This window comes from Streptomyces sp. NPDC001480, assembly GCF_042894725.1.
In the GTDB taxonomy this organism is placed as follows: domain Bacteria; phylum Actinomycetota; class Actinomycetes; order Streptomycetales; family Streptomycetaceae; genus Streptomyces.
On sequence record NZ_JBIAVX010000011.1, the window covers coordinates 1 to 40,420 of the forward strand.

34 protein-coding genes and 1 pseudogene are annotated in these 40,420 nt (G+C 70.6%); 24 read left to right on the top strand and 11 right to left on the bottom strand.

Annotated features, from left to right (window positions below):
* The first annotated feature begins 358 nt into the window (after positions 1 to 358).
* The 7 genes from typA to ACFY01_RS26675 all read left to right on the top strand — a co-directional run bounded on the left by typA (position 359) and on the right by ACFY01_RS26675 (position 9,293).
* The gene (gene typA, locus ACFY01_RS26645; protein ID WP_390738259.1) at positions 359 to 2,266 is read left to right on the top strand and encodes a translational GTPase TypA; all 1,908 of its coding nucleotides are present in this window, start codon (positions 359 to 361) and stop codon (positions 2,264 to 2,266) included.
* 576 nt (positions 2,267 to 2,842) lie between these two features.
* The gene (locus ACFY01_RS26650) at positions 2,843 to 4,498 is read left to right on the top strand and encodes an ABC transporter substrate-binding protein (protein ID WP_390738260.1); all 1,656 of its coding nucleotides are present in this window, start codon (positions 2,843 to 2,845) and stop codon (positions 4,496 to 4,498) included.
* Positions 4,499 to 4,684: 186 nt separating this feature from the next.
* The gene (locus ACFY01_RS26655) at positions 4,685 to 5,611 is read left to right on the top strand and encodes an ABC transporter permease (protein ID WP_390738261.1); all 927 of its coding nucleotides are present in this window, start codon (positions 4,685 to 4,687) and stop codon (positions 5,609 to 5,611) included.
* Positions 5,612 to 5,644: 33 nt separating this feature from the next.
* Positions 5,645 to 6,568: an ABC transporter permease gene (locus ACFY01_RS26660; protein ID WP_390738262.1), complete on the top strand. Its 924-nt coding sequence runs from the start codon at positions 5,645 to 5,647 to the stop codon at positions 6,566 to 6,568.
* Positions 6,569 to 6,616: 48 nt separating this feature from the next.
* Positions 6,617 to 7,663: an ABC transporter ATP-binding protein gene (locus tag ACFY01_RS26665; protein ID WP_390738263.1), complete on the top strand. Its 1,047-nt coding sequence runs from the start codon at positions 6,617 to 6,619 to the stop codon at positions 7,661 to 7,663.
* Positions 7,656 to 8,801 (top strand): ABC transporter ATP-binding protein, encoded by a 1,146-nt coding sequence (locus ACFY01_RS26670; protein WP_390738264.1) that lies wholly within the window; start codon positions 7,656 to 7,658, stop codon positions 8,799 to 8,801. Before ACFY01_RS26665 ends, ACFY01_RS26670 begins: the two co-directional genes overlap by 8 nt.
* An 87-nt stretch (positions 8,802 to 8,888) precedes the next feature.
* Positions 8,889 to 9,293 carry a VOC family protein gene (locus ACFY01_RS26675; protein WP_390738265.1) on the top strand — a complete coding sequence of 135 codons (405 nt, stop codon included), beginning with the start codon at positions 8,889 to 8,891 and terminating at the stop codon, positions 9,291 to 9,293.
* A 113-nt stretch (positions 9,294 to 9,406) separates the two neighbouring features.
* On the opposite strand, the gene ACFY01_RS26680 is transcribed toward ACFY01_RS26675, so the two are convergent.
* The 5 genes from ACFY01_RS26680 to ACFY01_RS26700 are packed head-to-tail and all read right to left on the bottom strand — an operon-like array spanning position 9,407 to position 15,206.
* Positions 9,407 to 10,396: an ABC transporter ATP-binding protein gene (locus tag ACFY01_RS26680; RefSeq protein ID WP_390738266.1), complete on the bottom strand. Its 990-nt coding sequence runs from the start codon at positions 10,394 to 10,396 to the stop codon at positions 9,407 to 9,409.
* A complete protein-coding gene (locus ACFY01_RS26685; protein ID WP_390738267.1) occupies positions 10,393 to 11,391 on the bottom strand; it encodes an ABC transporter ATP-binding protein in 999 nt (332 codons plus the stop codon). The genes ACFY01_RS26680 and ACFY01_RS26685 overlap by 4 nt, the downstream gene beginning before the upstream one ends.
* Positions 11,388 to 12,299: an ABC transporter permease gene (locus ACFY01_RS26690; RefSeq protein WP_390738268.1), complete on the bottom strand. Its 912-nt coding sequence runs from the start codon at positions 12,297 to 12,299 to the stop codon at positions 11,388 to 11,390. Before ACFY01_RS26690 ends, ACFY01_RS26685 begins: the two co-directional genes overlap by 4 nt.
* Complete coding sequence (locus ACFY01_RS26695) at positions 12,296 to 13,327, bottom strand: ABC transporter permease (RefSeq protein ID WP_390738269.1); 1,032 nt, start codon at positions 13,325 to 13,327, stop codon at positions 12,296 to 12,298. Before ACFY01_RS26695 ends, ACFY01_RS26690 begins: the two co-directional genes overlap by 4 nt.
* A gap of 7 nt (positions 13,328 to 13,334) precedes the next feature.
* On the bottom strand, positions 13,335 to 15,206 hold the full coding sequence (locus ACFY01_RS26700; protein WP_390738270.1) for an ABC transporter substrate-binding protein: 1,872 nt from the start codon (positions 15,204 to 15,206) through the stop codon (positions 13,335 to 13,337).
* Between the two features lie 464 nt (positions 15,207 to 15,670).
* Here ACFY01_RS26700 and ACFY01_RS26705 point away from each other — a divergent pair, with 464 nt between their 5' ends.
* From ACFY01_RS26705 to ACFY01_RS26725, 5 genes are read left to right on the top strand one after another with little or no spacing between them, the layout of a single operon-like run.
* Positions 15,671 to 17,308, top strand: coding sequence for an ABC transporter substrate-binding protein (locus ACFY01_RS26705; protein WP_390738271.1), 1,638 nt, complete (start codon positions 15,671 to 15,673; stop codon positions 17,306 to 17,308).
* A 6-nt stretch (positions 17,309 to 17,314) separates the two neighbouring features.
* Positions 17,315 to 18,238 (top strand): ABC transporter permease, encoded by a 924-nt coding sequence (locus ACFY01_RS26710; RefSeq protein ID WP_390738272.1) that lies wholly within the window; start codon positions 17,315 to 17,317, stop codon positions 18,236 to 18,238.
* Complete coding sequence (locus tag ACFY01_RS26715) at positions 18,231 to 19,217, top strand: ABC transporter permease (RefSeq protein ID WP_390738273.1); 987 nt, start codon at positions 18,231 to 18,233, stop codon at positions 19,215 to 19,217. The genes ACFY01_RS26710 and ACFY01_RS26715 overlap by 8 nt, the downstream gene beginning before the upstream one ends.
* Before the next feature lie 40 nt (positions 19,218 to 19,257).
* Positions 19,258 to 20,244 carry an ABC transporter ATP-binding protein gene (locus tag ACFY01_RS26720; protein ID WP_390738274.1) on the top strand — a complete coding sequence of 329 codons (987 nt, stop codon included), beginning with the start codon at positions 19,258 to 19,260 and terminating at the stop codon, positions 20,242 to 20,244.
* Complete coding sequence (locus ACFY01_RS26725; RefSeq protein ID WP_390738275.1) at positions 20,225 to 21,304, top strand: ABC transporter ATP-binding protein; 1,080 nt, start codon at positions 20,225 to 20,227, stop codon at positions 21,302 to 21,304. The genes ACFY01_RS26720 and ACFY01_RS26725 overlap by 20 nt, the downstream gene beginning before the upstream one ends.
* 148 nt (positions 21,305 to 21,452) lie before the next feature.
* Here the strand turns inward: ACFY01_RS26725 and ACFY01_RS26730 are convergent, their stop codons facing one another.
* On the bottom strand, positions 21,453 to 23,600 hold the full coding sequence (locus ACFY01_RS26730) for a prolyl oligopeptidase family serine peptidase (protein WP_390738276.1): 2,148 nt from the start codon (positions 23,598 to 23,600) through the stop codon (positions 21,453 to 21,455).
* Positions 23,601 to 23,792: 192 nt separating this feature from the next.
* On the opposite strand from ACFY01_RS26730, the gene ACFY01_RS26735 reads away from it, so the two are divergent.
* The gene (locus ACFY01_RS26735; RefSeq protein ID WP_132853188.1) at positions 23,793 to 23,987 is read left to right on the top strand and encodes a hypothetical protein; all 195 of its coding nucleotides are present in this window, start codon (positions 23,793 to 23,795) and stop codon (positions 23,985 to 23,987) included.
* A 1,020-nt stretch (positions 23,988 to 25,007) separates the two neighbouring features.
* Here the strand turns inward: ACFY01_RS26735 and ACFY01_RS26740 are convergent.
* Positions 25,008 to 25,223 (bottom strand): annotated as a pseudogene (locus ACFY01_RS26740) (helix-turn-helix domain-containing protein); the annotation flags it as partial.
* A 166-nt stretch (positions 25,224 to 25,389) separates the two neighbouring features.
* On the opposite strand from ACFY01_RS26740, the gene mshB reads away from it, so the two are divergent.
* The 7 genes from mshB to ACFY01_RS26775 all read left to right on the top strand — a co-directional run bounded on the left by mshB (position 25,390) and on the right by ACFY01_RS26775 (position 32,800).
* The gene (mshB, locus tag ACFY01_RS26745; RefSeq protein WP_390738277.1) at positions 25,390 to 26,262 is read left to right on the top strand and encodes an N-acetyl-1-D-myo-inositol-2-amino-2-deoxy-alpha-D-glucopyranoside deacetylase; all 873 of its coding nucleotides are present in this window, start codon (positions 25,390 to 25,392) and stop codon (positions 26,260 to 26,262) included.
* Positions 26,259 to 26,675 carry a DUF6113 family protein gene (locus ACFY01_RS26750; RefSeq protein WP_390738278.1) on the top strand — a complete coding sequence of 139 codons (417 nt, stop codon included), beginning with the start codon at positions 26,259 to 26,261 and terminating at the stop codon, positions 26,673 to 26,675. Before mshB ends, ACFY01_RS26750 begins: the two co-directional genes overlap by 4 nt.
* A 158-nt stretch (positions 26,676 to 26,833) precedes the next feature.
* Positions 26,834 to 29,170: a hypothetical protein gene (locus tag ACFY01_RS26755; RefSeq protein WP_390738279.1), complete on the top strand. Its 2,337-nt coding sequence runs from the start codon at positions 26,834 to 26,836 to the stop codon at positions 29,168 to 29,170.
* Positions 29,171 to 29,314: 144 nt separating this feature from the next.
* Positions 29,315 to 30,250 (top strand): ABC transporter ATP-binding protein, encoded by a 936-nt coding sequence (locus tag ACFY01_RS26760; RefSeq protein WP_390738280.1) that lies wholly within the window; start codon positions 29,315 to 29,317, stop codon positions 30,248 to 30,250.
* Positions 30,247 to 30,987, top strand: coding sequence for an ABC transporter permease (locus tag ACFY01_RS26765; RefSeq protein WP_390738281.1), 741 nt, complete (start codon positions 30,247 to 30,249; stop codon positions 30,985 to 30,987). The genes ACFY01_RS26760 and ACFY01_RS26765 overlap by 4 nt, the downstream gene beginning before the upstream one ends.
* A 5-nt stretch (positions 30,988 to 30,992) precedes the next feature.
* Positions 30,993 to 32,189 (top strand): sensor histidine kinase, encoded by a 1,197-nt coding sequence (locus ACFY01_RS26770; protein ID WP_390738565.1) that lies wholly within the window; start codon positions 30,993 to 30,995, stop codon positions 32,187 to 32,189.
* On the top strand, positions 32,186 to 32,800 hold the full coding sequence (locus tag ACFY01_RS26775; protein ID WP_390738282.1) for a response regulator transcription factor: 615 nt from the start codon (positions 32,186 to 32,188) through the stop codon (positions 32,798 to 32,800). Before ACFY01_RS26770 ends, ACFY01_RS26775 begins: the two co-directional genes overlap by 4 nt.
* 18 nt (positions 32,801 to 32,818) lie before the next feature.
* Here the strand turns inward: ACFY01_RS26775 and ACFY01_RS26780 are convergent, their stop codons facing one another.
* The gene (locus ACFY01_RS26780; RefSeq protein ID WP_390738283.1) at positions 32,819 to 33,670 is read right to left on the bottom strand and encodes a transglutaminase-like domain-containing protein; all 852 of its coding nucleotides are present in this window, start codon (positions 33,668 to 33,670) and stop codon (positions 32,819 to 32,821) included.
* Positions 33,671 to 33,688: 18 nt separating this feature from the next.
* The gene (locus tag ACFY01_RS26785; RefSeq protein WP_390738284.1) at positions 33,689 to 34,714 is read right to left on the bottom strand and encodes a GNAT family N-acetyltransferase; all 1,026 of its coding nucleotides are present in this window, start codon (positions 34,712 to 34,714) and stop codon (positions 33,689 to 33,691) included.
* 140 nt (positions 34,715 to 34,854) lie between these two features.
* Here ACFY01_RS26785 and fdxA point away from each other — a divergent pair, with 140 nt between their 5' ends.
* Together fdxA and ACFY01_RS26795 are read left to right on the top strand one after the other, a co-directional pair.
* Positions 34,855 to 35,175: a ferredoxin gene (gene fdxA, locus ACFY01_RS26790; protein WP_018561461.1), complete on the top strand. Its 321-nt coding sequence runs from the start codon at positions 34,855 to 34,857 to the stop codon at positions 35,173 to 35,175.
* 119 nt (positions 35,176 to 35,294) lie between these two features.
* Positions 35,295 to 36,392, top strand: a complete 1,098-nt coding sequence (locus ACFY01_RS26795; protein WP_390738285.1) for a bifunctional succinyldiaminopimelate transaminase/glutamate-prephenate aminotransferase — start codon at positions 35,295 to 35,297, stop codon at positions 36,390 to 36,392.
* 106 nt (positions 36,393 to 36,498) lie between these two features.
* Here ACFY01_RS26795 and ACFY01_RS26800 read toward each other — a convergent pair whose 3' ends face one another.
* Positions 36,499 to 37,041, bottom strand: coding sequence for an ATP-binding protein (locus ACFY01_RS26800; protein ID WP_390738286.1), 543 nt, complete (start codon positions 37,039 to 37,041; stop codon positions 36,499 to 36,501).
* 288 nt (positions 37,042 to 37,329) lie between these two features.
* Entirely contained in the window at positions 37,330 to 38,331 is a 1,002-nt protein-coding gene (locus ACFY01_RS26805) for a heavy metal transporter (protein WP_390738287.1), read from the bottom strand.
* 70 nt (positions 38,332 to 38,401) lie between these two features.
* Between ACFY01_RS26805 and dapE the strand changes: the two genes are divergently transcribed.
* Together dapE and ACFY01_RS26815 are read left to right on the top strand one after the other, a co-directional pair.
* Entirely contained in the window at positions 38,402 to 39,481 is a 1,080-nt protein-coding gene (dapE, locus tag ACFY01_RS26810) for a succinyl-diaminopimelate desuccinylase (protein WP_390738288.1), read from the top strand.
* 104 nt (positions 39,482 to 39,585) lie between these two features.
* Entirely contained in the window at positions 39,586 to 40,344 is a 759-nt protein-coding gene (locus tag ACFY01_RS26815; protein ID WP_390738289.1) for a TIGR00730 family Rossman fold protein, read from the top strand.
* The last annotated feature ends 76 nt before the right edge of the window (positions 40,345 to 40,420 follow it).

Sequence of the window (40,420 nt, forward strand, 5' to 3'; positions counted from 1 at the left end):
CATGACCGGGTCAGGACTCCCAGCCCCAGCCGTTCCAGACGGGATATCAGCACACCCGCTCAACCGACCGACAACCCCAAAAGCAACGGCATTGCCTTAAGGGCCTGGGGGGACCCCCAGGCGGCACGGGTGGGCGCAGCGGCACCTCGCACCGCCGAGCTGCGCACCCGTCGGCTCCAGCACCAGTGCCGAGTACGGCAAAAGCAGGCCTGACCTGCACCGACGTACCCCGAGCCGCCAAACCCCCGGAGGGCCCCGTACCATGGGGTGAGGCCGTGGCGTGTCCAGCCCGGCAGGGCCCGCGCGATACAGACGAAAAGCGCAGGGCAATCCTCACACTCCGGGAGTACGCCGCAATATGGCCACGCGCCACGACATCCGCAATGTCGCCATCGTCGCCCACGTAGACCACGGCAAGACGACCATCGTCGACGGCATGCTGAAGCAGGCCGGTGCCTTCGCCGCGCACCAGCTCGACTCCGTCGACGACCGCATGATGGACTCGAACGACCTGGAGCGTGAGAAGGGCATCACGATCCTCGCCAAGAACACGGCGGTGAAGTACCACCCCAAGGACGGCGGGGACCCGATCACGATCAACATCATCGACACCCCCGGCCACGCCGACTTCGGCGGCGAGGTCGAGCGCGGTCTGTCGATGGTCGACGGTGTCGTCCTGCTCGTCGACGCCTCCGAGGGCCCGCTCCCGCAGACCCGCTTCGTGCTGCGCAAGGCCCTCCAGCAGCGGCTGCCCGTCATCCTGTGCATCAACAAGACGGACCGCCCGGACTCCCGGATCGACGAGGTCGTCAACGAGACCTACGACCTCTTCCTCGACCTGGACGCGGACGAGGAGCAGATCGAGTTCCCGATCGTCTACGCCTGCGGCCGTGACGGCATCGCGTCGCTGACCAAGCCGGAGAACGGCACGGTCCCGGCCGACTCCACCAGCCTGGAGCCGTTCTTCTCCACGATCCTGGAGCACATCCCGGCCCCGACCTACGACGAGGACGCCCCGCTCCAGGCCCACGTCACCAACCTGGACGCCGACAACTTCCTCGGCCGTATCGCGCTGCTGCGCGTCGAGCAGGGCGAGCTGCGCAAGGGCCAGACGGTCGCGTGGATCAAGCGGGACGGCAGCATCAGCAACGTCCGCATCTCCGAGCTGATGATGACCGAGGCGCTGACCCGCAAGCCCGCCGAGAAGGCCGGCCCGGGTGACATCTGCGCCGTCGCCGGTATCCCGGACATCATGATCGGCGAGACCCTCGCGGACACCGAGAACCCCGTCCCGCTGCCGCTGATCACGGTCGACGAGCCCGCGATCTCCATGACCATCGGCACCAACACCTCCCCGCTGGTCGGCCGCGGCGGCACCGGCAAGGGCGCGGACGCGAAGGCGGCCGTCAAGGACCGCAAGGTCACCGCCCGCCAGGTCAAGGACCGCCTCGACCGCGAGCTGATCGGTAACGTCAGCCTGCGCGTGCTGGAGACCGAGCGTCCGGACGCCTGGGAGGTCCAGGGCCGTGGTGAGCTGGCGCTCGCCATCCTGGTCGAGACCATGCGCCGGGAGGGCTACGAGCTGACCGTCGGCAAGCCGCAGGTCGTCACCAAGGACGTCGACGGCAAGACGTACGAGCCGGTCGAGCGCATGACGATCGACGTGCCCGAGGAGCACATGGGCGCGGTCACGCAGCTCATGGGCGTCCGCAAGGGCCGGATGGACAACATGTCCAACCACGGCTCCGGCTGGGTCCGCATGGAGTTCGTCGTGCCCTCGCGCGGTCTGATCGGCTTCCGGACCGAGTTCCTGACCCAGACCCGCGGCACGGGCATCGGGCACTCCATCCACGAGGGCTTCGAGCCCTGGTTCGGCACCCTCCAGACCCGTAACAACGGCTCCCTGGTCGCCGACCGCTCCGGTGCCGTCACCGCGTTCGCGATGACGAACCTCCAGGAGCGCGGCGTGCTGTTCGTGGAGCCGGGCACCGAGGTGTACGAGGGCATGATCGTCGGCGAGAACTCCCGCTCCGACGACATGGACGTCAACATCACCAAGGAGAAGAAGCTCACCAACATGCGGTCCTCGACGGCCGACGTGGCCGAGTCGATCGTGCCGCCGCGCAAGCTGTCGCTGGAGCAGTCCCTGGAGTTCTGCCGCGACGACGAGTGCGTCGAGGTGACCCCGGAGGCGGTCCGTATCCGCAAGGTCAGCCTCGACCAGCGTGAGCGCGCCCGCGCCGCCAGCCGCGCCAAGCACGGCTGACACACGGCAACGGGTAAACACGGGTAAGCAGCACGGCCGGGCGTCCCAGGACGCCCGGCCGTGCTGTTTGTGGACGTGCTGCGTGTAGAGGGTTTTCCCTATGACTTGGCGTCAGTTCACGCTCATGAGCCTGCCTGGCTGTTTACCGTTGGTAAAGTGACCGGATTCTGCGGCATTCGGGCTCTCGCGCCGGTCTGTCCCGCGTCATGGCGTCGACACAGCTTGGTCCGCCGTCGCGTGCAACAGGTTTTCCAGACTCCCTGTCCGGTATGCGGACAGCTATGCCCGATAGTTGTGTAACAAGTCCGTTTCGCAGGGATCTTTCGGCAAACCCTTTGTCCGGATTTTGGAAGAAGTTCGCGTCAGGTGTGATCGAACCGAGACCTTGAAGGTGTGGTTCGTCCCCTGGCGCATGGCAGATAGTTAGGCGCGTAGAGCTCGGATCGACGCGTCACGCGCTGAATGCGGCGCCGACTCACGAGCGCGGGGGCACTTGACCATTTCAGGCACCGGTAACGGTGATGTGTCTTGTGCTCCCTGATGCGGTGAACCATTGGACTCATGAGGAGGAGCCCCATGCGTGGTGCCAAGAGCGCCAAGTGGGTTGCGGGTGCGATCGTCATAGCTCTGGCTGCGACGGCCTGCGGGAGCAGTGACGACAACGGGGGCAGCGGCGGCGGCAAGGGCTCCGGCAAGAACGGTGGCACCTGGCGGATGGGCATCACCGAGCCGGTGGCCATCGACCCGTACAACGCGCAGGAGTCCGAGGGCACCCTGGTCGCGGACAACCTCTTCACGGGTCTGTACGACCCCACCGCGGACGGTCACGTCGTCCCGGCGCTGGCCACCTCGAAGAAGGTCAGCAGCGACGGCAAGACCTGGACCTTCACCATCAAGAAGGGCACCAAGTTCACCAACGGTGAGGACGTGAACGCCGAGGCGTTCATCCGCGGCTGGAGCCGTGTCGCGGTGAAGTCGGCCGCCTCCGACGTGGCCTACCACATGGCCGGCATCGAGGGCTTCGACCAGGCGCAGGCGGGCAAGGCCAAGACCCTGTCCGGCCTCTCCGCCCCGGACCCCTACACCCTCCAGGTGAAGCTGTCGAAGCCGGACTTCGAGTTCGACATCAAGACCACGCACACGGTCTTCAGCCCGGTCCCCAAGGTCGCCGGCGACGCCCACAACAAGGCGTTCAACGAGGCTCCCATCGGCAACGGCCCGTTCAAGATGCAGGGCAAGTGGGAGCACAACAAGTCGATCACGCTCGTCCGCAACGACGACTACGGCCTGACCAAGGCCCACCTGGACAAGGTGCAGATCGACATCCTCAACGCCAACAACGGCGTGACCCTCGAGTACCAGGGCTTCGAGTCGGGTCAGTACGACTGGGCGCGCATGCCCACCCCGCAGCTGCCCGCCGCCAAGGCCAAGTACAGCGCCCAGAACGAGTGGCTGCAGTACGAGGCCAGCGGCATGAACTACCTGATGCCCGTCACGGACAACAAGCCGCTGAACAGCGTCAAGGCCCGTCAGGCGATCTCCTACGCCATCGACCGGGACGCCATCATCAAGGGCGTCTTCCAGGGCATGATGACGAGGTCCGCGACGATCCTGCCGCCCTCCTTCAAGGACGTGTACCAGAAGGACCTGTGCACCACCTGCATCAAGCAGGACAAGGCCAAGGCCAAGCAGCTCGCCAAGGAAGCCGGCCTGAAGCCGGGCACCACCATCGAGCTGGGCTACAACACCGGGTCCGGCCATGAGGAGTGGATCCAGGCCGTCCAGCAGCAGCTGGAGGACGTGCTCGGCGTGAAGGTCAAGACCAACGGCAAGCCGTTCGCCGAGCTGCTGTCCGACGAGACCAAGCCGAACGCCACGGGTCTGTACCGCTACGCCTGGGGCGCCGACTACCCGACGCCGGACAACTTCCTGTTCCCGCTGCTGGACACCGCGTCCATCAACAAGGACGCCTCCGGCAAGGTCACCGGTGACAACCGGGCCCGCTACAGCAGCAAGAAGTTCGACGACCTGGTCGCCAAGGCCCGCGCCACCAAGGACCAGGCCGCCCGCAACGACCTGTACAAGCAGGCCGAGAAGGTCGCGCTGGACGACCAGGCGCTGATCCCGCTGTGGAACCGCACCCAGTTCCGCCTCGCCAACACCAAGAAGTTCGGGAACGTCCAGATGGACTTCCACGAGGACCCGAACCTCCCGGAGATCAGCCTGAAGTAATCGAATGCCGCTGACGGCGGCGTCCGGTGATGGGGGTCGTGGTGCCGAGCCGGGTGCTCGGACACCACGGCCCCCGACGACCGTCGGGAGGGTGTGATCCGCCCTCCCGGCCCCACCCCAACAACCCCCATATACGGGGCTGGGAAGCTGCTGGGAAGCGGCAGCAAAGGCGCAGAGAGGCATGTCATGGGAAGGTATGTGGTCCGCAGGCTGGGCCAGTTGGTCGTCGTCACGCTCGGCGCGACGATGATCCTGTTCGCCTGCCTGTTCGTTCTGCCGGGCGACCCGGTGGGGCAGATCGCGGGCAGTGACAAGGCGCGCGACCCCGCCGTGATCGCGCAGTTGCACAAGCAGTACGGGCTGGACAAGCCCCTGGTTGTGCAGTACGGCAACTACGTGGGCAAGCTCGTCACCGGCGACCTCGGCACGGACTACACGCAGAGCCGCCCGGTCACCGAGATCCTCGCACCGAAGCTCGGGAACACGGCGAAGCTGGCGGTGTTCGCCATCGTGGTCGACGTTGTCATCGGCATGGCCGTCGGCATACTCGCGGCGATGAAGAGGTATTCGGTCTGGGACGTGTCGGCCACCTTCCTCACCACCATGGCCATCGGTGTCCCGTCCATCGTGCTCGGCATGATCATCCAGAGCATCTTCGTCGTGAAGCTGAACTGGTTCCCGCTGATCGCCGACGGAAGCTTCAAGTCGATGGTCCTGCCGGGCGTGACGCTGGCGATCATCGACGCGGCGCTGGTCGCCCAGCTGGCCCGCAGCAGCATGCTGGAAGTGCTGCGTGCCGACTACGTCAAGACCGCGGTGGCCAAGGGCCTTCCCAGCCGGACGGTGCTCTTCCGGCACATCCTGCGCAACTCCGTCATTCCCGTGATCACCTACATCGGTATCTCCTTCGGCAGCCTGCTCGGTGGTGCGATCATCACGGAGACGATCTTCAACTGGAACGGCATCGGTCTGGCCCTGGTCCAGGCGATCCAGCAGAACAACAACCCCATCATCACGGGAGTGGTCACGATCAGCGTGGCGATCTTCGTCGTGCTGAACCTGGTCGTCGACCTGCTGTACGCCGCCCTCGACCCGCGAATCCGCCTCGCCTGACCGGCAGGGTCGTCCCCCTCTAGGAGTCACACCATGACCGAACTCGTCACGGGCACGGGAGAGCCGCTCCAGGCCGGCCCCGCCGCGGCACAGCAGGGCGCCGAACCCAGTGTCGCCCGGGTCAGCCAGTGGTCCGACATCCGGCACCGCTTCTTCGCGAACAAACTCGCCGTCGTCGGCCTGGCGATCATCGTCGTCCTGATTCTCATCGCCGTGCTGGCCCCCGTGCTGGCGCCCTTCGACCCGCTGAAGCAGGACCTCAACGCGACCCTGCAGTCGCCGGGCGGCAAGCACCTGCTCGGCACTGACGCACTCGGCCGGGACCAGCTGTCCCGTCTCATCTACGGCAGCCGCATCGCGGTGATCGTCGGTCTCGCCTCGATCCTCGTCGCGGTCGCCATCGGCGTCTTCCTCGGCGCCCTGTCCGGCTACTTCGGCGGCTGGGTGGACACCGTGATCATGCGCGTCGCGGACGTCTTCTTCGCCTTCCCGCTGCTCATCGGCGCCATCGTCATCATCCTGTTGATGGGTCGCGGTGTCCTGCCAGTGGTTCTCTCCCTGGCCATCTTCACCTGGGCCACGTTCGCCCGACTGCTGCGCAGCCAGATCCTCTCCGTGCGCGAGATGGACTACGTGCACGCGGCGAAGGCGCTGGGCGCGAGTCAGGGCCGGATCATCCGCAAGCACATCCTGCCCAACTCCATCACCGCGGTGATGGTGTACGGCACGAGCAACGTCGGTATCGCGATCGTCGCCGAGGCGTCGCTGTCGTACCTGGGCGTCGGCGTGGAGCCGCAGGTCGCGGAGTGGGGGAACATGATCTCCGCCGGCCGCGGCTTCATGGGCGTCAAGGACTACATGTGGACCTACCCGAGCATCGCCATCGTCGTCACCGCGCTGGGCTTCATCCTGTTCGGCAACGGTCTGCGCGACGCGCTCGACCCGAAGCTCCGGTGAGGCACCGCCGTGAGTCGACCCCCCCAGAAGCAACACGAAGGTGATGGCATGACCAGCCTGGAGATGGCACCCGCGAACACCGGGTCGGACGGGACCGCGCCGCTGCTCGAGGTCCGCGACCTGCACGTGGAGTTCAAGATCCGGGACGCCGTGACCAAGGCGGTCAACGGTGTCAACTACAGCGTCAAGGCGGGCGAGACGCTCGCCGTGCTCGGTGAGTCGGGCTCCGGCAAGTCCGTCACCGCGCAGGCGATCATGGGCATCCTGGACAGCCCTCCCGGGCGGATCAGCAAGGGCCAGATCTTCTTCCAGGGCCAGGACATCCTGGCGCTGCCGGAGAGCGAGCGGCGCAGGATGCGCGGCGCCAAGATGGCCATGATCTTCCAGGACGCCCTGTCCTCCCTCAACCCCGTGCTCTCGGTGGGCTACCAGCTCGGCGAGATGTTCCGGGTGCACCAGGGCATGTCCAAGAAGGACGCCAAGGCCAAGGCCATCGAGCTGATGGACCGGGTGCGCATCCCCGCCGCCAAGGAGCGCGTCGGTGACTACCCGCACCAGTTCTCCGGCGGTATGCGCCAGCGCATCATGATCGCCATGGCGCTGGCCCTGGAGCCCGAGCTGATCATCGCGGACGAGCCCACCACGGCCCTCGACGTGACGGTCCAGGCCCAGGTCATGGAGCTGCTCGCCGAACTGCAGCGCGAGTACAACATGGGCCTGATCCTGATCACCCACGACCTGGGTGTGGTCGCCGACGTGGCGGACAAGATCGCCGTCATGTACGCCGGCCGGATCGTCGAGACGGCACCCGTGCACGAGCTGTACAAGCGGCCCGCCCACCCTTACACCCGGGGCCTGCTGGACTCGATCCCGCGCCTGGACCAGAAGGGGCACGAGCTCTACGCGATCAAGGGCCTGCCGCCCAACCTGCAGCAGATCCCGTCGGGCTGCGCCTTCAACCCCCGCTGCGCCAAGGCGCAGGACATATGCCGCACCGATGTCCCGGCGCTCGTTCCGGTGACCGAGGAGGACGGTACGGAACTGGTCGGCCGCGGCTCCGCGTGCCACTTCTGGAAGGAGACGATCCGTGGCTGAGCTCAACAAGGACGACGGGGCCGACGTCACGCCCAACGTCTCCGAGGTCGAGGTGGTGGACGCGGCGACCGAGGAGGAGGCGGTGGCCGCCGTCGAGGCGCCCGTCGCACAGGGCGAGCCGATCCTCCAGGTGCGCAACCTGGTCAAGCACTTCCCGCTGACCCAGGGCATCCTGTTCAAGCGTCAGATCGGCGCCGTCCGCGCCGTCGACGGCGTCTCCTTCGACCTGCACCAGGGCGAAACCCTGGGCATCGTGGGCGAGTCCGGCTGCGGCAAGTCGACGGTGGCCAAGCTCCTGATGAACCTGGAGCGGGCGACCTCCGGCGAGATCTTCTACAAGGGCCAGGACATCACCAAGCTGTCCGGCCGTGCGCTGAAGGCGGTGCGCCGGAACATCCAGATGGTGTTCCAGGACCCGTACACCTCGCTCAACCCCCGTATGACGGTGGGCGACATCATCGGTGAGCCCTTCGACATCCACCCCGAGGTGGCCCCGAAGGGCGACCGGCGCCGCAAGGTGCAGGAGCTGCTGGACGTCGTCGGTCTCAACCCCGAGTACATCAACCGCTACCCGCACCAGTTCTCGGGCGGTCAGCGCCAGCGCATCGGCATCGCCCGCGGCCTCGCGCTCAACCCCGAGGTCATCATCTGCGACGAGCCGGTGTCCGCGCTGGACGTGTCGGTGCAGGCGCAGGTCATCAACCTGATGGAGCGACTGCAGGACGAGTTCAACCTCTCCTACATCTTCATCGCGCACGACCTGTCGATCGTCCGGCACATCTCCGACCGGGTGGGCGTGATGTACCTCGGCAAGATGGCCGAGATCGGCACCGACGAGCAGATCTACGAGCACCCGACGCACCCCTACACCCAGGCGCTGCTGTCGGCGGTCCCGGTGCCGGACCCGGAGGCCCGCGAGAGCCGCGAGCGGATCATCCTCACCGGTGACGTGCCGTCCCCGGCCAACCCGCCCTCGGGCTGCCGCTTCCGCACCCGCTGCTGGAAGGCGCAGGACAAGTGCGCCAACGAGGTCCCGCTGCTGGCGATCCCCGAGCCGTTCGCGGGCGTGGACACGCCGGCGGCCCACGAGTCGGCGTGCCACTTCGCCGAGGAGAAGGACGTCGTGGGCGCGGCGTGACACCGATCGGCCGATGAACGCGGGGCGCCCCGGCGAGTACTGCCACTCGCCGGGGCGCCCCTTCGGATCCACCAGCACCGGGGCGAGATGATTCACCACGTCGAACTGTGGGTTCCCGACCTAGCGCGCGCGGAGCGCGAATGGGGCTGGCTCCTTGCCCGGCTCGGTTACCACCCGTACCAGGAATGGGAACACGGCCGCAGCTGGCGTCAGGGACCGGCGTATGTCGTCGTCGAGCAGTCACCGGCGCTGAGCGGCACCGGTCACGACCGGATGCGCCCGGGCCTCAACCACCTCGCGTTCCACGCCGGAAGCCGCGACGACGTCGACGCGCTGGCGGCACAGGCCCCCGCCCACGGTTGGACACCGCTCTTCGCCGACCGGTACCCCCATGCCGGTGGCCCGGAGCACTACGCGGCCTACCTGGTGAACACGGACGGCTTCGAGACCGAACTGGTGGCCACGGACCCGCCTCCGGCGGCCCTCACGTAGCCCCGCGCGTGCACGCCCAGGCCGCCTGCCCGCGCCGACGGTGCAGGCGCCTGCCCACGGGTGGACGCCGCTCTTCACCGAGCCCCAGGCCGCCGACACACCGTCGCCCGCCCTCACGTAGCGACGCGCGTTCGCGCCCAATGGCAGGCCACCTGGGCCTCCCCGCCGCCGTTCAGCACATCCGGGTCCCGGGTGCGGCACGCCTCCGCGACGCCCGCTCGGTCGGCGTCACCGGCCGCCAGGACCTGGCAGCGGACGTGGAAGCGGCAGCCCGAGGGGATGCGGGAGGGGTCGGGGGGCTCGCCCGTCAGGACCACCGGGGTGCCGGGGGCCTCGGGGAGGACCGACAACAGGGCCTGGGTGTACGGGTGCCGGGGTGCCGTCAGGACCTGTTCCACCGTGCCCGTCTCCACGATCCGGCCCAGGTACATCACCGCCACCCGGTCGGCGACGTTCCAGGCCAGACCCAGGTCGTGGGTCACCACGAGCGCGGACAGGCCCAGTTCGGCGCGCAGGCGCAGCAGCAGCGCGAGGATCTCACCGCGTACGGAGGCGTCGAGGGAGGCCACCGGCTCGTCGGCGACGATGAGTTCGGGCTCCAGGACCAGCGCGCCCGCGATGACGACCCGCTGCCGCTGGCCCCCGGAGAGCTCGTGCGGGTAGCGCAGGAAGAACCGTTCGGGCGGGCGGAGTCCCGCGCGGGAGAGGGCCTCGGCGACCGCGGCCCGTTCGTCGCCCCCGTGCCCGTGGATCCGCAGGCCCTCGGCCACCGCCTCGTACACCGTGTGCCGCGGGTTCAGTGATCCGCTCGGGTCCTGGAGGACCAGCTGGACGCGCCGGCGGTAGGCCTTCAGCGCCCGGGAGGAGTACTCCAGCGGCTTCCCGTCGAAGCGGACGCTTCCCGCGGTCGGCGGGACCAGCCCGAGCAGCGAACGCGCCAGCGTCGTCTTGCCGCAGCCCGACTCGCCGACCAGCGCCACGATCTCCCCGGCGGCGATGTCGAGTTCCACGCCGTCCACGGCCCGGGCCGGCGCGGCGCGGTGCCGGCCGGGGAAGGTGACGTGCAGGCCCCGCGCGCTCAGCAGGGGCGGGGGAGTCGTCAAGTGCTGCTCCTCACGTCCTCCGCCGGACCGGCCGGCGGCACCGCCGTCGCCTCCACGTGCACACAGGCCACCCGCCGTCCCGGCCCGGCCTCCCGCACCGGCTGGTCCTCGACCGCGCACCGGTCCAGGGCCACCGGACACCGCGGGTGGAAGGTGCAGCCGGCGGGCAGGTCCGACGGGTCGGGCGGGTCGCCCGCCAGGCCGCGCGGGGCGAACCGGGAGGCCGGGTCGCCGATGCGCGGGAACGCCGCCGACAGCGCCTTGCCGTACGGGTGCAGCGCGTTCTCGTACACCGCCCGCGCGGGTCCCTCCTCGACCACCCGGCCCGCGTACATCACCGCCAGCCGGTCGCAGGTGTCGGCGAGGACCGCGAGATCGTGGCTGATCATGATCAGGCCCAGCTCCTGCTCCGACACGAGCTGTTCGATAAGCCGGAGGATCTGCGCCTGGATCATCACGTCGAGGGCCGTGGTCGGCTCGTCGGCGATGACGAGCCGCGGGTCGCAGGCCAGCGCCATGGCGATCATGACCCGCTGCCGCTGGCCCCCGGACAGCTCGTGCGGGTAAGCCCGGGCCCGCGCGGCCGGCAGACCCACCTGCTCCAGCAGCTCACCGGTCCGCTTCCGCGCGGCCGCGGCGGTCGCCCCGCTGTGCAGCAGGATCGGCTCGGCGATCTGGGCGCCGACGCGGTGCACGGGGTTGAGGGAGTGCATGGCGCCCTGGAAGACGATCGAGGCGCCCGCCCAGCGCACCGCCCGCACCCGCCCCCACCGCATGGTCAGCACGTCCTCCCCGTCGAGCAGGATCTCCCCGCCCACCCGGGTACCGGCCGGCAGCAGCCGCAGCAGGGCCAGCGCCAGCGTGGACTTGCCACAGCCGGACTCACCGGCGACACCGAGTTTGCGGCCGGCCTCCAGCGACAGGTCCACGCCCCGTACGGCCTCGGCCCCGCCCGGATAGGTGACGGTCAGCTTCCGCACCTCCAGCAGTGTCAACGGGCCACCCCCAGCCTGGGATCGAGCACGGACTCCACCGCCCGCCCGCACAGCGTGAACGCCAGCGCGACCAGGGCGATCGCGATGCCGGGCGGCACCAGGTACCACCAGTCGCCTGCGCTCACCGCGCCCGCCTCGCGCGCGTCCTGAAGCAGCCCGCCCCAGGAGACGACCGTCGGGTCGCCGAGCCCGAGGAAGGCCAGCGTCGCCTCGGCGAGGACGGACGAGGAGATCATCAGGGTCGTCTGGGCGAGCACCAGCGGCATCACATTGGGCAGCACGTGCCGGGTCATGACGTGCCAGTGCCCGCCGCCGAGGGCCTTGGCCCGTTCGATGTACGGCCGCGACTCCACCGCCAGCGTCTGGGCGCGCACCAGCCGGGCCGTCGTCGGCCACGTGGTCACGCCGATCGCGAGGATCACCGTGCCGAGGGAGCGGGACATCACGGTGGCCAGCGCGATGGCGAGCACGAGTGTCGGCATCACCAGGAACCAGTCAGTGATCCGCATCAGCACGGTCGCGTACACGCCCTTGAAATGCCCGGCGGTGACGCCCACGACGGCACCGATCGCCACCGACAGCACGGCCGCGAGCAGCCCGACCAGCAGCGAGACCCGCGAACCCCACACCACCAGGCCCAGCACACTGCGCCCGAACCGGTCGGTGCCCAGCGGGAACTCGCCGCTGGGCGCCTGGAGCGGATCGCCCGGGGCATCGGTCACACCGGTCACGCCGGAGCCGACCGTCAGCGGTGCGGTCAGAGCCACCAGCGCGAACAGCACGAGCGCGGCCAGGCCGGCCAGCCCGGCGCGGTGGGCGCGGTAGCTGCGCCAGAACCGTACGGCGGAGCGGCGGCGGCGCTGCCGGGCGAGCCGCGCGGAGGTCGCCGGTGCGGCGTCGGCCGTCATCGGCCCACCCGCGGGTCGAGCAGCGGATAGGCCAGGTCGGCCAGCGTGTTCATGACGATCACCGCCGAGGCGAAGAAGAGGAACAGCCCCTGTACCAGGGGCAGGTCGGGGACGCTGAGGGCCTGGTAGAACAGTCCGCCCAGGCCCGGCCAGGAGAAGACGGTCTCGACCAGGATGACGCCCGCGACGGTCCGGCCGAGGTTGACGAAGACGAGGGTGACCGTGGGCAGCAGCGCGTTGGGCACGGCGTGCCGGCGGCGCACCAGGTCGTCCTTCAGGCCCTTGGCGCGGGCGGTCGTCAGATAGTCGCTGCCCATCTCGTCCAGCAGCGCCGAGCGGGCGACCAGCAGCGTCTGGCCGTACTCGACCGCGACCAGCGTGATCACCGGCAGGACCAGATGGTGGGCGACGTCGACGGCGTAGGCGAAGCCCTCCTTGCCGCCCGACTCCATGCCCCCGGTCGGGAACAGCCCCGGGACCGGGCCGAGGCCCACCGCGAAGACGATGATGAGCAGCAGGCCGAGCCAGAACGACGGGACGGAGTACAGGGTCAGCGCCAGCCCGGTGTTCAGCCGGTCGGCCGGGCGGCCGTGGCGCCAGGCCGAACGGGTGCCGAGGAACATGCCGAGCGAGGTGTAGAGCACGAAGGCGGTGCCGGTCAGCAGCAGGGTGTTCGGCAGCGCCTCGGTGATCTTGTCGATGACCGGGGTGCGGAACTGGTACGACGTGCCCAGGTCGCCGGTGAGCGCCTTGCCGCAGTAGTCGGTGAACTGCTCCCACAGTGGCAGGTCGAGCCCGAATTCCTTTCGGTACTCGGCCAGTTGGGCCGCCGATACCGGGCGGCCCCCCGTCATGGTCCTGACCGGGTCACCCGGGATCAGCCGGAACAGGAAGAACCCGGTGACCAGGACGGCCAGCAGTGAGACGAGGGCGCCGCCCACCTTGCCGGCCACGTACTTCGGGTAGGCGGTGTCGGCGCCGGCGCGTCTGCCCTTGGCGACGGGCGCGGATACTGCGTCGGAGACCATGAACCACCTACTCGCGGTCGTCGGCGGTGCTGCGGCGGCGCATCGCGATGAACGCCCCGGCGCCGGCGAGGACGACGACCCCCGCGACGACCCCGACGATCACCCCGGTCGAGGAGCCCCCGGAGGAGGCGCCGGAGTCCGCCGGGACGGCCGACCACCAGCTCCAGTAGCCGTCCTGGCCGTAGATGTTGCCGGCGGCCTTGGGCATGGTCTCGATGGACTTGATCTGATCGGTGCGGTAGGCCTCGACGGCGTTCGGGTACGCCATGACGTTCATGTACCCCAGGTCGTACAGCCGCGACTCCATCTGCTTGACGATGTCGGCCCGTTCGGCCGAGTCGTACTCGGCGAGCTGCTTGGCGTACAGCTCGTCGTAGGTCTTGTCGCAGACGAAGTTGTCGGTCGCGCCGGTGTCCTTCGGGGTGGCGGGCAGGGCCGCGCAGGTGTGGATCGACAGCACGAAGTCGGGGTCGGGGTTGACCGACCAGCCGTCGAAGGCGAGGTCGTACTTGCCGGCGAGCCACGGGTCGGTGACGTTGTCGAGGCAGTCGAGCGTCATGCCGATGCCGAGTTTGCCCCACCACTCCTTCAGGTACTGGCCCACCGCCTTGTCGTTCGGGTCGGTGGCGTGGCACAGGACGCGGTAGTCCAGCGGCTTGCCGTCCTTGCCGACCCGCTTGCCGTCGGCGTTCTTCTTGTAGCCGGCCTGGTCGAGGAGCTGGGCGGCCTTGGCGGGGTCGTAGGCGAGTTCCTGGCCGGCTGACGGCTTCCAGAAGTACGTCGAGAAGCGCGGCGGGATGTAGCCCTGGCCCTCGACGGCGTGCCCCTGGAACACCTTGTCGATGAGGACCTTGCGGTCCACGGCCATGAAGAGCGCGTGCCGCACCCGCTCGTCCAGCAGGGACGGGTCGCCGTCGCCGAACTTCCTGCCGTTCTTCGCCTTCGCGCCCGGGTTGGTGGCCAGGGCGTAGAAGCGGCGGCCGGGGCCCTCGTTGACGTGGATGTCCTTCTGCCCCTTGAGGGAGGCCGCCTGCGCCGGGGTCAGGGCGGGCTGGCCGGCGACGAAGGAGACCTCGCCCTTGCGCAGGGCGGCCACGGCGGCGTCCTGGTCCTTGTAGTACTTGAAGACCAGCTCGTCGAACTTCGGTGCCCCGCGCCAGAAATTCTTGTTGGCCTTGAGCCGGACGTAGCTGTCCGCCTTGTAGTCGGTGAGCACGAACGGCCCGTCACCGACGACGGGGAAGGACCTGTCGTTGTTGAACTTCGAGAAGTCCTCGACGTCCTTCCAGACGTGCTCGGGCACGATCGGCACGTCCAGCGCGGTCATCGTCGCCTGCGGCTTCTTCAGCTCGATGACCAGCTGGGTGGGGCTCGGGGCCGTCACCTTGCGGAAGTTGGTGACGAAGCTGCCGTTCGCGGTGGCGGCCGCCTTGTCGGTCATCAGCTTGTTGAACGTCCAGGCGGCGTCCTCGGCGGTCACCTTCTGCCCGTCCGACCACTTGGCGCCGGAGCGGATCGTGTACGTCCATGTGAGCTTGTCGGCCGACGGCTTCCAGTTGGTGGCGAGGCCCGGCACGGGGTGCGCGTCCCCGGGGTCGTAGTCGGTCAGGTACTCGTACGTCAGTCGCAGGATGCTCGTGCTGAGCAGACGTACTGCCAGGAAGGGGCTCAGCGAGTCGACGCTCTGCGCCGCGGCGACGGTGAGGACCTTGGGTCCCTGTGCGGCCTGCGCCCGTTGCGGAGCCGGGTCGAGCGGAGTGGTGAGCGCCGCCGTGGCGGCCAGGGCGAGGGCGCCGCCGGCGGCGGCGAGCCGGGTGAGACGCGGTCGCGGGCCTCTCGGGTGCGGACGGGTTCTGCCGGGCCGGTCTGGTGTACTCATCAAACGTGACCTCGCGCCTGGTGACACCGGGTGGGTGATGAGAGTGTCCATGCGGCGACTGTGCGCGTCAACGGCGCCTGCACCCGGTGTGGCCTGCGGAAACGCCGAGTTGATGTTCCGTCGGCCCAAACATTGGTCCATACCGGTGAAGGGGGTCTGGTGGAGCGCTGGCGGCGGTCGGCGAGCGGTCCCGGCCGCCGTGACGATCTCGTGACCACGGCGGGATCGCGACGCGGGCATCGCCGCGGCAGGACCCGGCCCCGAGCCGACCGCGACGGCCGTCGCCCCGAGGGGCGTCCGCCCGGCGGCAGACGGGAGGGCCACCCCTCGTTCGGGTGCACTCTCTCGCGGACGGGCCGACCGAGTGTGCGCTGCGTGCCGTTTACGGTGATATTGACCCATAAGTACCGGAGGTAGGCGCTGGCGCCGCAGCGCAGGCATGCGCGTTCCCGAGGAGGCACTGCATGCGTGGAACCACGTACGCCCGACGGCTCGCCTGCGCGACGGCGGTGGCGACGGCCGTGGCCCTCGCCGCGACGGCCTGCGGCAGCGGGAGCACGGGCAGCGGGGCCGGCGGCTCGGTGCTCTCCTCCTCCTGGGGCGATCCGCAGAACCCGCTGGAACCGGCGAACACCAACGAGGTCCAGGGCGGCAAGGTCCTCGACATGATCTTCCGGGGTCTGAAGAAGTACGACCCGAGGACCGGCGCGGCCCAGGACATGCTCGCCCAGAAGATCGACACCCCGGACTCCCAGAACTTCACGATCACCATCAAGGACGGCTGGACCTTCTCCAACGGGGAGAAGGTGACCGCCAAGTCCTTCGTCGACGCCTGGAACTACGGCGCGAGCCTGCGGAACCACCAGCGGAACGCGTACTTCTACCGCTACATCCAGGGCTACGACAAGACCCACCCGGACAGCGGCTCACAGAGCGCCGGCACCCTCTCCGGCCTGAAGGTCGTCGACGACCGGACGTTCACCGTCAGGCTGGCCCAGAAGTTCTCCAGCTTCCCCGACACCCTGGGCTACCCGGCGTTCGCCCCGCTGCCCGCGGCGTTCTTCACCGACCACGCGGCCTGGCTGGAGAAGCCGGTGGGCAACGGGCCGTACGCCGTCGACTCGTACGTCAGGGGCTCGCAGATGGCCCTGCGGAAGTGGGCCGGCTACCCGGGCCCGGACAAGGCGCGGAACGACGGCGTGGACCTCAAGGTCTACACCGACAACGACACCGCCTACACCGACCTGCTGGCCGGCAACCTCGACCTGGTCGACGACGTCCCCGCCTCCCAGCTCAGGAACGTCAAGAGCGACCTGGGCGACCGCTACATCAACACCCCGGCCGGCATCATCCAGACCCTCGCCTTCCCCTACTACGACAAGGCCTGGGACACGAGCGGCTCGGAGAAGGTCCGCAAGGGCCTGTCCATGGCGATCAACCGCAAGCAGATCACCGACACGATCTTCCTGAAGACCCGCATCCCGGCCACCGACTGGACCTCACCGGTGCTCGGCGCGGAGGGCGGCTTCAAGGACGGGCTGTGCGGGCCCGCCTGCGACTACAACCCGGGCGAGGCCAAGAAGCTGGTACAGGAGGGCGGCGGGCTCCCGGGCGGCCAGGTCAAGATCACCTACAACGCCGACACCGGCTCGCACAGGATGTGGGTGGACGCCGTGTGCAACTCCATCAACAACGCGCTCGGCAACGACAAGGCCTGCGTCGGCAACCCCGTCGGCACCTTCGCCGACTTCCGCAACCGGATCACCCAGCACAAGATGTCCGGCCCGTTCCGCGCCGGCTGGCAGATGGACTACCCGCTCATCCAGAACTTCCTCCAGCCGCTCTACTACACCGGCGCCTCCTCCAACGACGGCCAGTGGTCCAACCAGGACTTCGACAAGCTCGTCGACCAGGCGAACGCCCAGACCGACACCGCAAAGGCGGTGCGCACCTTCCAGCAGGCCGAGGAAGTCGTCCGGGACCACATGGCCGCCATCCCGCTCTGGTACCAGAACGGCAGCGCGGGCTACTCCGAACGGCTGTCCGACGTGGCGCTCAACCCCTTCAGCGTCCCCGTCTACAACGAGATCAAGGTCGGCTGACCCGCCATGGGGCGCTACGTCGTCAGGCGTCTGCTCCAGATGGTCCCGGTGTTCTTCGGGGCCACGCTGCTGATCTTCCTGATGGTGAACGTGATGGGCGACCCCATCGCGGGACTGTGCGGCGAACGGCAGTGCGACCCGGCGACGGCCGCCCAGCTGAAGCAGGAGTTCGGCCTCGACAAGCCGCTGTGGCAGCAATACCTGACCTACATGGGGAACGTCTTCACCGGCGACTTCGGGACGGCGTTCAACGGCCAGCCGGTCACCGAGCTGATGTCGACCGCGTTCCCCGTCACCGTCCGGCTGACCATCGTGGCGATCGTCATCGAGGTCGTCATCGGCATCACCCTGGGCGTGGTCACCGGGCTGCGGCGCGGCCGGCCCGTCGACACCGGGGTGCTGCTGGCGACCCTGGTGGTCATCTCCGTGCCCGTCTTCGTCACCGGTCTGCTGCTCCAGCTCCTGCTCGGCGTGGAGTGGGGCTGGATCAGACCGTCGGTGCCGCCGGAAGCCACCTTCGGCGAACTGCTCGTGCCCGGACTGGTCCTGGCCTCCGTCTCGCTCGCCTACGTCACCCGGCTGACCCGCACCTCCATCGCCGAGAACAGGCGGTCCGACTACGTCCGCACGGCCATCGCCAAGGGCCTGCCCAGACACCGCGTGATCACCCGGCACCTGCTGCGCAACTCGCTCATCCCCGTGGTCACCTTCATCGGCACCGACATCGGCGCCCTCATGGGCGGCGCCATCGTCACCGAGCGGATCTTCAACATCCACGGCGTCGGCTACCAGCTCTACCAGGGCATCCTGCGCCAGAACACCCAGACGGTCGTCGGCTTCGTGACCGTCCTCGTGCTGGTCTTCCTCATCGCCAACCTGCTCGTCGACCTCCTCTACGCCGTACTCGACCCGAGGATCCGCTATGCCTGAGCAGCAGCCGTACGAGCCCTCGGGTGCCATCGCGGGCACCGGCGCGGGCGGCGCGATGGACCTGGCGGCGAGCGAGGCGACGACGCTGGAGCGGACGCGGCCCGGCGGGCCCGAGGGCACGGGACCACAGGGCAAGCCCCGTTCGCTCTGGTCCGACGCCTGGCGGGACCTGCGCCGCAACCCCGTCTTCCTCCTCTCCGGGCTCGTCATCGTCTTCCTCGTCGTCATCTCCCTGTGGCCCTCGCTCATCGCCTCCGGCAGCCCGCTCCAGTGCGACCTCGCCAAGGCCCAGGAGGGCTCCCAGTCCGGCGCCCCCTTCGGGTACGACGGCCAGGGCTGCAACGTCTACACACGGACCGTCTACGGCGCCCGTACGTCCGTCACGGTCGGCGTCTGCGCCACGCTGGGGGTGGCGCTCCTCGGGTCCGTGCTGGGCGGACTCGCGGGCTTCTTCGGCGGATCGTGGGACTCGCTGCTGTCCCGCCTCACCGACATCTTCTTCGCGATCCCGGTCGTGCTCGGCGGCCTCGTCCTGCTCTCCGTGGTGACCAGCAACACGGTCTGGCCGGTCGTCGGGTTCATGGTGCTGCTCGGCTGGCCGCAGATCTCCCGCATCGCCCGCGGCTCCGTCATCACCGCCAAGCAGAACGACTACGTCCAGGCCGCCCGCGCCCTCGGCGCCTCCGCCCCGCGGATCCTGCTGCGCCACATCGCGCCCAACGCGGTCGCCCCGGTGATCGTCGTGGCCACCATCGCGCTCGGCACCTACATCGCGCTGGAGGCGACCCTGTCGTACCTGGGCGTCGGCCTGAAGCCGCCCAGCGTCTCCTGGGGCATCGACATCTCCGCCGCCTCCCCCTACATCCGCAACGCCCCCCACGCCCTCCTGTGGCCCTCCGGCGCCCTCGCGATCACCGTCCTGGCCTTCATCATGCTCGGCGACGCGGTACGCGACGCCCTGGACCCGAAACTGAGGTGAGCGGCGGTGCGGCAGGAAGTGAGAGCCGAGGTGAGCTGTCGTGCTGCTTGAAGTGCGGGACCTGCGCGTGGAGTTCCGGATGCGGGACGGGGTCGCCCGGGCCGTGAACGGGGTGAGTTACGGGGTGGACGCGGGGGAGACGCTCGCGGTGCTCGGGGAGTCCGGGTCGGGGAAGTCCGTCACGGCTCAGGCGGTCATGGGGATCCTCGACGTGCCGCCGGGGCGGATCACCGGCGGGGAGATCCTCTTCCGGGGCCAGGACCTGCTGAAGCTGAAGGAGGAGGAGCGCAGGAAGGTCCGCGGCGCCGGGATGGCCATGATCTTCCAGGACGCGCTGTCCTCGCTGAACCCGGTGCTCTCCGTGGGCGACCAGCTCGGCGAGATGTTCGTGGTCCACCGGGGGATGTCGAAGAAGGACGCGCGGGCCAGGGCCGTCGAGCTGATGGACCGGGTACGCATCCCGGCCGCCGCCCAGCGCGTGCGCGACTACCCGCACCAGTTCTCCGGCGGCATGCGCCAGCGCATCATGATCGCCATGGCGATGGCCCTGGAGCCGGCGCTCATCATCGCCGACGAGCCCACCACCGCCCTCGACGTCACCGTCCAGGCCCAGGTGATGGACCTGCTCGCGGAGTTGCAGCGCGAGTACCACATGGGGCTGATCCTGATCACCCACGACCTGGGCGTCGTCGCGGACGTGGCGGACCGGATCGCCGTGATGTACGCGGGCCGGATCGTGGAGTCGGCGCCCGTCCACGACATCTACAAATCCGCGGCTCACCCCTACACCCGCGGCCTGCTGGACTCCATCCCGCGCCTGGACCTCAAGGGCCAGGAGCTCTACGCCATCAAGGGCCTGCCGCCGAACCTCACGCACATCCCGCCCGGCTGCGCCTTCCACCCGCGCTGCCCGATGGCCCGCGACGTGTGCCGGACCGACGAGCCGCCGCTGTACGAGGTCGACGCGGACCGGAGAAGCGCCTGCCACTTCTGGAGGGAGTGCCTGCATGGCAGCCTCGACGACTGAGCCGGTCCTGACCGAGCCGATGCTGGAGGTCAGCGGGCTCGTCAAGCACTACCCGCTGACCCGGGGCGTCCTGTTCAAGAAGCAGATCGGCGCGGTGAAGGCCGTCGACGGCGTCGACTTCCACCTGGCCAGGGGCGAGACGCTGGGCATCGTCGGCGAGTCGGGCTGCGGCAAGTCCACGGTCGCCAAGCTGCTGTGCAGCCTCGAACGGCCGACGGCGGGTTCGATCCGCTTCAAGGGCGAGGAGATCACCCGGCTGTCCGGCCGCGCCCTGAAGGCCGTACGCCGCAACATCCAGATGGTCTTCCAGGACCCCTACACCTCCCTCAACCCCCGGATGACGGTCGGCGACATCATCGGGGAGCCGTACGAGATCCACCCCGAGGCGGCCCCGAAGGGCGACCGGCGCGGGAAGGTGCGGGAACTGCTCGACGTGGTCGGTCTCGACCCCGAGTACGTCAACCGCTACCCGCACCAGTTCTCCGGCGGCCAGCGCCAACGCATCGGCATCGCAAGGGCGTTGGCCCTCCGGCCGGAGGTGATCGTCGCCGACGAACCGGTGTCGGCCCTGGACGTCTCGATCCAGGCCCAGGTGATCAACCTGCTGGACCGGCTCCAGTCGGAGTTCAGGCTCTCCTACGTCTTCATCGCGCACGACCTGTCGATCGTGCGGCACATCTCGGACCGGGTCGGGGTGATGTACCTCGGCCGGATCGTGGAGACCGGCACGGAGACGGAGATCTACGACCACCCCACGCACCCCTACACCCAGGCACTGCTGTCCGCCGTGCCCGTCCCCGACCCGGACGCCCGCGAACACCGCGAACGGATCATCCTCTCGGGTGATGTGCCGTCCCCCGCCGACATCCCGTCCGGCTGCCGCTTCCGCACCCGCTGCTGGAAGGCCCGGGAGCGCTGCGCGCTGGAGGTGCCGGCCCTCGCCGTCCCGGAGGCGTTCCGCCTGGAGACCGGCCCGGCCGCGCACGACTCGGCGTGCCATTTCGCGGAGGAGAGGCAGGTCGTGCCGGTGGAGGAGCGCAACGGCAACGGGCCGGGGTGACAAGGAGCACCCCGGCCCGTTCACGGCACCCGCACGGCCGTACGCTGTACAGCCTCGCGCGTCCGTATATCGGTACCGCTTCCGTGAAGTTGCCTCCGTGTTAACGAAGTTCGCGGTGGTTCACGGATGTTCGTGCTTGTTCACTCCGCTATGCGTGGGGTTGTGCCAGCGCACGCCTGAGGAAGTCCACCTGGAGCAGCAGCAGGTTCTCAGCGACCTGCTCCTGCGGGGTCATGTGCGTGACGCCGGACAGCGGGAGCACCTCGTGCGGACGGCCGGCGGCGAGCAGGGCCGAGGACAGCCGCAGGGCGTGCGCGACCACCACGTTGTCGTCGGCCAGGCCGTGCACGATCATCAGCGGGCGGTGCGGGTCGGCGGGGGCGGCCAGGCCCTCGTCGGTGACGAGGCTGCTCCTCTCGTACGCCGCCGGGTCCGTGGCCGGGTCGCCCAGGTACCGCTCGGTGTAGTGGGTGTCGTACAGCCGCCAGTCGGTCACCGGCGCGCCCGCGATGCCCGCGTGGAAGACGTCCGGGCGGCGCAGCACGGCGAGGGCGGCCAGGTAGCCGCCGTACGACCAGCCGCGGATCGCCACCCGGGTCAGGTCGAGGGGGTACTCCCGCGCGAGGTCCTTCAGCGCCTCGATCTGGTCGTCCAGGGAGACGGTGAAGTCGCGGTGGACCGCCTTCTCCCAGGCGGGGGAGCGGCCGGGGGTGCCCCGGCCGTCGGCCACGACCACCGCGAAGCCCTGGTCGGCGAACCACTGTGAGGTGAGGTGGGCGTTGTGCGCGGCGGCCACGCGCTGGCCGTGCGGTCCACCGTAGGGGTCGAGCAGTACCGGAAGGGGAGCGCCCCCGGCAGTGTCCCCGGGGTAGTCCGTAGGCATAAGCACGGCGCACGGAATTCGGCGTGCGCCCCCCTCGGTGAGCGTCACGCGCGGGGACAAACCGGGATCTTCGGCGTACGACGTGACGGCCGCCACCGGCTTTCCGTCCCGCAGTACCCGGACACGGGCGCCCGGGCGGTCCAGCGTGGCCGAGACCAGCACGGTCACGCCCCCGGCGCGCACCGCCGAGTGCACGCCGGGCTCCTGCGACACGCGCTCGACGCCCAGCTCGTTCACCCGATAGACGTGCACCTCACCGATCTCCGGCGCACCCGTCTCCGTCTCCGCCTCCTCGCCCGCCGAGGCCGAGACCAGCACGTCGTCGGCGGTCACGTCCAGCACCGCACGGATGTGCAACTGCGGCCCGGTCAGCGGCCGCTCGCCCACCGCCAACACCCGGGCCCCGCCCTCGTCCGCGATCCGCACGAGCTGTCCGGAGGGGCTCCAGCACGGCACCCCGGGGAAAAGTTCAAGCCATGTTGGATCTTCATCGGCATGGACCATTCGCGTCGCCCCCGACTCCGGGTCCACGGCCAGGAACAGCTGGCTGCGCTGGTCCCTTGCCTGCACCAGGAGCAGCGGTGCCCCCGCGTCTGACCAGTGCACACGCGCCAGATACGGGTAGCGTGCCCGATCCCATACGACCTCCGTGCGCGTGCCGCCGAGGTCGACCACGAACAGCCGCACGTCCGCGTTTCCGGTCCCCGCAGCCGGGTACGCGACGTGGTTCGGCTCACGCTCCGGATGGGCCGGGTCGGCGATCCACCACCGCCCCACCGGCGTGTCGTCCGCGCGCGCCACGAGCAGCCGGTCCGAACTCGGGGACCACCAGAAGCCACGCGAACGAGCCATCTCCTCGGCCGCGATGAACTCGGCCAGCCCGTAGGTGACGCCCTCCGACTCCGGCTCCGCCAGCGCCCGGTCGCCCTCACCCTCGGCGCCCACCACCCGCAGGGCGCCCTCGGCGACATACGCCACGTGCCGTCCGTCGGGCGCCGGCCGCGGATCGATCACCGGCCCCGGAACGGGGAGTTCACGCGCGGTCCCGGCCCGCAGCTCCGCCGTGAAAAGCCGCCCTGACAAGGTGAAAGACGCCAACTCGACGGCCGCGTCGGTGGCGTAGCCGACGATGCCGGCACCGCCCTCGCGGCTGCGCTCGCGGCGTGCTCGCTCCTCGGGCGAGAGCTGTTCCGAGGCGCCTTGCAGCAGAGCGCGCGGGTCGGCCGCCACGCGCTCCCCGCCGTCCGCCACATCGATGACCCACAGGGAGTTCGCCCGGTCGGTACCGGAGGTCGAGCGCAGGAACGCGACACGCGAACCATCGGGCGCCACGGTGAACGAGCGCGGCGCGCCGAGGGTGAAACGCTGGGTGCGGGCGTGCCGTCGGGGGAAGGAGACAGGCTCGGTCGTCATGCCCTGACCATATTGGCCATGCGCCCCCTTGTGCGGCCGTGCGCCCAGCGATGCGCAAGGGTGGATAGTTATGATCACTACCGCCATGTGGGTATGAACCTGCTGGCTCGTGTATGGAATTGCTGGACCGATCTACAACCCCCATAGTCCGTCCCACCCCCCGCGTCCCTGGATCTTTGGAGGTGAGCCGCCGTGGCACTCTCGATTTCGGCGGTGGTGCTGCTGGCGATCATCGTCTTCTTGCTGGTCAAGAAATCAGGCCTGAAGGGCGGTCACGCGGTCGTCTGCATCCTCCTCGGCTTCTACCTCGCCTCCTCGACGGTCGCACCCACGATCAGCGAGCTGACGACCAACGTGGCGAGCATGATCGGGAGCATCAAGTTCTGACGGGTGCGGTGGCTGGTGGCTGGTCGCCGATGCGGGTGGCTGGTGGCTGGTGGCCGATGCGGGTGGCTGGTGGCTGGTGGCCGATGCGGGTGGCTGGTGGCTGGTGGCCGATGCGGGTGGCTGGTGGCTGGTGGCTGGTGGCCGATGCGGGTGGCTGGTGGCTGGCGACCGATGACGGGTGACCGGTGGCCCGGAGCTTGTGTGGGCGTCTGGCGCTGAGCGAGAGCCCGGTGCCGAGTGACCGTGGGGGCCGCCCGCTTCTTGGCATTGTCGTGCTTCCGTGATCCGAGTAAAGGGCGCTGCGTTCCGCTGCGCTGCACTCCGCGTCGCCTGCGGCGATGGCCCTTCGGGCCACCCTTGACTCGGCTCACGGAATCACGGGGGAGAAGCGAGCGAGCGGCCCGAAAAGGCGGTGGCCGAGGCCGGCGTTCCCTTCCGTCGGCTGGGCGGTGGGGCGGGGTCGAGGGCGCGGACGCGCCTCGCCTGCACGCCGGGACGGCTTAGCGGCGATCGGTGAGTGGGGGTTGGGGGCGGAGCGCAGTCGGCAGGGGGTGGCATGCCATGTCGGATTGGCGGCTTGCGGCCGGTGGGTGGTGGATGGTGGGCGCGCCGGGCAGGGGCGCACGCCGGAAGGGCTTAGCGACTTGCGGTGAGTGGGGCGGGGTGCGCGCTCGGCGGGTGGCGGCACGCCGGGGTGGCTCGGCGGTTTCCCGGGCGGCAACCTTCTTCCGCAGCAGGACAAATGGGGCGCGTGGGTGGGGTGGTGGGAGTGAGTGGCAGATTTGTTTCACCCCGAATCCCGGCGACCAGGGGCTTTGCATCCCACCCCTGAGACATATCTGCCACTCACCGGTGGACTGTGGCTGGTGAGGTCTGTGTGACGCAGGTGGTATGCCGGACGGCTGACGGCTGACGGCTGACGGCTGACGGCTGACGGCTGACGGCTGACGGCTGACGGCTGACGGCTGACGGCTGACGGCTGACGGCGGACGGCTGCGGGCTGATAGCTGCGGGCTGTGGCCGCTTGCCGCCCTCGATCTTGTAGACCAGGTCCTCCCCGTAGCCGACCGCCGCTCCGAACTCGCCGGCCCGCATCCCCGCTGCTGCCCGCCGCAGCTGCAACTGCCGCCCCACCGTGGTGATCACGGCCACGCCCCAGTCGTCGTCCGGGTCCACCTCCCAGCCCGGTTCGTCCGCCTCGGTCCTGAGCCGTACCGCCTCGCCGTCCACCGACATCCGCGCCCCTCTCCCGTAAGACCAGCGGACAGTCACCGTGTGCGACCGTGTCGTCACGCACTACGGTGAGTGTCGCCGACCACTCTGAGTGACGTGAATCAGGAAAACGCCGGGATCGCGCACGACGCCGACCTGATCGACGGCGCCCTCCTCGTAGGCTGGGGCCATGACGGAACCACCCGCGCGGCGTCTGCTGCTGGTGCACGCGCACCCGGACGACGAGTCGATCAACAACGGCGTGACCATGGCCGCGTACGCGGCCCGGGGTGCCCGGGTGACGCTGGTCACCTGCACGCTCGGGGAGCGTGGTGAGGTCATTCCGCCCGAGCTGCGGCATCTGACCGGTGCCGCCCTGGGTGAGTACCGGCTGCGGGAGCTGGCGGCCGCGATGGGTGAGCTGGGTGTCGCGGATTTCCGGCTGCTCGGGGGTGCGGGGCGCTACTCGGACTCCGGGATGATGGGCGTTCCGGACAATGAGGATCCTGGCTGTTTCTGGCAGGCCGATCTCGACGAGGCTGCCGGGCATCTCGTCGAGGTGATTCTTGAGGTTCGGCCTCAGGTTGTCGTCACCTATGACGAGAACGGGGGGTACGGCCATCCTGATCACATCAAGGCCCACCGCGTCGCCATGAGAGCCGTGGAGCTGGCCGCCGAGGCGGGCTGGCGGGTTCCCAAGGTCTACTGGAACCGGGTGCCGCGTTCCGTCGCCGAGGCCGCGTTCGGGCGGCTGGCCGACGACCTGCCCGGACTGCCGTTCGCGAAGGCCGCCGCCGTGGATGATGTGCCGGGGGTGGTCGGCGAGGAGCGGATCACCACCGCGATCGACGGTGGCGCCCACGCCGCCGCCAAGGCCGCCGCCATGCGCGCGCACGCCACCCAGATCGAGGTCGCCGAGCCCTATTTCGCGCTCTCCAACGAGCTGGCGCAGCCCCTGTTCACCACCGAGTACTACGAGCTGGTGAGCGGTGAGCGGCCGGGCGTCGTCGGGCAATCCGGGCGGGAGACCGATCTGTTCGCCGGGATCGGGGAGTCGTCATGAGCGGGGCAGGGCGGGGGCCGATGCTCGCGCAGCCTCTGCGGCGGCCCTCGGGCGGGCGGATCGCCGCCCTTCTGGGGCTGTTCCTGCTCGGCGTGGTGGTCGCCATGGCCGGGGCCCTGGTGCAGGCCGGCTGGTTCCCGGGGGGACTGCTGCTCGCCCTGGCGGGCGCGGCCGGGGCGTTCCTCGGCGGGGCGTACGTGATGGGCAGTCGCGCCGGGGCGGTCGCGCCGGTGGTCGGCTGGATCGTCACCGTCATCTTCCTCACCACCAGCCGTCCCGAAGGGGATTTCCTGTTCGGCGCGGGCGGCGGCTCCTACCTGTTCCTGCTCGGCGGCATGGCCCTCGCTGTGATCTGCGCCACCCTTGGCCCCGGGCGGCAACCTGGGGCCGGTGCCGCCCGACTTGGCAAGTGACGTACCACTTCGCCATGCGGCGCGCGTGCGAGTCCGGTGTGGGTTTCCCCAGCGGTCGTGGGATAGGCGCCAGAAGTGGCCAGTATGGTGGTGCGCGCCGCCGAGTCGCCCGAGAGAGGTCGTAACGCGGGCGGCGGAGCCAACCGGGAGAACCTGCCTTGAGTCGTGAAACTGACACTCCGTCCTCCGGGCCCAACGGGCGCGGCGGAGCCGCATACCCCTCGGGCACGCCGCCGTACGGAACCCCCATGGTTTCCGACGACGGTACGGACGCGGCCCGTTCGGCCGCGCAGCCGGAGGAACGCAAGACCGAGACCACGCTGACGACCCGCATCCGGATCAACATCCCCGGATCGCGGCCCATCCCGCCGGTCGTGATGCGCACACCCGTCGCGACGGACACCGAGAGCGCGGCCGACGACGCGGGCACCGACCCGCAACCATCGGCCCCCACCGCGACGTCCGCGGGCACCGTGGAGCCGTCCGCCGAGCCCGCCACGCCGGGCGAGGAGAAGGCCAGCGACTGGTTCGCGCCCCGCAAGTCCGGCGCGCCCAAGGGCGGTCCGGGCGGCGGTGGCACGAACGGCGCGGGTCTGCCCGGCGGTTCCGCCGCGGGCGCCGCGGCGGCGCCGGGCGCGGGTGCCGCGGGCGGTACGCGTCCGAACGGTTCCGGGGCTTCGGGCGCCGCGCGTCCGGGTGGCTCCGGCCCCTCGGGCGGTACGCGTCCGGGCGCGGGGCGTCCCGGTGGTGTGGTCGGCTCGATGAGCGTGCCGGGCGCGTCCCGGCCCGGCGGGACGAACGGTGCCGGGTTCTCCGGCGCCACCGGCGGTCCCGTGGCCCCCGGGCACGGGGGCGGCACCGGCTCCTTCGACGTCACCGAGGCGCTGGCCGCGGGCCCGCTGGGCAACGGCAAGGGCAACGGTCCCCGTCCCGGCTCGGGTGGCGGCGGCGAGCCGAGCCGTGACGACCTGCCGTACTTCGCGGACAACGGCCGCGGCGGTCCGAAGGGCCAGGGCGGCCCGGCCGGGCCTGGTGGCCCCAGCAACTTCAACGGACCGGGCGGCCGCGGCGGCGCCGGCGGCCCGCAGGGCCCCGCGGGCCCCACCGGCGGTCCGGTCACCGGGGACGGCCCGCTGGCCCCGCCCGCCGGCGGTGCTCCGGGTGGTCCGGGCGGACCGGGTGGCCTGGGCGACATCGGCATGGACCCCGGCATGGCGTTCGACGCCCCGGAGGCCTTCGCCGGCCCTGGTGCCACCGGCGCCCCCCGTCCGCGTCCCGGCGCGGGCACCCGCGGCCCCGGCGGCGGTATGAGCGACGACACCGCGATCCTCACCCCGCAGAAGCCCGCCCCCGAGGGCACCCCCGGCTACGGCGCCCCGGCGGACAACGTCTCCGGGCACACCGTCACCAGCGGCATCCCCGTCGTCCCGCCGGGCGTCACGTCCCCCTTCGGGCCGGGCGCGCCCGGTGACGGGCCGCAGCCCCACACGCCCCCCAAGCTGCCCGAGCCGGTCTCGCAGAACGTTCCGGAGACCAAGTCCAAGGCCAAGAAGAAGGGCCGCAGCAAGCTGGTGCTGCTCGGCGGCGGCGTGGTCATGGTCGCCGGTGTCGCCTACGGCGCCGGGCTGCTGATGAACCACTCCGACGTGCCCAAGGGCACCACCGTGCTCGGCGTCGACATCGGCGGCGGCACCCGCGACGAAGCCGTCAAGAAGCTCGACGACGCCTTCGGCCAGCGGGTGAACAAGCCGCTGAAGCTGTCGGTGGGCGGCAAGACGGTGTCCCTCACGCCGGACCAGGCGGGCCTCCAGTTCGACTTCCAGTCCACGGTCGGCGCGGCCGCGAAGAGCGACTACAACCCCGTCTCCGTGATCGGGTCGCTCTTCGGTCAGAAGCGGGTCGTCGAGCCGGCGATGCCGGTGGACGAGGAGAAGCTCCAGGCGGCTCTGGAGGGCGTCGGCGGCGGCTCCGGATCGGTCACCGAGGGCACGATCGAGTTCAAGTCCGGCAAGGCCGTCGCCGTCTACGGCAAGCCCGGCAAGGCCATCGACGCGGGCCGGGCCACCGAGTCCGTCAAGGAGGCGTACCGCGCGGAGGTGGAGACCGGCAAGGGGACTGCGGTGACCGTGCCGACGACCACCAAACAGCCGACGGTCTCCAACGCCGAGGTCGACCGCGAGATGAAGAAGTTCGCGGAGCCGGCGATGTCGGCGAACGTGACGGTGCAGACGGACGCCGCGCACTCGATCCCGATGAGCCCGCAGAACTCGCTGTGGAAGTTCCTCAGGGTGACGCCGGTCAACGGCAAGCTGGTCGACAAGCCCGACCTGGCCGCCCTGAAGAAGCTGTACGGCCAGACGTTCGACGGCGTGCTGATCACCCGGGCCAACGGCAAGAAGACCCCCCTCACGCCGGAAGAGGTCTACATCAACCTGCGCACCGCGCTGATGAGCAAGACCAACCGGATCGCGGTCATCGACACGAACCCGAGCTGAGCGGGCCCGACGCGAGAGGGGGCGCCCGGTGATCACCGGGCGCCCCCTCTCGTCATGTCACCCGCACGGCATGACATCTGTCATCCGGCACTCGGGACCGCCGACACTGACGACGGCCCGGCCCCCGAAGCCAGCATGTACGTCATGACAACGACAGCGGCGACCACCACCACCCCGGTGGTCGGGTTCGATCAGGTGAGCAAGACGTACGGGACCACACGGGCCGTGGACGGGCTCTCGCTCCAACTGCACCCGGGTGAGACCGTGGCCCTGCTGGGCCCGAACGGCGCCGGCAAGTCCACCACCCTCGACCTGCTGCTCGGCCTCAAGCAGGCCGACCGCGGCACGGTCAGCGTCTTCGGCACCAGCCCGCGCGAGGCGATCGTCGCCGGCCGCGTGGGCGCCATGCTCCAGAGCGGCGGACTGATGGACGAGGTCACCGTCACCGAGCTGGTCAGGCTCGCCTGCGATCTGCACCCCAAGCCGTACAAGGTCGCCGACGTGCTGGCCCGCGCGGGCATCACCCAGATCGCCGACCGCAAGGTCAACAAGCTCTCCGGCGGCCAGGCCCAGCGCGTCCGCTTCGCCCTCGCCACGGCCGGCGACAGCGACCTGATCGTCCTGGACGAACCGACCACCGGCATGGACGTCTCCGCCCGCCAGGCCTTCTGGGCCACCATGCGCGAGCAGGCCGACCAGGGGCGGACGGTGCTGTTCGCCACGCACTACCTCGAAGAGGCCGACGCCATCGCCGACCGCGTGCTCGTCCTGCACCGGGGCCGGCTGCTGGCCGACGGCACCGCCGCCGAGATCAAGGCCAAGGCGGGGGCCCGCCGCGTCTCCTTCGACCTGGAGGGCGAGATCGACGAGACCGCCCTGCGCGGCCTGCCGTTCCTCGCCACGATCGGCATATCGGGCCAGACGGTCCGCATCCAGTCCACCGACGCCGACGCCACCGTGCACGCCCTGTACGGCCTCGGTGTCTACCCCCGCAACCTCGAAGTCGCCGGACTCGGACTCGAGCAGGCCTTCGTCGCCATCACGGAGGCCGAAGAGGCCAAGGAGGCCACGCAGTCGTGAACAGTCTCATCAGGCTGGAACTCGCGCGCTCCCTGCGCAACCGCAAGTTCCTGTTCTTCTCGGTGATCTACCCCTCGGCGCTGTTCCTGCTCATCGCGGGCAACGCCGACAGCCACACCAAGATCGACGGCACCGGTCTGACCGTGCCGACCTACATGATGGTCTCCATGGCCTCCTTCGGCGCCCTGACCGCCGTCCTCATGGGCAACAGCGAGCGCATCGCCAAGGAGCGCGAGAGCGGCTGGGTACGGCAGCTGCGGCTGACCACGCTGCCCGGGCGCGGTTACGTGTTCGCCAAGACCGCGAGCGCCGCCGTGGTCAGCCTGCCGTCGGTCGTCATCGTGTTCGTCGTCGCCGCGACCGTGAAGGACGTACGCCTCGACGCCTGGCAGTGGCTGGCGCTCACCGGCTCCATCTGGGCCGGCAGCCTGGTCTTCGCCGCGCTCGGCGTGGCCATCGGCTACCTCGCCTCCGGGGACGCGGTCCGCCCGATCACGATGATCACCTACTTCGGCCTGTCGATGCTCGGCGGCCTGTGGATGCCCTCCACGACCTTCCCGACCTGGCTCCAGGACATCGCCAAGTGGCTCCCCACGCACGCGTACGCTGCTCTCGGACGGGCGATCGAGCAGAGCCAGGCCCCGCACGCCCAGGACGTCGCCGTCCTCGCGGTGTTCTTCGTCCTCTTCGCGGGCAGCGCGGCCTGGCTGTACCGGAAGGACACGCTGAAGGCGTGAGCGCCATGACGGAAGACCTGGAGGCCGCCGACGAGGCCCGGGCGGAGCGGCTGATGCGCATGGGGGAGGCCCCCCGCAACAAGAGCGAGGCCGTGCGCAAACTGGTGTGGATCCTGCCCTGGCTGATCTTCCTCGGCTCGCCGGTGAGCGACCTGACCGGGGGCCACCACACCACCGGCGCCACCGTGGCCGGCTGGGCGGGGTTCGTCTCCTTCACCGGGATCTATCTGGCCGTGGTCTTCCGCAACATGGGGCGGCCCTTCCGCGGCCCGGTCGTCGGGATCCTGGTGGCCGTGCTCTTCGTGCTGGCCGTCGTCCTGTCGCTCACGCTGGGGGACTCCTGGCTCGGCCTGTTCGTGTACGTCTCGGTCACCTGTGGGGCGACCCTCCCGCTGCGTGTGGCGTACTGGACGATCCCGGCGACCACCGTCGCGCTGATCCTGGTCGGGCTGCGCGTCGGTCAGGAGACCGCCTGGGGGCTGTTCATCATCGTGCTGCTCGTCGGCTACTCCATGAGCGGTGTACGCCAGCTCGTCCACACGACCGTGCAGTTGCGCAAGGCCCGGGCCACCGTCGCCCAGCTCGCCGCCAACGAGGAACGGCTCCGCCTCGCCCGTGACCTGCACGACCTGCTCGGCCACTCGCTCTCCCTGATCACGCTCAAGAGCGAGCTGGCCGGCCGTATGCTCCCCGGCCACCCCGACAAGGCGGCCCAGCAGGTCGCCGACATCGAACAGGTCAGCCGGCAGGCGCTGGTGGACGTACGGGAGGCTGTCACCGGTTACCGCCGTCCCCGCCTGGCCGCCGAGCTCGCCGGCGCCCAGGTCGCCCTGACCGCCGCCGGGGTCGTCGCCGAGGTGCCCGCCGAACCCGACCTCGCGGGCATCCCCGAGGAGACCGAGGCCGTCCTCGCCTGGGCGCTGCGCGAAGCGGTCACCAACGTCGTGCGGCACAGCGGCGCCGACCGCTGCACGGTGGAGGTGCTGCGCCGCCAGACCCTGGACGGCCCCGTCCTCGAACTCGCCGTCGAGGACAACGGATCGGGCGGCTCCGGCAAGGAGCCCGGCAACGGTCTGACCGGCCTGACCGAACGTCTGGAGAAGGCCGGCGGCACCCTGGAGGCGGGCCGGGCCAGGCACGGCTACCGGCTGGTCGCCCGCGTGCCCACGGCCACCGCGGCCGACGTAGTATCCGGGGCATGAGCAGCACGATCAAGGTTCTCCTCGCCGAGGACCAGTCGATGGTCCGGGAGGCGCTGGCCGCCCTGCTCGGCCTCGAGGACGACATCGACGTCGTCGTCCAGGTGTCACGCGGGGACGAGGTGCTGGCCGCCGCCCGCGAGCACGGTGTGGACGTCGCCCTGCTCGACATAGAGATGCCGGGCTGCACCGGTATCGAGGCCGCCGCGCAGGTCCACAAGGAACTGCCCGCGGTCAAGCTGGTCGTGCTCACCACCTTCGGCCGCCCCGGCTACCTGCGCAGCGCCATGGAGGCGGGCGCCGACGCCTTCCTCGTCAAGGACGCCCCCGCGGCCCAACTCGCCGAAGCGGTCCGCAAGGTGCTGGCCGGCGAGCGCGTCATCGACCCCATACTCGCCGCGGCGGCCCTGGCCGAGGGCGCCAACCCCCTCACCGACCGCGAACGCGAGGTCCTGCGCGCCGCCGCCGACGGCTCCACCAACGCCGAACTGGCGGCCACCCTGCACCTGTCCCAGGGGACGGTACGCAACTACCTCTCGACGGCGATCCAGAAGCTCGCGGTCCGGAACAGAGCGGAGGCGGTACGTATCGCGCGGGAGAAGGGCTGGCTGTAACGCCCCGAGCGCCCCGACTCAGTTCAGCATGGCGCGCGCCGCATGGGCCTGCTGCCGTACCCGGCCCGCGGTCGTCTCGTCGACCACCTCCACCAGCTCGGCGTACGCGTCGAGTTCGGCCGCGCCCTCGACGAAGTCCCCGCGCTGCACGAGCAGCTGCGCCCGGTCATAGCGCAGCCGGGCCGGATGGTGCGGCAGCAGCAGTGACAGCTCCACGCCCCACAGCGCCACGTCGGACCGCTCGGGCCGGGCCGCGGCCCACGCCCGGACGTTGTTCAGGATCCGCACCATGACGTCCAGCGGATCGGCGGGCTCCAGCATCTCAGGGACCGGCGGAGCCCCCGTCGCCCCGACCACGAGCAACTCCGCGTCCGTCCCCGTCAGCACCCGTCCCCCGTCGAACGGATCGGCGAGCACCTGTTCCGCCGCCGCCCCGAACCCCACCACGAAGTGCCCGGGCAGCGCGACCCCGTACACCGGCGCGCCGGCCCGCCGGGCGACCTCCATCCACACCACCGACAGCAGGATCGGCAGCCCGCGCCGCCGCCGGAGCACCTCGTGCAGCAGCGACGACTCCAGCCGCTGGTAGTCCGCGGCGCAGCCCCGGAACCCGTACCGGTCGCCGAGCAGCTCGCACAGCGCCGTCGCCCACGCGTGCGGCCCGCCGGGCCGGAACGGCAGCTCTCCCGCGAGCCGGTCCAGCTCCATCTGCGCCGCGTCGATGCCGGCCTCGTCCAGGGAGCCGTCCGCCTGCGCGGAGAGCAGCAGACACAGTGCCGACAGGTCGGGCCGCTCGGACCGGGCCTCCTCGGCGAACCGCTGCCGCAGCTCGGCGGAGCGTTCCGGGGGTGGGGGGCAAGGGGGACGCATGATCGGTACCTGCCCCTTTCAGGCGGACCCGTGCGGCCGGGCGCCGAAGGCCTCCGGCGCCCGGTAGTGGTGGTAGGCGTGGTGCGCCGAGAAGCCCATGCCGGCGTACAGCGCCCGCGCCGCCTCGTTGTCGGCCTCGACCTGGAGCCAGGCCGCCGAGGCGCCCTCGTCCAGGGCCCGGCGGGCGAGGGCGGCCATCACGACGGTGGCCAGCCCGCGACGCCGCTCGGCCGGGTCGACCTCCACGGCGGCGAACCCGGCCCACCGCCCGTCCACGACACACCGGCCGATGGCGAGCGGCTCGCCGCCCCCTTCCCGGGGGACGGTCGCGAACCACACCGACGGCCCTCCGCCCAGCACCTTCAGGGCCACCTCACTCACCCCTTTGCGCTGATACCGCGCCAGCCACGCCTCGTCCGCCGTCCGGGTCACCAGCACCCCGGTGCCCTCGGCCCGGTCGGCCACCGGCGCCAGCGCGCCGATCCACAGCTCGGCGGTCACCTCGCGCACCCAGCCGCGCCGCTCCAGCTCGGCGCAGAGCAGCTCCTGGGTGCCCTCGGCGCCGGTCGCGGTCTGGACGTACGCGGGGAGCCCGCGCTCGTCGTACCAGCGTCGTACGGCCGCGAGGGCTTCGTCGAGAGGCAGACCGGGATCGCCGAGCGGCAGCACACTGTTCGCCCGCCGGGTGAACCCGTCGGCGGCCCGCAGCTCCCACTCGCCCAGCCGCTCGCTCTCCACCGGCCGCCACGCCCGGGACGCGACGTGCGCGAGCTCCGCGTAGGAGGCGGCGGGGCCGCGCCGACGCGCCGGAGCGGCCGGCACGACCTTGCCCGCCACCAGCGCGGATTCCGGGATCCGGACACTTTGGCCGTCCCGCTGTGTGATCAGCAGCACGCCGTTGTCCCATGATGTGAGAACACCCACCGTGTCGGTGAACTTCTCTCCCGGAGCTTCAACGTCGCTCAAGCGTCGCACCGAGACCCGTTTGCCCACGTCAGCGGCGGTGATACGGACCTCGAAGCGCCCGGCGGCCGAGATTTCCACAGGTCAGTTCACCCCTCCTGTTCGGATCATGCCCAAGAACGGAGATACTAGGGGCGGGCATCGACGACGCCGCGCTCCCGCGCGCCAGGCGGCGGAGCCTGAGGAGGCCCGCCAGCGCCCTATCGAGGAGGAACGACAGCGTGACCTACGTCATCGCGCAGCCTTGTGTCGACGTCAAGGACAAGGCGTGCATCGAGGAGTGCCCGGTCGACTGCATCTACGAGGGCCAGCGGTCCTTGTACATCCACCCGGACGAATGCGTCGACTGTGGTGCCTGTGAGCCGGTCTGCCCGGTCGAGGCGATCTTCTACGAGGACGACACTCCGGAGGAGTGGAAGGACTACTACAAGGCGAACGTCGAGTTCTTCGACGAGCTCGGCTCCCCGGGCGGCGCCAGCAAGCTGGGTCTGATCGAGCGGGACCACCCCTTCATCGCCGCGCTGCCGCCGCAGGGCGAGTGACCCCGTAAGCGGCCCAGCGGCCCGCATCCGCGCCGCCTCGGTCCCGTACGGCCTGATCGCCCGATCACGGTCGCACGGGACCGAGGCGTTTGCCGTACGACGAAAGAGAGCCAGATCCCGTGTCCGCAGTCTCCGACCGTCTCCCGACCTTCCCCTGGGACAAGCTGGAGCCCTACAAGAAGACGGCCGCCGCGCATCCCGACGGCATCGTCGACCTGTCCGTGGGCACCCCGGTCGACCCGGTCCCCGAGCTCGTCCAGAAGGCCCTGATCGCCGCGGCCGACTCCCCGGGCTATCCGACGGTCTGGGGCACCCCGGCGCTGCGCGACGCCATCACGGGCTGGCTGGAGCGCCGCCTCGGCGCCCGTGAGGTCACCCACCGACACGTCCTGCCGATCGTCGGCTCCAAGGAGCTGGTGGCCTGGCTCCCCACCCAGCTGGGCCTCGGCCCCGGCGACAGGGTGGCCTTCCCCCGGCTGGCCTATCCGACCTACGAGGTCGGAGCGCGGCTCGCCCGGGCGGAGTACGAGGCCTACGACGATCCGACCGAGCTGGACCCCGAGGGCCTGAAGCTCCTCTGGCTGAACTCGCCCTCCAACCCCACCGGCCAGGTGCTGGCCAAGGACGAGCTGACCCGGATCGTCGCCTGGGCCCGCGAGCACGGCGTGCTGCTGGTGTCCGACGAGTGCTACCTGGAGCTGGGCTGGGAGGCCGACCCGGTCTCGGTGCTGCACCCGGAGGTGAACGGCGGCTCGTACGACGGCATCGTGGCCGTCCACTCGCTCTCCAAGCGCTCCAACCTGGCGGGCTACCGCGCGGCCTTCCTGGCCGGCGACCCGGCCGTCCTGGGCCCCCTCCTGGAGATCCGCAAGCACGGCGGCATGATGACCTCCGCGCCCACCCAGGCGGCGGTCGTGGCCGCCCTGGGCGACGACACCCATGTGCACGAGCAGCGCGAGCGCTACGCCGCCCGCCGCTCCGCCCTCCGTGACGCCCTCCTCGCCCACGGCTTCCGCATCGAGCACAGCGAGGCCAGCCTCTACCTGTGGGCCACCCGCGACGAGTCCTGCTGGTCCACGGTCGCCCATCTGGCCGAGCGCGGCATCCTCGTCGCGCCGGGCGACTTCTACGGTCCGGCGGGCGAGAGGTTCGTCCGCGTGGCGTTCACGGCCACGGACGAGCGCGTGGCGGCGGCGGTACGGAGGCTGGCCGAGTAACCGCCCCCGGCCGCCGCGGCGTACGAACGCGAAGGCGGCGGGGTCCCAGGACGCTCCCTGGGGTCCCGCCGCCTGAGGCGAGCCGCCGCCCGTGCCGCGGCCGGGCTCAGCCGCCCAGGTTCACACCCTTGGTGGCCGGCAGCGCAGACGTCGGCAGTCCGCCGCCCTTGGTCGGCAGTCCCTTGGTCGGCAGTCCCTTGGTCGGCAGGCCGCCCTTGGTCGGCAGTCCGCCCTTGGTCGGCAGTCCGCCCTTGGTGAGAGCGTCCGTGGGCAGGCCGCCCTTCGTGGCCGATGCGGCGGTGTCACCGAGGACCCCGCCGGCGGCTCCCGCCACGTCCCCGGCGGTCTTCTGCGCGGCCGGCGTCGCCTGCTTCAGGGCCTTGCCACCGGTCTTGCCCGCGGCCGGCACCGCCTTCTTGACCGCCTGGCTGCCGGACTCACCCGCGACCCCGGTGACGTGCTGCGTGGTGCTGTCGACCGCGTTACCGGCGCTGGCCCCGTCCAATGCGGTCAGCCCGCCGAGGTCCGGCGTGGTGGCGGGCAGGTTCGTGGCCGCGCCGGCAGAGCCGGCCGCACCGACCCCGGCGGCCGCTCCCGCTGCGACGAGCAGCGCGGCACGGGCGATCCGGCGGGTCAGGGGGAGGGACATGATGCTCCTTCGACGGGAGGGAACGATGAACTGATCGTCCGGAGTCGGACGCAGTGACTACCGCTCGAGCCCGCCGAAGGTTGCGGAGGCCGAAGGTAAAGAATTGGCAACGCATCGCATTATCTACCGCGGGTCAAAAGGGGCAAAAGGTGCACGCCCGGGCGCCCGGAAGAATCCTTACGGCCCTGATCTCCCAAGGGATCGAGCGCTCCCGAGGGGGACCGTGAAAACCTGCGCACCCCGTGTCCGCGGCCCGCGCCGCTTGACCCCGGCGGGTGAGCGCCCGCACTACTGCCCGGTCACGATCCGCACGGCACTCGCGGACGCCTCGGCCCCGTTGGCGCCCGTCGACGTGGTGCTGCGCCACCGGCTGTCCGTGCTCCCGGCCACCCACTGACGCCCGGCGTACGACACCTGTTCGATGTGCAGGGCGGAGGAGTTGGCCACCGCCCAGTGCGCCAGCTGCCAGCCGCGCTCCGCTTCGGTCCGCTTCGTCCGCGGCTTCGTCCGCGAGCCGCCCGTCGGCGTGTCGTCCGCGGGCACCGGGACGGTCACGGTCCGCCCGTGTGCCTCGGCGGTCACGCTCGGGGACGGTGTCGCCGGCTCCTTGCCGCTCACCTCGTCGCCGGCCTCCTCGAAGGCGTCGCGCCCGAAGTCCCGTACCAGCGCGGCCCGTACCGCGTCCGGGCCGGTGGCCGCGACCTGCGACTGCGGCCGACCGTCACAGGTCAGCGTGGCCGCCGCCGTCCCGGTCAGGGCGGCGGCGAGCAGGGTGGCGTCCGGCTCGTGCTTGGCGTACGCCTCCGGGAAGCCGCTGCGCTGCACGCGCTGCGCGGCCACGGTGAGCGGCAGCTTCGTGTAGCCGGGGACCTTCGACAGGTGCTCGTAGAAGATGCCCGCCGCGTACGTCGGGTCCATGATCTGCTTCGGGGAGCCCCAGCCCTGCGAGGACCGCTGCTGGAACAGGCCCAGCGAATCCCGGTCGCCGTGCCCGATGTTGCGCAGCCCCGACTCCTGGAGCGCGGTCGCCAGCGCGATGGTCACCGCTCTCTCGGGCATGTCGCGCCCGGTGCCGACGGCGGCGATCGTCGCCGCGTTCACCGCCTGTTCGGGCGTGAAGTCGTACGACGCCCCGTCCTCCGCGGACGAGACGACCTTGCAGCCCGGACCGCTGCCTGCGGTGATGTACTGCACCACGAGGTAGCCCGCGACGGCCAGCAGTACCAAGAAGGCCGCCCCGAATCGGAAGAGGCGGCCGCGACGTTTGGGAGTGGGGGACGGCTCTGACACGCGCTAGAGGGTACTGGAGCCCGCCGCGGTCCCCGTCCCGGGTGCCGGATGGCAGGTTAGGGTCGACGGCATGGCCGACAGCACCCTTGACCTGACTCTGGACGCCGCCGAGCTCACCGCGCGGCTGGTCGACTTCCCTTCGGAGAGCGGTACCGAGAAGCCGCTCGCGGACGCGATCGAGGCCGCGCTGCGGGCCCTGCCGCATCTGACGGTCGACCGGTACGGCAACAACGTGATCGCCCGTACGGACCTCGGCCGGCCGGAGCGGGTGATCCTGGCGGGCCACATCGACACGGTCCCGATCGCCGACAACGTGCCCTCCCGTCTGGACGACGACGGCGTCCTGTGGGGCTGCGGCACCTGCGACATGAAGTCGGGCGTCGCGGTCCAGCTCCGCATCGCGGCGACGGTCCCGGCCCCCAACCGCGACCTCACCTTCGTCTTCTACGACAACGAGGAGGTCACCGCCGACCTGAACGGCCTCAAGCACGTGTCGGAGGCTCACCCGGACTGGCTCGCGGGCGACTTCGCGGTGCTGCTGGAGCCGTCGGACGGACAGGTCGAGGGCGGCTGCCAGGGCACCCTGCGGGTCCTGCTCAGGACCAAGGGGGAGCGGGCCCACTCCGCGCGCGGCTGGATGGGCTCCAACGCGATCCACGCGGCGGCCCCCATCCTGGCCCGCCTGGCCTCCTACGAGCCGCGCTACCCGGTCATCGACGGGCTGGAGTACCGCGAGGGCCTGAACGCGGTGGGCGTCAGCGGGGGCGTGGCGGGCAACGTCATCCCCGACGCGTGCGAGGTCAAGGTCAACTTCCGCTTCGCGCCCGACCGTACGGAGGAGGAGGCCGTCGCGCACGTCCGCGAGGTCTTCGCCGACTGCGGTGTCGAGGAGTTCGTGGTGGACGACCTCAGCGGCGGGGCGCTGCCGGGACTGTCCCACCCGGCGGCGGTGGAGTTCATCGAAGCGGTGGGCGGCACCCCGCAGCCCAAGTACGGCTGGACGGACGTCTCCCGTTTCTCGGCCCTGGGCATCCCCGCGGTCAACTACGGTCCCGGCAACCCGCATTTGGCGCACAAGCGTGACGAAAGGGTCGAAACGTCCAAGATCCTTCTGGCTGAGGAACGCCTGCGGGGCTGGCTCACCCGGTGACGGCCTGCCATGCCGCTTCAGGGCGGACATGCTCAGGTCCCCCGTCCGTAACCCGCGGCGATCTAGGCTGAGGTGGAACGACCCTGCAAGCGGAGGGAGCGCACATGGCCACTGGGAACCCCGAGGGCAAGAAGCAGCCACCGGAGGAGCAGCGGCTGGGACCGGTCCTCAGACGCCGCGGCCAGGTGACCGCGAGCACGACGGACCAGCGGCTGCTGGACGAGCGCGCCCCCACCGACTGGGTGCACACCGACCCGTGGCGGGTCCTGCGCATCCAGTCGGAGTTCATCGAGGGCTTCGGCACCCTCGCCGAACTCCCGCCCGCCATCAGCGTCTTCGGCTCGGCGCGGACGCCCGTCGACTCCCCGGAGTACGACGCCGGCGTCCGCCTCGGCCGCGGCCTGGTCCAGGCGGGCTGGGCGGTCATCACCGGTGGCGGCCCGGGAGCGATGGAGGCGGCCAACAAGGGTGCCAGCGAGGCGGGCGGCACCTCGGTCGGCCTCGGCATCGAGCTGCCCTTCGAGCAGGGCCTCAATCCCTACGTCGACATCGGGCTGAACTTCCGGTACTTCTTCGTCCGCAAGATGATGTTCGTCAAGTACGCCCAGGGCTTCGTCGTCCTCCCCGGCGGCCTCGGCACCCTCGACGAACTCTTCGAGGCCCTCACCCTCGTCCAGACCCAGAAGGTCACCCGCTTCCCCATCGTCCTCTTCGGCACCGACTACTGGGGCGGCCTCGTCTCCTGGCTCCGCAAGACCGTCGTGGCCCAGGGCAAGGCAGCGGAGAAGGACCTGCTCCTCTTCCACGTCACGGACGAGGTGGACGAGGCGGTGGCCCTGGTGTCGAAGGAGGCGGGCCGCTAGCGCGGGGGTGTGGGGGGGGCGGGGGGGGGGTGGGGGGTGGGCGGTGTAGACAGGGGTGTCGACGGGCCCGGGGCGA

What these genes read in the sequence shown, in the direction of transcription:
- typA (WP_390738259.1), top strand. Translation starts at nt 359, where the DNA reads ATGGCCACGCGCCACGACATCCGCAATGTCGCCATCGTCGCCCACGTA.
- ACFY01_RS26650 (WP_390738260.1), top strand. Translation starts at nt 2,843, where the DNA reads ATGCGTGGTGCCAAGAGCGCCAAGTGGGTTGCGGGTGCGATCGTCATA.
- ACFY01_RS26655 (WP_390738261.1), top strand. Translation starts at nt 4,685, where the DNA reads ATGGGAAGGTATGTGGTCCGCAGGCTGGGCCAGTTGGTCGTCGTCACG.
- ACFY01_RS26660 (WP_390738262.1), top strand. Translation starts at nt 5,645, where the DNA reads ATGACCGAACTCGTCACGGGCACGGGAGAGCCGCTCCAGGCCGGCCCC.
- ACFY01_RS26665 (WP_390738263.1), top strand. Translation starts at nt 6,617, where the DNA reads ATGACCAGCCTGGAGATGGCACCCGCGAACACCGGGTCGGACGGGACC.
- ACFY01_RS26675 (WP_390738265.1), top strand. Translation starts at nt 8,889, where the DNA reads ATGATTCACCACGTCGAACTGTGGGTTCCCGACCTAGCGCGCGCGGAG.
- ACFY01_RS26690 (WP_390738268.1), bottom strand. Translation starts at nt 12,299, where the DNA reads ATGACGGCCGACGCCGCACCGGCGACCTCCGCGCGGCTCGCCCGGCAG.
- ACFY01_RS26695 (WP_390738269.1), bottom strand. Translation starts at nt 13,327, where the DNA reads ATGGTCTCCGACGCAGTATCCGCGCCCGTCGCCAAGGGCAGACGCGCC.
- ACFY01_RS26700 (WP_390738270.1), bottom strand. Translation starts at nt 15,206, where the DNA reads ATGAGTACACCAGACCGGCCCGGCAGAACCCGTCCGCACCCGAGAGGC.
- ACFY01_RS26705 (WP_390738271.1), top strand. Translation starts at nt 15,671, where the DNA reads ATGCGTGGAACCACGTACGCCCGACGGCTCGCCTGCGCGACGGCGGTG.
- ACFY01_RS26710 (WP_390738272.1), top strand. Translation starts at nt 17,315, where the DNA reads ATGGGGCGCTACGTCGTCAGGCGTCTGCTCCAGATGGTCCCGGTGTTC.
- ACFY01_RS26715 (WP_390738273.1), top strand. Translation starts at nt 18,231, where the DNA reads ATGCCTGAGCAGCAGCCGTACGAGCCCTCGGGTGCCATCGCGGGCACC.
- ACFY01_RS26725 (WP_390738275.1), top strand. Translation starts at nt 20,225, where the DNA reads ATGGCAGCCTCGACGACTGAGCCGGTCCTGACCGAGCCGATGCTGGAG.
- ACFY01_RS26730 (WP_390738276.1), bottom strand. Translation starts at nt 23,600, where the DNA reads ATGACGACCGAGCCTGTCTCCTTCCCCCGACGGCACGCCCGCACCCAG.
- mshB (WP_390738277.1), top strand. Translation starts at nt 25,390, where the DNA reads ATGACGGAACCACCCGCGCGGCGTCTGCTGCTGGTGCACGCGCACCCG.
- ACFY01_RS26750 (WP_390738278.1), top strand. Translation starts at nt 26,259, where the DNA reads ATGAGCGGGGCAGGGCGGGGGCCGATGCTCGCGCAGCCTCTGCGGCGG.
- ACFY01_RS26760 (WP_390738280.1), top strand. Translation starts at nt 29,315, where the DNA reads ATGACAACGACAGCGGCGACCACCACCACCCCGGTGGTCGGGTTCGAT.
- ACFY01_RS26770 (WP_390738565.1), top strand. Translation starts at nt 30,993, where the DNA reads ATGACGGAAGACCTGGAGGCCGCCGACGAGGCCCGGGCGGAGCGGCTG.
- ACFY01_RS26775 (WP_390738282.1), top strand. Translation starts at nt 32,186, where the DNA reads ATGAGCAGCACGATCAAGGTTCTCCTCGCCGAGGACCAGTCGATGGTC.
- ACFY01_RS26780 (WP_390738283.1), bottom strand. Translation starts at nt 33,670, where the DNA reads ATGCGTCCCCCTTGCCCCCCACCCCCGGAACGCTCCGCCGAGCTGCGG.
- ACFY01_RS26800 (WP_390738286.1), bottom strand. Translation starts at nt 37,041, where the DNA reads ATGTCCCTCCCCCTGACCCGCCGGATCGCCCGTGCCGCGCTGCTCGTC.
- dapE (WP_390738288.1), top strand. Translation starts at nt 38,402, where the DNA reads ATGGCCGACAGCACCCTTGACCTGACTCTGGACGCCGCCGAGCTCACC.
- ACFY01_RS26815 (WP_390738289.1), top strand. Translation starts at nt 39,586, where the DNA reads ATGGCCACTGGGAACCCCGAGGGCAAGAAGCAGCCACCGGAGGAGCAG.